This is a genomic window from Bacillus sp. B1(2022), assembly GCF_040259625.1.
GTDB lineage: Bacteria > Bacillota > Bacilli > Bacillales > Bacillaceae > Bacillus > Bacillus velezensis.
This window is the reverse complement of record NZ_JANIFO010000017.1, coordinates 1-54,902: the sequence shown is the minus strand read 5'-3', so window position 1 is coordinate 54,902 and position 54,902 is coordinate 1. Positions and strand designations below refer to the sequence as shown.

Here is a 54,902-nt window from a genome sequence, read left to right as displayed (position 1 = left end):
TTGTCTTTCGTTCAAGCGACTTTATTATTATATCTTATCAATCTCTTGAAGTCAACAACTTTTTAAATTTCTTTTTTTCGTCAGCGCCTTGTTTAGCGGCAACGAATAATAATATACCACCTCGCAAATAATAGTGCAATAGTTTTTTAAAAGAAAATCAAAAAAGTTTTACGAGCGGCTTGTTTCTAAAAAAGCGCCGTACTGCGATAAGCAGAAACGGCGCCTTCCCTTTTATTAGCGTTGTCTCATTTGAGGGAATAATAAAACGTCTCTGATAGACGGAGCATTTGTTAACAGCATGACAAGGCGGTCGATACCGATACCCAATCCCCCGGTCGGCGGCATGCCGTATTCAAGAGCTTCAACGAAGTCTTCATCCATCATATGCGCTTCATCGTTTCCTTCTTCTCTTTCTTTTAATTGCGCTTCAAAGCGTTCCCTCTGGTCAATAGGGTCATTCAGCTCCGTAAACGCATTAGCGTGCTCACGGCCGACGATAAACAGCTCAAAACGGTCTGTAAAGCGAGGGTCCTCCGGATTTTTCTTAGCAAGAGGAGAAATCTCTACAGGGTGGCCGTAAATAAATGTAGGCTGAATGAGTGTTTCTTCAATTTTTTGTTCGAAGAATTCATTGATGATATGACCCACCGTCATTGAGTTTGTGATCTCGATACCATGCTCTTTTGCATGACCGCGCGCTTCTTCAACAGTCATCTCATTCCAGAAATCTACACCTGTCGCTTCTTTGACCGCATCTACCATGTGGAGTCGTTTCCATTCAGGTTTCAGATCAATCTGCTCTTCGCCGTACTGGATTGTGGTGCTTCCAAGCACTTCCTGCGCAATATGTGCAACGAGGTTTTCCGTAAGGCTCATAATATCTTTATAATCGGCGTACGCTTCATACAGCTCGATCATCGTGAATTCAGGGTTATGGCGTGTAGAAACACCTTCATTACGGAACACACGGCCGATTTCGTAGACTTTTTCCAATCCGCCGACAATCAGGCGTTTTAGGTGCAGTTCAATCGCAATACGCATATAAAGAGGCATGTCGAGTGCGTTATGGTGCGTGATGAACGGGCGTGCAGACGCTCCTCCCGGTATGCTGTGCATCGTAGGTGTTTCAACTTCTAAGTATCCATGGTCATCTAAGTATCTTCTCATCGCTTGGATGATTTTGCTGCGTGTGATAAACGTTTGTTTGCTGTCAGGGTTTACGATGAGATCGAGATAGCGCTGGCGGTAACGCTGTTCAACGTCTTTTAACCCATGATATTTATCAGGAAGAGGACGCAGTGCTTTTGTCAGCAGTTCGAAAGATGTCGCTTTGACAGAAAGCTCGCCTACGTTTGTTTTGAAAACTTTCCCCGTGATGCCGATAACGTCTCCGAGGTCTGAAGATTTAAAGATTTCATATTGTTCTTCGCCGACACTGTCTTTTCTTACGTAAATTTGAATTTGACCTTCTAAGTCCTGCAGATGCGCAAAGCCGGCTTTCCCTTTTCCGCGCTTTGTCATCATACGGCCTGCAATGGTCACTTCGATCGCTTTTTCTTCCAGTTCTTCTTTAGAAAGCTCCTGGTAGGCGTCAATGATCTGTTGAGATTGATGCGTTCTCTCGAAACGTTCGCCGAAAGGGTCAATGCCGTTTTCTCTCAGCTGGTTCATTTTATCTCGTCTGACTTGCAGCTGGTCGTTCAATTCCTCATGATTTTGCTCTTCTTGACTCATTGGTATCACTCCGTTACATTTTGATTTCACGAAAAAGCAGAAAAACTGCCAGCGGTAAGCTGGCAGTGAGCAGCAATAGAGGGTGTATATTAACCTACTTTTGCATCTTGAAGCTCTTTTGCCTCTGCTTCGGCGGTAAATGCATCTAAAAGCTGCACAACTTCTTCACGCGTCTCACATTGGTTAATTTCGTTGCGTACATTCGCATTGCCTCTGACACCTTTCAGGTACCAGGCAGCGTGTTTTCTCATTTCTCTGACTGCCACATTTTCGCCTTTTAACTTAATCAGGCGGTCTAAGTGCAGTTTGCATACCGACATTTTTTCACGGACTTTCGGTTCGTCTTTTAACTCGCCGGTTTCAAGGTAGTGCACCGTACGGTAAATCATCCACGGGTTGCCGAGTGCGGCCCGGCCGATCATGACGCCGTCAACCCCTGTTTCCTCAAGCATGCGTTTCGCGTCCTGAGGCGTTTTGACATCACCGTTTCCGATGACGGGAATGGAGACGGATTGCTTCACTTCTTTAATGATATCCCAGTTCGCAGTGCCTTCATACATTTGCACTCTTGTGCGGCCGTGCAGGGCAACGGCTTTTCCGCCGGCACGTTCAACGGCTTGGGCGTTTTTCACCGCATAAATGTGCTCTTCATCCCAGCCCATTCTCATCTTCACTGTAACCGGCTTATCAACAGCATCTACTACTGCGGATACCATTTCATAAATCTTATCGGGATCGAGAAGCCATTTGGCGCCCGCGTCACATTTTGTAATCTTGGGTACGGGACATCCCATGTTAATATCAATAATATCAGCAGTCGTGTTTTGATCTACAAACTTCGCCGCTTCCACAAGGGTTTCCTTTTTTCCTCCAAAAATCTGAAGGCTGAGCGGTTTTTCACGTTCATCAATGTAAAGCATCCCCATTGTTCTTGCGTTGTTGTAAAGAATCGCTTTGTCACTGACCATTTCAGCGCATACCAATCCGGCTCCGAATTCCTTTACAGTCAATCTGAACGCTGAGTTGCAGACACCGGCCATAGGGGCAAGCACAACCCGGTTTTTCAATTGAATATCACCGATTTTAAACATTTTTCCCCTCCTTTCATTTGTCTATTTTTCAGGCGGGGCCAATTCGTCCGCACTTATATTTAAAACATCTGCCGCAGCTTGAATGATGGCATCTGACGGCAATCGGTTTCCGCGTTCAATTTCACCGACAATAGAAACTGATATACCTAATGCTTTTGCAAATCCTTCTTGAGTATAACCTTTCAGCTTTCTGAATGCACGAATTCGCCTACCCCAGATTTCTGCTTCCATACTCTTACACCTTCTTGGTTTGTTTCAGCGCTTATCGTGATATGATCCGCCTGCGGACATATTTCTTTTAACGGCGCAAGGACAAATAAGCGCTCATACATTCTCGGATGCGGAACAATCAGCCGCTCTGTTTCAATATTTTCACGATTATACAGCAAAATGTCAAGGTCTGCCGTCCGCGGTCCCCAGCGAATCTCTCTCGTTCTGCCTAATTCAGCTTCAATGCTCTGCGTTACATCAAGAAGTTCAAAAGGAGATAACGACGTTTTTACTTCAACCGCCATATTGAGAAACTGATCTTGATCCTCATAGCCGACGGGATCTGTTTCATATATGGAGGACACCTTTGACACCGTCACGCCATGATGCCGGCTGAGCATGGCCACTGCCTGACGCAAATAATGTTCACGGTCGCCCATATTGGAGCCGAGGCCGATATATGCCGTATTGTTCATGATTTCTTTCTCGTCATTTCTATGGCTACTGATTTATAATGGCCGGGAATCGGCGGGTCAGGCTTAACAACCTTTACCGTACATTGCTGCACCGGCTCAAATTTCTCAAGGACGGTGTCTGCGATCCGTTCCGCAAGGGTCTCGACCAAATTAACGGGCTCGCCCTCAACGATGCCGCGGCAGACACTGTACAATTCCGCATAGTTAATGGTATAAGAGAGGTCATCCGTTTTTCCCGCTTTGCTCAAGTCCAGTTCGGCAGTCAGGTCTACTTTGAAGCGCTGGCCGAGTTTGTTTTCTTCTTCGAACACGCCGTGATATCCGTAAAACTCCATACCTTCCACATATACTTTATCCATAATGTACGCCTCCTTTGTTCAACATAGCATCCATCATCTTCGTCATTCTTGCGATCTCTTTGACATCGTGCACCCTCACAATGTCGCAGCCTTTTTGGACGCCAAGGCATACTGTCGCTCCCGTCCCCTCGGCACGTTCTTCAGGGGGAAGGTCAAGCACACGGCCGATGAACCTTTTTCTCGATGTCGCCAGGAGCAGCGGATAACCTAACCCGCTGAACACCTCCAGCTTGTTCATGACAGCCAGATTGTCCTCATAGTTTTTCGCAAAGCCGATCCCCGGATCCAGAATCATATTTTCATCTGTGACGCCGGCTTCCGCGGCAATTTTTACGCTTTCCATCAAGTCTGCAAGCATATCAGGAATAAGATCGTTGTAGTTTCTTTCCATGCGGTTATGCATTAAGATAATCGGAACCCCGTGTGCGGCGGCTACTGACGCCATGTCAGGATCACCTTTCGCCCCCCAGATGTCATTAAGGATAGAGGCTCCCGCTTTGACCGCTTCGTCTGCCACGGACGCTTTGTACGTATCGATTGAAAGCGGAATGTCCAGCTCGCTTGTGATCCGCTCTATGACGGGGATGACTCGTGACATTTCCTCATCAGCCGACACGAGTGATGCGCCGGGTCTTGTCGATTCGCCGCCGATATCTATGATATGCGCCCCTTCTTCAGCCATCTTCGCCGCATGCAGAAGCGCCCTTTCCGTACTGTCGTATTTACCGCCGTCAGAGAAGGAGTCTGGCGTTACATTTAATATCCCCATAACGAGCGTCTTCTCTTTATAGGAAAGAGCGCCTTTTTTTGTATGAATCAGTTTAGGCTGTTCAATTGTTTGCTGCGCCATTTTGTTCCTCCTCCTGTACATTCATTTTGTTTATTTCCTGCTGATACTGATTACGGAGCAATTGCACCGTTTTTCCGCTCACTCCGGGCAGCGGCACTTCCTCTATTTTAGAAAACGGGATGATTTCAAGCACGGAGTTTGTCAACCATGCTTCATCCGCTTCAAGCATTGATTGAAAACGGAATCGGCCTTCGGTGACTTCTGTCCCCTGCCGTTTCAATTCATCAATGACAAACTGTCTCGTTACACCATCGAGAATTCCCGTATCCAAGGATGGCGTAAAGACCTTGTCTCCTTTTCGCCAAAACACGTTGGAGACAATGCCTTCCGCGACATCTCCTTCTCCGGTCAGGAAAATGCCTTCAAGATTGGGATCATTCCCGATCTCCCGTTTAGCATACATGTTGTTTAAATAGTGATGGGATTTTAACCGGAAATATCCTTCAGGCGTATTTCTCCTGATAGAGAGAAGCTTGCCTTCTTTTTGAACAGGCAGAGTTTCCGGATTGAGCCGGTTGACGAAACAAAGGACGGTCGGCTTTTCATAAGTCTGCGCGGCAAACCCTTTATCGCTGACTCCTGCCGAGATGTTAAGCCGGACACGCGCGCTGCCGTCCTTGATGTCATTGAGGAGCAACAGTCTCCGAAGCATATCAAGCAGCTCCTGTTTGTTCACCTCATATGCAATCTGCAGATCCCGAAGCGCCCTGTTGAGCCTGGCGACATGCGCATCCGGCAGAAACGGCCGGCCGCTGTAAAGCCTGAACGTCTCGAACGCGCCGATCCCGTACAAATAACCATGGTCAAAAGGAGAAAGCGCCGCTTCTTTCTCCTCTATATATTGACCATTCAAATATATAATCACACCGTCACTTCCTTTTTGCGGTGTGTCTCTATAAAGTTTCTGAGCATCTCTTTGCCGAAGGAGGTCATGATGGATTCCGGATGGAACTGAACACCTTCAACAGGCAGCTCATTATGGCGGATTGCCATAATTTCTCCTTCTTTGGTTTGAGCGGATACCGTAAAACAATCCGGCAGCGTGTCCGCTTTGACAATAAGTGAATGGTACCGGGTGGCGACAAGCGGATTTTGCAGGCCTTTAAAAATCGTCTGTCCGTCATGCATAACTTCTGACGTTTTGCCGTGCATGAGCCGCTCCGCTCTGACGACATCGCCGCCGAATACTTGCGCAATCGACTGATGCCCGAGACATACGCCGAAAATAGGAATACTGCCGGCAAAATGTTTGATCGCTTCGAGGCTGATCCCCGCTTCATCAGGACTGCACGGCCCGGGTGAAATCATTAAGAAATCCGGTGCCAGCTCTTCAATCTGCTCAATTGTAATCTCGTCATTCCGTCTGACGATCAGTTCCTCCCCGAGCTCACCCAAATATTGAACCAAGTTGTACGTAAATGAATCATAATTGTCAATCATTAAAATCATCTCTGCTCACCTCGTCTAATTTTTTGTCTCTTCTTCGCTCAGCTCTAACGCCTTTTTCATTGCAAAAGCTTTTTTGAACGATTCCTTGTATTCATGCTTCGGAACCGAATCAATGACCACTCCTGCTCCGGACTGCATGAAAGCATGTCCGCCGGCTGCATAGATCGTCCGGATCACAATGTTAAACTGCAAATCTCCGTTAAATCCGAACCAGCCTATAGATCCAGTATAAAGCCCCCGTCTTGTCGGCTCAAGCTCTTCTATAATTTCCATCGTTCTCACTTTGGGCGCTCCCGTGATGGTGCCCCCCGGGAAAACCGCATGAATAATGTCTGTCGCGTCATATCCGTCCTGCAGTTCCCCCTGTACGTTTGACACGATATGCATGACGTGGGAATACTTTTCGATTGCCATAAATTCGTTAACCCGCACGGAGCCGTAGCGCGATACGCGCCCGAGGTCATTGCGCTCAAGATCAACAAGCATGACGTGTTCCGCACGTTCTTTTTCGTTGTGAATTAATTCATCAGCCAAAGCCTTGTCTTCAGCATCGTCTTTTCCTCTTGAACGCGTACCCGCGATCGGTCTCGTTTCAAGCTTCTTCCCCTTCTTTGTCACCAATAGCTCCGGCGACCCGCATATCACTTGAAACCCCGGTGTCTCGAGATAGGCCATGTAAGGAGACGGATTGACGTTTCTCAAGTGTTTATACACCTCATACGGATGAACGGATAAGGACTGAGACTGCCTGATGGACAAATTAACCTGGAACACATCGCCGCTCGCGATATATTGTTTAATTTGTTCTACAGCCTGTGAAAATCCTTCCTCAGTGAACGGAGCGGCGTACGATCCGTCCCCATTCCGATTCAGCGGTGAAAAAGGCTCGTCCGCCGTTTGGAGGGAACACCACATGTCCTCTAAGCGGGACAGCTTTTCTTCCGCAAGATCCGCTTCTTCCGCTTCAGTATGGGTAATGAGCCATAACGCCTCTTCCTCATGGTCATAAACGGCCACATCATCAAAAACAAGAAAGTAAATATCAGGTGTTTCCAGATCATCTAACGACAGCATCTTAAAATTCTCAATATATCGGGCGTAGTCGTAACTGATAAAACCAATCGCACCGCCTTGAAAGTCCGGAAACTCAACGTTTGTTTCCGTTCCGAGCGTTCCAAACCATTCATGAAAGGCCCGCAGCGGGTCACCTTCTTTAAACAGTGTTTCCCCCTCATGCTTGATCGTTGTAATTCCGTCTTTCCCTCTGACGGACGCAATCGGATCTAGACCGGCTATACTGAATCTTCCCCCTCTCGCGCTTTCGAGCAGAACATGCCGTTTTCTCGATTTCGAAAGGTTTTCATATCGCTGTAAAAATACTTGTTTCGTAAAAGGTATTTTTCTTCCTGCCGGTCTGCGTTGTGCCATCATATCAATCCTCTGCTTCGTTTTACTGTAGTTTTATTTTAAAGCAATCACACTGGTGAAAAAAGTGAATTTCACTTCCAACCATAAAATTCGAAACGTTTTTTGGATTTTCGATGCTTCAGGCACAAAAAAACTCCCGGATACAGCCGGGAGCCGTGTGTATGTCTCTATTCAAACTGATAAAGCGGTGTGCTTAAGTAACGTTCTCCGTTACTAGGGATGATCGCAAGCACTTTCTTGCCTTTCCCCAGTTTTTTCGCGATTTCCAGTGCCGCGTAAATGGCCGCTCCGGAAGAAATGCCGCCGAGAATCCCTTCTTCTTTTGCCGTTTTACGGGCATATTCAAATGCATCCTCGTTTTTGACGGGAATGATCTGATCATAGATGTCCGTATTCAATGTTTCAGGGACAAATCCCGCTCCGATACCCTGAATTTTATGCGGGCCCGGTTTTCCGCCGGAAAGAACTGGAGAATCCGCCGGCTCTACCGCATAGATTTTGATGGATGGATATGCTTCTTTCAGCACTTCGCCCGCTCCCGTGATGGTTCCGCCGGTACCGATTCCGGCCACGAACGCATCAAGCTGGTCGTCACCAAACTGTTCTACGATTTCTTTCCCCGTCGTTTGGCGGTGAATTTCCGGGTTTGCCGCATTGTTGAATTGCTGAGGCACAAAGTATCCGTGTTCCTCGGCAAGTTCTTCCGCCTTTTTAATGGCGCCCTTCATTCCTTCTGCGCCGGGAGTCAGCACAAGCTCCGCTCCGTATGCGCGCAGCAGATTGCGTCGCTCCATACTCATTGTATCAGGCATAACGAGAATGGCTCTGAGACCTTTAGCCGCTGCCACCATCGCAAGACCGATTCCTGTATTTCCGCTTGTCGGTTCAATGATTGTGTCGCCGGCTTTTAATTTTCCTTCTTTTTCAGCCGCTTCAATCATCGCCACTCCGATCCGGTCTTTTACGCTGCTGCCCGGATTCATGTATTCAAGCTTCAGATATACATCTGCACTGTTTTCATCCGTCAGGCGATTCAATTTCACAATAGGAGTATTTCCGATTAGTTCAGTAATAGAATTTGCAATACGCACCATGTTGGACACCTCAATTTCCGACTAAATTTATTGGTATTATAAATATAAGTTATCAATTTCAAAATTTTTTGTCAATCATTTAGTTCTTTTTTCCCCGTAGAACCAAGAGACCCCCGCCTCTTTCCACAGCGTTTTGACTGTCGCCTTGTCACCTAATTGATCCATCGCGATCTGGCGTCTGATTTGGCTCTTCACTTCATTGTATGAGAAAGTTCTCGCTTTAAGCTTTTCTTTCAGCTGAATGACGGCGTATCCTGAAGAAACTTTAATCGGTTCAGCGGACCATTCATCTTCTTTAAGATTTTTAGCTTCTGTGATATATGCCTGCGGGATATTTTCCTGGTTTTCTGTCACAAAGCCGAGGTCTCCGCCATACTGAGACGTGTATCTGTCCGTGGAACGCTCAGCGGCGACGGCTTCAAAGCTGGAACCGCCTTTCAAATCAGCAAGCACCCTGTCCGCCTCATCTTTGTTTTTGACGACAATGTGCCGTATTCTGTATGAATCATCGAAATGGTACAATTCTTTATTTTTATTATAAAATGATTGCATTTCCTTATCCGATATATCGATGTCCTTCGTCAGCAGTTCTTCAAGAAGAATGTTGTAGCGGATCTGGTCTCTCCATTCTTTTTCGGTAATATGGCTGTCTTCATAAAATGAATTATCTACCGCTTTGATTAAAAGAAACTCCCGCTCCAATTCGCTGTTTGAAACTGTGAGTTTATTCTTTTTCGCAAGCTCTTCCACTACTTCTGCATTAATCATGTCTTCCAGAGTTGATTTTCCGTACTGGTCTTCCATCTTTTTCATCCAGTCTTGCCGTGTGATATGTTTATCACCGATTGTCGCGATGGATTCTTCAGATGACCCCGCGGCTTGGGATTTTGTTAACTTATACGCCACTGTCACACTGCATACTAACAGCGCCGCTACAATAATCGTCAAAAGTGTTCTCGATTTCAAAATCTACCCCATCCCTTTTATAAAATAGAACAACCCGCTAAAGAGCTAGCGGGTTGTTTCGTCACGAAGCTCTTCCAGTTCTTCTTTTGTAAATAAATATTTCTCATTACAAAAATGGCAAACCGCTTCGGCTTTTCCGTCTTCTTCTATCATATCTTGTATTTCTTTTTTGCCTAGTCCTAAAATGGCCGTTTCGAATCGATCTTTTGAACAAGAACAGTGAAATTTGACCGGCATTGTTTCGAGAACGTCCGGTTTTTGACCCAGAACTTCTTCCAAGATTTCTTCCGGTGTCAGGCCTTTTTGAATCAATTTTGAAATCGGTTCGATTTGAGATAATTGCTTTTCAATTGTTGAAATGGTTTCTTCATCAGTCCCCGGAAGAAGCTGAATGATGAACCCGCCCGCAGCGAGAATCGTGTTATCAGGATTTACCAGAACACCTACGCCGACAGATGAAGGGACTTGTTCAGAAGAAACAAGATAATATGTGAAGTCGTCACCGAGTTCACCCGAGACAATCTCTACTTGTCCCGTAAAATAATCACGCAAGCCCAAATCTTTTACGACACTGAGTGTTCCGTCAGTTCCGACCGCCCGTCTGACATCCAGTTTCCCTTGTTCATTGAGATCAAAATGAACGTGCGGGTTTGACACGTACGCTCTTACCTCACCCTTTGCGTTCGCATCTGCGACAATGGCTCCGATCGGGCCGCCGCCTTCTATTTTGACTGTCAGCTTATCTTCACCCTTAAGCATCGCTCCTAGCATCAGAGAAGCTGTCATCGTCCGGCCGATTGCGGCTGATGCCGTCGGCCACGTGTCATGCCTTCTTTGCGCTTCATTAACCATATCTGTCGTTCTGGCTGCATAAGCCCGCACTTTACCGTCATATGCAATTGCTTTAATTAAATAATCCATCGTTTACCTCCTATACGTGACCCACGCGATTTCGCTCATAAATGATTTCCAGCCCTTTCAGAGTGAGAAACGGGTCAACAATATCAATACAATCTGATTCGTTTGCGATTAATGACGCAAGCCCGCCTGTCGCAATGACTTTCGGTTCCTGTGATGCCTGCCATTTCATCCGCTTCACTATACCTTCAACTTGTCCGACATAGCCAAAAAGGATGCCGGACTGCATGGCGCTTACCGTGTTTTTGCCGATGATATTGTCCGGACGGGCAATTTCAATTCTCGGAAGCTTCGCCGCACGTGAGTACAGCGCTTCCGTTGAAATCGTAATGCCGGGAGCAATCGCGCCGCCCATGTATTGTTTGTTTTCATCAATGTAGCAATACGTCGTCGCCGTTCCGAAATCAACAACAATTAAGGGGGCGCCATACTGCTGGATCGCCGCAACGGCATTGACGATCCTGTCAGCTCCCACTTCTTTCGGATTGTCATACTTTATATTTAAACCTGTTTTCATTCCCGGGCCGACAACTTGCGGCTCGATGTGAAAGTATTTTGTGCACATTCTTTCTAAAGAGAACATAATCGGCGGCACCACGGATGAGATGATAATCCCTTCAATCTGTTCAAACATGAGTCCGGAATGTTCAAATAAGGAGCGGAGCAGCATGCCGAATTCGTCTTCTGTTTTGTGCCTGCTCGTTTCTATGCGCCAATGATATTCTAATTCCCCATCATGATATACACCAATCACGGTGTTGGTGTTCCCCACATCTATAACCAGTAACAACCTCTATCACCACTTTTGAATAGTTTCTAATCATAACATTTTCAACATTCTACAATACCATACACGATCTGCGGCTCTTTTGTAAACAAAACGGAACCAGTAAAAAAACCGCCGGTATACGCCGGCGGTTTTCATATCAGAAAGCGAACTATTCTTTCGGCTCGTCTTTCTTTTCGTCTTCTGTTTTAGACAGGATGTTTACTTTCACATCGTCTTTTTGAAGATGGTCATCTGAGAAATTGCGCTCAGGGAGTTTTCCGTGATCCACGAGATGCTTGATTTGTTCCGCATCTAATGTTTCCACATCAAGCAATGTCTGAGCAATCAATTCAAGCTTATCGCGATTTTCAGTCAGGATGGTTTTCGCACGCTCATAACATTCTTTAATGATGCGCTGAATTTCCTGATCGATTTCGTAAGCGATCTGATCACTGTAGTTTTGCTCGTTGTTGAAATCCCGGCCCAGGAATACTTGACCGCCTTGAGATTGACCGAACTGAAGCGGTCCGAGTTTTTCTGACATACCGAACTCTGTCACCATTCTTCTGGCAATGCTCGTTGCCCGCTGGAAGTCATTGTGAGCCCCCGTGCTGACTTCGCCGAAGATAATTTCCTCGGCAACCCGTCCGCCCAGAAGACCGACAATTTTATCGAGAAGTTCAGGTTTTGTCTGGAAGTAACGGTCTTCTCTCGGAAGCATGACCGCGTATCCGCCCGCCTGCCCCCTCGGAACGATCGTTACTTTATGAACCATATCGGCTTCATCCAGCACAAGTCCGATAACGGTGTGACCGCCCTCGTGGTACGCCACGATATTGCGTTCTTTTTTCGATATGACGCGGCTCTTCTTCGCAGGACCCGCAATCACACGGTCCGTCGCTTCATCAATGTCGCGCATATCAATTTTCTTCTTGTTTTGACGGGCAGCAACGAGTGCCGCTTCGTTAAGAAGGTTTTCTAAATCGGCGCCTGAGAAACCGGGTGTTCTTGAAGCGATTGCTTTTAAGTTCACCGTTTCATCAAGCGGTTTGTTTCTCGCATGGACCTGTAATACGGCTTCACGGCCGATGACATCCGGACGGTCTACCGTAATCTGACGGTCAAAACGTCCCGGACGAAGCAATGCAGGGTCAAGAATGTCCGCACGGTTTGTCGCAGCGATAATAATGATTCCTTCATTCGCACTGAAACCGTCCATCTCAACAAGCAGCTGGTTCAGCGTCTGTTCGCGTTCATCATGCCCGCCGCCAAGACCTGCGCCGCGCTGACGTCCCACCGCGTCGATCTCATCAATGAAGATCAGACAAGGCGCATTCTTTTTCGCATTTTCGAATAAATCACGCACACGGGAAGCACCGACACCGACAAACATTTCAACGAAGTCAGATCCGCTGATGCTGAAGAAAGGAACGCCCGCTTCACCGGCTGAGGCTCTCGCAAGCAATGTCTTACCGGTTCCCGGAGGTCCGACCAGCAGCACCCCTTTAGGGATTCTGGCGCCAAGCTCGGCGAATTTGCGAGGATCTTTCAGAAACTCAACAACCTCAACAAGCTCCTGCTTCTCCTCATCCGCGCCGGCTACATCTTTAAACTTCACGCGTTTCTTTTCTTCCGTATACAGCTTCGCTTTGCTCTTTCCGAAGTTCATGACACGGCTGCCGCCGCCCTGAGCCTGATTGAGCAGGAAGAAAAACAGAATAAAGATGATGACAAACGGAATGATCGTCGTTAAGAACGTCACCCACCCGCTTGTTTCCTGTGCGGGATCAACTTTTACGTCCGTCTTTTTAATTGCATCAAATATCTGGTCTGCTCCCTTTCCTTCAGGAACATGTGTTAAAAAGTACTGGTCTTTGTCGTATTTTTTCAGCTGTCCTTTTACCTCATAAACACCTCTGACAGGCTGAACCGATACGCTATCAACTTTCCCCTCATCGAGGTTCTTGATAAACGTACTGTACGACATATTTTCTGTCTTCGGGTTTGAAGTCTGGAAGTAACTCACAACCCCGATTACTACTAATAAAATAAGTAAATAAAAAATGGTATTACGGAAGACCCGATTCATTCCTTACCTCCTCCCACAGTAAGCACAACTATGTTCAATAGTACCATAGAAAATCATTCCAATACAACCGATAACCATCTCGGAAGCAGGCAGCCGATCAGCTTTCATAAATCGCCGGTTTTAATACTCCGATGTAAGGCAGATTGCGATAGCGTTCGGCATAATCAAGTCCGTAACCCACAACAAACGCGTCAGGAACTTCAAAGCCTACGAAGTCTGCTTTAATGTCCGCTTTTCTTCCGCTTGGTTTATCCAACAGGGTAACAATCTTAATTGATTTCGCTTTACGATATCGGAAGAGTTCTACGAGATAGCTCAAGGTTAACCCACTGTCGATAATATCTTCAATGATTAAGATGTCCCGGCCTTCTACAGATGTATCCAAATCTTTGATGATTTTGACTTCTCCGGAAGAAACCGTGGAATTTCCGTAGCTTGATACATCCATGAAGTCCATTTCCAAATATGTATCAATATGCTTTATAAGATCAGCCATAAAAGGAAGCGCTCCCTTTAACACACCGATTGCCAACGGAAACGTGTCGCTGTACTCGCTTGTTAATTGTTCTCCAAGCTGTTTTACTTTCTGCTGGATCTCATCTTCTGAGATCAGCACTTTTTCGATATCCTGTTTCATGTTAATGCTTGCCCCCTACACTTTTCATGCTGTCTATATTGTAATACAATGCGGTCACTGTTTGAAATCACAAGATCGTCAAAGATGGATTTTTTCAAGCCAGGCAGCCAGATAATTTCACCGCTCGCATCCGTTACAATCGGCCATTCGTCCCGATCCCGCAGAGGCAGTTTATGATCAATAAATATATCTTTCACCTTTTTCGAGCCATTCATCCCTTTAAGTTTGATCCGGTCGCCGATTTTTCTCGTCCGGATTGTTAAAGGAAATTGCACCTTGTTTCTGCTTGTCATAAAAACAGCATTCCCATTTTTGATATGAGGATCAGCCTGATCGGCCACCTCTATCATAAAGCCGTTGGGGAGAACAGCAGTCTCGCCTTTCGCTCCTTGCAGCTGCAGCTCAAAGGGAACTTTTTCACATTGCCATTGTTCAAATGTAAACAAACATGTCTGATATGATTTGACCACCTTCAGCTCTTTCGGAAAATCAAGCACTCCCGAGGCGCTTCCATTTTCCGCCCATTCGAGAAACTGCTGTATGTGGCGGGCGGAAAACGACGATGGAACGTTTTCATAAAGATAGTTTAATATTAGTTGAACTCCTCTTCTTTGTAAAGGTATCGGAAGGGCAAGCAATTGAGAGGAATTGACTTCAACCGATGTGTCTGACTTGCTTGTAATAACCTTATTCATTCGTTCTTTCGTTAATGACTGCAGGTATTGTTCGTCTTCTGTCAGTGCTTCACTCACCTTTTGAAACATTTTATGAACGTCAGGTGATTCATGTTTTAAAAAAGGAAGCACGGTCTTTCTGAATCTGTTTCTTGTATAATCGTCTTTTGCATTGCTCTCATCCGTTCTGTAGCTGAGCCCTTCTTGACGGCAGTATTCAAGGATTTCATCCTTTGCCGCATAGAGGAAAGGCCTGATCAGCCAGCCGGATGCAAATTCGCGGACGGGCTGCATTCCCGCAAGCCCTGCCCCGAGCGTACCTTTCGCAAGCCTCATGAGCATTGTCTCAACCTGGTCATCGCCGTGATGAGCCAGCGCCAAAAACTTCGCTTGGTGTTTTGTCATCAGATCTTCGAAAAACTGATATCTGCAATCACGCGCGGCAGCCTGCTTGTTCAGCTTATTCTTCTTTGCGTATGCAGAAACATCAATCTGTACCGTTTCGCAGAGGATGTGTTCCGCTTCGCAATATGACTGCACAAACTTCATATCTTCTTCAGATTCAGGACCCCTGAACTGATGGTCGACATGCGCCGCTATGATAACGGAGGAATGCCCGAAGTGCTTATTCAGCATACTGAGAAGCGCCATTGAATCAGGGCCTCCGGAGACCCCGGCAATAATCGTTTCTCCCTCCGCCTGAAGATGATATGTTTTGAAAAAATCTTCCACGCTTTTCACAATGTCCCCCTCACAATGAGCAGGTTTTTTAAAGATATACATATCCTATCACTTTCATTCCCTCCAAGCAAAGAAGAAGCATGAGCGCAGGCGTCCGGCCGGCACTAGATGAGAAAAAAGACGATGTAAGCGAAATAAAGGGCGAGAACGCTGATTAAAATAAGTGTTGTTTCAAATAAACCATTGTGCTTTGCGGGTTTTTGTTTAGGTTTATACCGCGTTTGAGATACAGTGCCCTGCCGCGGTTTTGATTGCGGCGGCTTAGGCTTGGCGGCGGCTTTCCTTTTGCTCCCGGCGCTCTGCCCCGCAGTCAGGATGTCATGCTTCATGGCTTCCGCAGACGGATATTGGCCGTTTAAAGCAGAAAACAGAACCTTCTTATACTTATTCAGAAACGGGTGGCCTTCAATGATAGAACGAAGCTGTTCTTTCGGCTGTCCTGACTTTTTGCACTCTTTCTTCTGGGCACAGTGGATCATGATCATTGCGACAGCAAACAGGTCATAGGATGGTTCTGCTTTTCTTGTTCCATACCCCCAATAGCCCCTGTCGTAAAACTCCGTATACTCTTTAATCGCGCGGCCCTGTTTTGTCGTTCCCCCTACATCAATGCAGCGAATGGCAGCCGGTGGTCCGGTTACAATGAGATTGTCCGGTTTGAGGTCGCCAAAAACCCACCCTTGCTGATGAAGGACTGACAGGCTGGAAAGAAGCTGCACCATCAGCACCGGAATCCACTCCGCTCCCTTACTGCTGATATATTGCGGAAGAAGCGGCCCTTCTATGTACTCCATCACGTAAAAAGAGACATTTTTATTCAGCTGCGGAATAAACGCGTCGTCCGCATCAAAAAAAGAAGGCCCCATCGTTTGCGACCGGGCCTTTGAAAAGGATTTTAAGACATTCACTTCAGAGGTAACAGACATGCTGTCGCTGCTTATTTTCAAAGCGACCTGTCCGCCTGATGCTTCTGCCAGATATACAATACCGTTAGCCCCTTTTCCAAGCTGTTTGAGCAATCTGTAGGATTTGCCGTTCCATTTGCCCTGAATTGCCGTCCCCGGTGCCAGACTACATGCCAAACTCGTTAAAGCGTCGTTCATCATCTGCCAACATGCTCCTTCTTGAGCGGATTCTCTCAAACTGCTGCGTCGCTTCCCGGATAGCGGGGCCCGTAGGGGTGATACCGCCGGTCGACAGCTTCGCAAAGAGTGCAGAAAGGGATTCAAGCTTCGGCGTCCAATTCAGCACAAGCTCAACTTCCTGGCTTTTCCCGGGAAATATACACATTGCAAATTCATTTTGCCCGGCCCGGGAATTTAAACTGATGGAAAGATCGATCAGCGCTTCTTTCACCGTCGGCAGTTTCGGCGCCATACTCGCACTCGTATCAACCAGCACAAGCACTTGCAGATGAACCGTTTCGCCGAGTTCATCAACCACTTCCATCACTTCGCCGCGTTTTTCAGGAGAAAGCTCTTCCATTTCAACGTTTTTCCCTAAGATTTGTTTAAGCTCTTGATTGACGACACCTTGCAGCGTCTGGGTCATTGCTTTTTTCGTCACCATTTGAACCGTCTGAGACAATTGTGACGCATACACAACTTGATGGACGCCGCCTCCGGCCATGGCGATGCCTTCAACTTCCTTCATTGCTTCTTGGTCAATCGCGTTTTCTTCCATAATTCCTATAACATTCACCGTAATCCCCTGCTCCTTGGCGAAAGCCGCCATTGCGATCGGGTCTTCACCATGATTGGAGCAGCCATCTGTAATCAGCAGAACTTGATTTAAATGTCCCTTATTCACATACATTCCTCCCGGTGATACGATTAGTCCCATCTTCGCCAGAAGGAAAGTGATTTATACGAATGGATTAAGAAATCTCCTTTTTATTTTGGAAAACCGCCGGTACCGGTATGGAAGCCCATTTCGGCGTGTTGTGATCAATCCGGACAACAACCACTGTCATATCGTCTTCGATTTGGCCGGAACGCGTTCTGATGACCTCTTCCATTAATATATCAGCGATTTCCTGCGGGTCTTCGGTTTTCAGCCCTTTCATTTTCCGTTTCATCCACAGGTCGTGGTTTTCAACGTGCTTCGGCCCTTCAAAAATACCGTCACTCATCATGACGAGCAGATCTCCCGCTTTTAACTGTTCACTTACAACCTCCACATCAAATTCATTGATGATGCCGATCGGCAGATTGCTGGCCTGCACTTTCATGACTTGATCTCCCCGCTTGATAAAACTCGGCGTTGAACCGACCTTCAAGAATTTGCAGCTTGCATCCTGAAGATCAATGATAGAAAGATCGAGAGTTGAGTAGATTTCGTCTGTCGTCCGTAAAGACAGAATACTGTTGATCGTTTTTATCGCTATTTTTTCATCAATACCTGATTCGAGAATTTTTTCGAGCAGCTTAATCGTTTCATTGCTCTCATAATGGGCCCTCGCCCCATTGCCCATGCCGTCACTGATCGCGGCCGCATACTTTCTCGCCCCCAGTTCCATCATGCTGTAGCTGTCGCCGGAGACAAGGCCGCCGCCTTTTGCCGCATGAGCCGCGCCTGTCGATACCCGGTACGACTTGGTCGAACCGAACGCGACATGGCTGTAGCCATTCGGATGAGTCGAGTGCTGTTCGCTTTTGACAAGTATCTGCTCCTCAAGAATGTCAGACAGCATCGGGGCGATAATTTTCTCACTCTCGCCGTGTCCTCCGCTGAACGGGATTGTCATTTCGATATCAATATTGCCCTGCTCCAAGCTGTATATCTCGACATGCTGAATCTCGATTCCAAAATGCTGAAGCGCCTCTATCATTTGTTCTTCCTGAATAAAATGCTGCTCCCTCTCCCGTTTTATTTCCCGAGAAAAGTCCGCCATGACCTCAGAAACCCCCAACAGCTGCTCGGCAACAAGCCTTCTGCTGTCCTGAACTTTTCTCTTCAGTGTCAGATGGGCGTGATGGTGGGCAAGTTCGTCCTCAATCAGCTCTTCCACCTGTCTGGATTTGGAACAGTGCTGTTGAAACTCCTTTTTTAATCTGCGGTTTGAGGCATACTGTTTTTCTTCTGTTTCATGCATAACTTGTTTCATTAAGTCATATGTTTTATCAAAGTTTTGAACCCAGCATTTGCTTTTCTTATAGCAGGATTGGCACGAATGCTCGGTGATTTTGCTTAAAAAGAGATCCACTTCCCCTTCTTCCGCCTGCTCATCGGAAGACGTCTGATGAAAGGTGGCGAAGCTCTCCGACAAGGCATGAAACACATTGGAGAACTGGTCTACTTTCTGGGCGGTGACATCTCTGATTTTCCTCGCGTACTGCTGCTGTTCCTGACTGTGCTCAGCAGTGCCCGGTATGTATCGCGCCACCTTTTTCGTAATCGATTGGGGCGTAATCAAAAACAAAACAACGGCAATCAAAGATTCATAAAGAGTGGTCATTAATCCGGCAGACCCTTCTCCATATAATGAAATCAGCAGTGAGCCGATCACTAACCCGACTGCGGCTCCGGCTTTCTTTCCTTCTTTCAGCAGCCCGCCAAGAAGCCCGGAAAACGCAAGCAGACTCATTTGATAGAGGTTCCCGATATTCGCAAGCCCGAGGATCAGTCCGGTCACCACACCGACCGTACAGCCGATGCTTGCCCCGCCGACAAAGGAAAAACTCAGCACGACATAGCGGGCCAGGATATGTTCAGCCTGCATTCCCTGAAATGAAACACCGGCAAGCCCGGTTAAAACGGATGCGATCAAGATCATAAAACAGATGATTTCTTCTATTTTTAACGATTGCTTCACTTTTTTGATCGTGAAAATCGGCAGGCTTTGCAAAAAGATCAGCGTCAAAATAAAGGCCAGGCCCGCCTCGACCACAGCCATCACATAATCATAGGTGGTAAAAGCGCCGCTTTCAAAATAAACAAATCCGATTCTCGCGGCAGCCATAGAGAAAAACACCACGATCGGCAGCATCTTCACCCGGTCCTGCACGATATATGTACCGATTTTTGAAAATAGAGTGAAGACGGCCAAAGCTGTGAGAATCAATAAAGAGTGTTTCGGCGAAATGGTTAAAGCGCCCGCAAGTAAAGACAGACAAGCATAGAAGGCTTTATCTCTTCTAATCAAAAGCATCGCTCCGAAAAACGGCAGCGCAAACGGAAGAACCTCAGATAATATGAAAGCCCGTCCAAGTAAAAAACCGATCACGACATAAATGAAACCCTTATAGAAAAAAAGTGAATGCGCTTGATGGACTGTAAGCTTTGCCGCCTTTTCAAAAAACGATTGCAGTTTTTCCAGAGCTTGTCCCGCCATCGGCCCGTTCACTCTTCTTTCCGCTTTTTCCATTGCTCTCATCCCCCACCTGTTTTATTCGTTGCTTGTCATTATAAATGAAAGCCCAGATAGGATTTTGTCAAAAGAAGGTAACAATACCAAAGAACTCTTCGACGCTTTCTCCCTTGTTCCCCTTTCCTTTCGTATTTCCTCCGACATTTCTCAAAAAGTTGTCTAAATATGAAAAAATCGGCTTCTGCAACAGAAGCCGATTCGCTTGATGACCCGTACGGGATTCGAACCCGTGTTACCGCCGTGAAAGGGCGGTGTCTTAACCGCTTGACCAACGGGCCAGATATATATGGTAGCGGCGGAGGGGATCGAACCCCCGACCTCACGGGTATGAACCGTACGCTCTAGCCAGCTGAGCTACACCGCCATATAAGGTGCTTATAAGCACAAGTTATATAATACAAAGGTTTCTTCATTCCGTCAACAGAAACTTTGAAGTTTTAATTTTCTGACTATAATGGTGCATACAAAAAAAGCACCCGCTGGGATAGACGGATGCTCCATGTATTTATAGAAAGCAGCAAGTTATCCTCTTCTTGCTCCGCGCCCTCCACGTTTTGATTCCGTGTTTCGTTTTAAAGATGATAAGCGGTCTTCGCTATCTTTAAGAAACTTGTTCATTTTCTGTTCAAAAGATTCTTTCGGACGGAAATCATTTCTAGGTCTGGCTTGCGGACGGTCTTTAGCTTTTTTAATTGATAAACCAATTTTCCCGTCTTTTTCAACGTTGATGACTTTCACTTCAACTTGATCGCCGACTTTTAAATGCTCGTTAATGTCTTTAACATAATTATCGGCTACCTCACTGATATGAACGAGACCGGTTGAGCCTCCAGGCAATTCAACAAATGCTCCGAAATTTGTAATACCTGTTATTTTCCCTTGCAACTTGCTGCCAACTTCAATCGACATAAAAAAAGTGCTCCTCCTTAGGCTTATAAAAAGATCGTTTGTTTAATTATACCTAAATAAAAATTTAAGTGTCAACAAGGCTACTTGCTCTTCTTTTCTACATTGAAGAGAATCTCACCATTTCCTGACATAAACAAGTCTCTTCTGGCAAGCTCTGTGACGTAATCCTCATCCTTTAATTTGGAAATTTCATCTTTTAAATCAGCCTGTTTCGCGTTCAATTCTTTCACTTGTTTTTCCAGCTGAGCTTTCTTTTCTTCGTTTGCGCTAAGGGAAGAGGTCTGTGACCACAGAGAACCCGCTAAGACAATAGCCGTCAACAACACAAGGGCGCCGAATACGATCAACCGTCTGAAAAGCCCTTTCCGCCTTCTTTTCATAAGCTGGGATTGCCGTTCAACCTGCTCTTTATAGTCGTTTTGGATTTCAGTTATTGTACGTTCTCTAGATAGATTCAAACCAGACGGTCCTCCTTTCACCTTTTCAAAATACGTATCATGGTCGATCTGATTGTTATGATTAGTTTCTTGCTCTTTTGTAAAAATCCTGCACTTTTTTGAAAATATCGTTTGAAAGTAAGACGCCACTTTTCAGGAAGAAGTTTCAATAATTGTTTCAACAGGAAAAACAGCGGATACAGCAAAAACGTTACGATCTTAAAAAGACACTTCGCAAAAAAGGCACTCACCCGATAGGAGTATAAAGAAATAACCGTGATCAGCCCGATGAGCAGCTTAAAGAGCAGAAGCACCGGACGGAACAGCACGTGCTGAATGAGCTTTTTTGCGAATTGGTAAAGAGACACCGCAAGATGAATGGCAAATTTCAGTATTTTTATATACATTCGTTTAAACAGGCTTTGGTACGTCGCAATACCCAGTAAGACAGCCAAGAAAATGTATACCCTGAGTTCTCCTTCATTCACGTTGAGCAGCACATAGAAAAACAGCAGACCTTGTACAATCCAAAAGAGAATGTCATGAATGAATAACAGCCATCTGGCCGTTTTGGCGCGGCTGACAAACAGCCTGTATGTATCAAGCGACGCTCCGAGCCAGGCGCCCATACCGGTCATTGCCAGCATCGTATAAAATTGGGTGGTCAGCGTCATTTAAACAACTTGCTAAAAAACCCTTTAGCTTTATCCCCTTGCTGCTCGTCTAAATATACAAGGTCAAACACCCTGCCTTTTATAGATACAATCCCTTTTTCCACATCAAGATTTTTCATCTGCAGGTTCTCGCCTCTGACGGAAAGCATTCCCATAACCGTTTCCAGCAAAAACTCTTCGTTGTCAAAACTTTCTACATGCTTGACGCCCGAAATATCTAAATGCTTTCTCCCTTTCATCGTTACATCATGCTGTTCCGGAACAGAAGAAGAACCTTTTTGCTCATAATATGAATTCATCTATTCAGCCCCCATATCCTCGATACTTTTAGCATTATTACTGCATTGTATGAGGCGGGAGCCTTGTTTAGAACAAGCCTATTCGCCGAGTTTTTCTTCCTTGACGATTGTATACATGCCCGCGGCTTCTTCTTTTTTCGTTGTTTCTTTCAATTCGTTTACCTTCACGGTGACAAGCTTCTGGCCGAAACGGACCGTCAGTTCATCACCGGCTTTTACGTCTGAGCTGGCTTTCGCCTGATTCCCGTTAACTGTGATTCTCCCTTGATCGGCGACCTCTTTCGCCAATGTGCGGCGTTTAATTAATCTGGATACTTTTAAAAACTTATCAAGTCTCATATCAGAATCTCCTCTCCATTTCTTTTGCTTCATCCCACAATTTGTCCATTTCCTCAAGTGACATTGCGGTCAATTCAAGGCCCTTTGCTGCCGCTTCTTTCTCAATATAAGCAAAGCGTCTGCGAAATTTGTCATTTGTCATGGCGAGCGCTTCCTCAGGCTCAATTTTATAGTATCGGCCGATATTGACCAATGCAAATAAAACATCGCCGAATTCAGCTTTTAAGCTGATTTCATCTGCTGATTCGGCGGAAGCCTCTGCAGAAAATTCCTTCAGCTCTTCATTTACTTTATCCCATATATCCTGAACGTCATCCCAGTCAAAGCCGATTTTTGCGGCTTTTTTCTGAAGCTTGGCCGCTTTTGCAAGAGAAGGCAGTGTTTTCGGCACGGCATCCAGCAATGAAGTGGATGTTGTTTGCTTTTCCGCCTTTTTGATTTCTTCCCAGTTGGCGACGACATCATGTTCATCCTGAACCTTAACATCCTTAAACACATGCGGGTGCCGTCTGACCATCTTCGCACTGATGTCTCTGATGACATCATCAATTGAGAAATACCCCTCGTCTTCTCCGATCTGGGCGTGCAGCATAACCTGAAGCATGACGTCCCCGAGTTCTTCTATCATGTGATCCGTGTCCTCTTCGTCAATGGCCTCAAGCAGTTCGTAGCATTCCTCAATCATATATTTCTTTAATGACTGGTGTGTCTGCTTTTGATCCCACGGACAGCCGTTCGGCCCGCGAAGCTCGCGAATAATACTTCGGAATGCAGAAAATTCCTGGTAAAGGAGTTCTTCTTTTTTAATCGGCGGAACATACACGCTTGTTAAGTTATTTATTTCTACATTGCGGTCAAGCTCAAACAAAGGCACCTTGGTCATCTTTTCTCCCTTGCTTCCGGCTGCCGTGACGATGACCACTTCATAGTCGTCAGGCAATTTCTCCATGAGTGTCAGTTTTACCTCAGAGGCCGTCATCTGGTCATAAACCTGGCAAATGATCAAGTGATGGCGGAGTTCGAGCTCATCCGGCGTCATTGTTTGCGCATCCGTAAATTGAAACCCTTCAATCGGATCAATTCGCAATGCATTAAAAGTGGCATCCAAAAAGCTTTGCCCTCCGGCAGTATGAACAGCTACCTGTTGTTCTTCCCGGCGTTCAAATAACAGCTGAACGGTTTTCTCAGCGACAAACGGATGCCCGGGCACAGCGTAGACGACATCCTCTTGCTTCGCTTTTTCAAACAGAATGTCCGCGATCTCTTCATAGACCGCTTCAAACTGATCATGTTTTTCATAAATATCATCAAAATACCGGATGTCCGCTTCCGTCTCTTGCTCTAATTCCGGAATCAAAGGGTGGTCTTTCGTTCTTATATATAAATGCTTCGCCTGAGTCAGCAGCTTATGTACGCCCACTGTCAACTGATCCATGTCTCCGGCGCCGAGGCCGACGACCGTAATGTTACCTGCCATGTTTTTCTCTCCTCTTTTTCAATTTGCTTAAAGCACTGCCGAAAGGAAGGCCGCTCAGCTCTTCGTCCGTGAAAATCTTCATTCTTATCATACAATAAATAAACAATAGCCCTCCGATGACTGACGCAGACAGACTCTCACATACAGCTCCGGCCCTGCTGACAGGAACAAATAACTGCCAAAGCTTCATATATACGAGCAGAAAGAAGACCATCAGCAGACTGCACCAGCACAGACGGGCAATCACGCCTCCGATATTCGTCAGCCAGCCCTTCGACCAAATTCTCCGGAGATTCAGGCACGCAACTGCGGCAAATGCCAAGACGGTCGCCAGTGCCGCTCCTGTAATACCCCAGCCGGGGACCAGCCAAACATTCAGCACCCATTTCAGCGCCCCTCCCGCCAAAACGGATACGGCGGGGAAAACGGTATGTCCCGCTCCTTGCAGAATCGCGGCTGCTGTAAGCGCAATCGAGGCAAAAAAGATAGATAAGCTGAATATTTGTAAGGTCTGCGTCCCCTCACTGTTTTGGAAAAGCATGATATTCACCGGCTCTAAAATGCAAAAAAGCCCGGCTGATGCACCGATCCCTACCGCAAGGCAGAGCTTGACGGCTGATGTCGCTTTCTCTTTTATGATAAACGGGTTATTCTCATGCACCGCTTTTGAAATTGAAGGAACCAATGACGCGGCGATACTGACGGCAAACACGGTTCCCAGCTGAAGGAGCGGCTGTCCGCGGTCATATATGCCTTTCAGCTGTTTCGCGGCATGGCTCTCCGTCCCGTCTGAAAGCAGTGAATATAAGTTTAAGGCGTCTACAAGCTGAATCAAAAGCATGAGTACACTGCTGATACAGATGGTGACTGAATAAAGCAGCAGCTTTTTTACAATGACGGCCGTTTCGATATGTCCGCCGTCTTTCTTTGTTTCTTCCCGCTTATACCAGAAAACAGCCAATACACAAAGGGCCGCCAAGCTTCCGGCAATTGATCCCGAAGCCGCCCCCGCACCAGCCGCGTATAATGAACGGCCGCTTTTCAAAAGCCAGAAGGATAAACCGAGAAGCACCGCCACGCGAAGAAGCTGTTCCGTAATCTGGGATAAGGCTGACGGCATCATATCATGCACGCCTTGGAAATACCCCCGGAAAACCGCCGTAAACGGAAACAGTATGAAAGCGAACGCCGCGACCCTTATCAGCATCACAAGGCGGGCGTCACCCATAAAACCGGCCAACGGCGCCGCGCCGGCATACATGAGCGCAAACAGAACAAGTCCGGCCGCCGTGACATAAAGGGCGGAAATTTTCATTATTTTTTGTTTATGATCGCTATAATCGTTCATTAATTTTGAGATGATTACCGGAAAACCGGATGTTGACAGCATGACCGCGATCCCTAAAAACGGATACACCTGCTGATAAATGTAAAATCCGACGTCACCGACAATATTCTGAAAAGGAACCCTGTACACGGCGCTTAATATCTTCGTCACGATACCCGCAACGACGAGCACAAAAGCACCTTTCCATGCCGATTGCCGCTTGGCGCCAACTGAATCGTTCATCCAAAAGCTCCTTCCAGCCGCTAGAAAATTACGTCTATAAAACGAGCTTATTATATCACAATCCTAACGGCCGAACCGATAGAGAGCACATATGAATATGAAAAAGAACAGCACTTGTATAAGAGCTGCTCTTTCTCCGTTTCTTATTTCAATAATGGTAATAAGACCTACTGCTCCATTTGTCTCGCCAAAAAACTGGCTGCCGTTTCTACCGCTTTATGTTCTACTTCTCCAAGTGCCTGTTCCTTGGAAAAGATGACCACGGCACCGATAGGATCGCCATTTGCCACGATCGGAGCTATTGTATAGGAGCTCATATCTTCATCAATGTCATTAACAAGCTGCGCGGACTTCACGTCGTTTTCTACCACTGAGCTGCGCTGATCCATCGTTTTTTCGAGCAAATCGCTGATGGCTTTGTTCAGAAATTCTTTTTTCGAACTGCCTGAAACGGCAATATACGCGTCACGGTCGCAAATCAAGACGGAATGGCCGAGACTGTCATACAAAGCATCTGCATATTCCTTCGCAAAATCGCCAAGCTCACTGATAGGAGAATACTTTTTCAATATAACTTCTCCGTCGCGGTCAACGAATATTTCAAGCGGGTCTCCTTCCCTGATTCGCAGTGTTCTCCGAATTTCTTTAGGAATGACGACCCGTCCTAGATCATCAATACGACGTACGATACCTGTAGCTTTCATCTCTCTGGTGCCTCTCTTTCATGTGATGATATTTAAGGGAAAGTACTAAAGCTCTTTACTTTATGTAGCTTCCGCCACTCGCTTGAAATTAGTATCCGTCACATCAAATGTAATATACACCAGAGAGTAACAATTTTTATGAAGACGCGATTGTTTCTTTCTTCACATCCTGAAGGCCTTTCAGCATGCCGAGCACGGTTTCCAGCCACTCTTCCGTTTTGCGGCCTTTCGTCTGTACTGAGATTTTCAGCTTTTTCCCTTCCATTCCCAGTCCGATCTGCCGGCCGTATTTATTGCCGAGTTCGAACAATTTCTGGCCGTCAATCTGTGCGCTGGCCTCTTCAGAAATGGTAAATCTGATCGCGTCTTTATCCTGCTTGATGAGTTCGACGCGTTCATATTTTCCGTATACCTTCATCTCAGCAACCGTAAACAGCCATTCAACTTCTTTAGGGTAGCTGCCGAACCTGTCAATGATTTCATCTTGAAGCTCATTTTTCTCCTCAATTGTGGCGATCGACCTGAAGCGTTTGTACATGTCGATTTTTTGCTTGCCGTCTTGTATATAGTTCTCAGGAATATACGCGTCCAGCTCGATATCGATTTCTGTCTCAAACTGTTCGCTTTTCGGAATATCGCCTTTCCGCTCTTCAATCGCTTCCTTGAGCATTTGCGAGTACAGGTCAAAACCGACTGAGTCGATAAAGCCGTGCTGCTGGGCGCCGAGAAGGTTCCCCGCTCCCCTGATCGTCAAGTCACGCATGGCGATTTTAAAGCCTGATCCCAGCTCGGTAAATTCTTTAATCGCCTGCAGCCGTTTTTCCGCTACCTCAGTGAGCACTTTGTCTCTGCGGTACGTAAAATACGCGTAAGCGACGCGGTTGGAACGCCCGACCCGTCCTCTCAGCTGATACAGCTGAGACAGCCCCATTTTGTCTCCGTCGAACACAATCAAGGTATTCACATTTGGTATATCTACGCCTGTCTCAATAATAGTCGTGCTGACAAGGACGTCTGATTCCCCTTCCAGAAAATTGAGCATGACGCTTTCCAATTCATTTTCAGTCATTTTTCCGTGGGCATATGCCACTTTCGCATCGGGAACAAGCATGGAAATTTCATCAGCCTTCCGCTCGATGTCATCCACGCGGTTGTACAAGAAATATACCTGTCCTCCGCGCGCCAGTTCTCTTTCGATGGCTTCCCGCACAAGCGCGCCGTTGTATTCCACGACATATGTCTGAACAGGGAAACGGTTTTCCGGCGGCGTTTCAATAACAGATAAGTCCCGCACACCGAGCATGGACATATGAAGCGTACGCGGTATCGGCGTCGCTGTAAGAGTCAGCACATCGACATTGGCTTTGATCTGTTTGATTTTTTCCTTATGCGTTACGCCGAAGCGCTGCTCTTCATCAATGATGAGCAAGCCGAGATCTTTATAGACGACATCTTTAGATAAAAGCCTGTGGGTTCCGATTACGATGTCTACCGTTCCGTTCTTCAGGCCTTTAATCGTTTCATTGGATTCTTTTCTCGTTCTGAATCGGCTGAGAAGACCGATGTTAATCGGATAGTCCTGGAAACGCTCCATAATGGTTTCATAATGCTGCTGCGCGAGTATTGTCGTCGGCACAAGAAGCGCGACCTGCTTTCCGTCTGCGATCGCTTTAAAGGCCGCTCGGATGGCTACCTCCGTCTTCCCGTAACCCACATCACCGCAAAGCAAACGGTCCATCGGGCGCTCTCTTTCCATATCCTTTTTAATCTCCTGAATGGAACGGAGCTGGTCCTCTGTTTCCTGATAAGGGAAAGCAGATTCGAACTGCCGCTGCATTTCATGATCCGGCGAGAACGCATAGCCCTTGCTTGCTTCCCGTTCCGCATAAAGCTTAATCAGATCATCGGCAATATCCTGAACGGAGTTTTCAACTTTTTTCTTCACCCGTTTCCATTCACTGCCGCCCAGTTTATAAAGCTTCGGTTCTTTTCCTTCAGAGCCGACGTACTTCTGCACCTGGTCGATTTGTTCTACAGGGACGTACAGCTTATCGCTGCCCTGATAATGAATGTTGAGGTAATCTTTATGAATGCCTTTGATTTCTAGTGTTTCGATCCCCAAATACTTACCGATCCCGTGGTTGACGTGGACGACATAGTCGCCGACCTGAAGCTCGGAATAGCTTTTGATCCGTTCGGCATTTGTCAGCTTCTGCTTTCTCGGCTTTTTCTTAATTCGGTTTTTGAACAGCTCTTCCTCCGTAATGACGGCCAGCTTCATCAGCGGCAGTTCAAAACCGGATTGCAGCTCGCCTTCCATGACATAGACCTGTCCTTGCACAAGCGCTTTGGAGCTGTCCGTTTTTGCGGCTTCAATTTCGTAATCAGCCAGCACGGATGCCAATCTGTCGGTTCTGTCCTTATTTGCGCCTAAAAAGACAACGGTGAAGTTTGATTTCTTAAAGCGCTCCATTTCACCTGCGAGCACATTCATCTGCCCGTGAAAACTCTGCATCTGCCGGCTTGTCACATTCACGATATTCTGAGGGCTTGTATGCTGGACATGACGCAAAAATAATGAATAATAAATAGCCGGGCGCCGCTTTTCGCTCATAAGCTCCTGAAAGCTGAAGGATAAATGAATGTCATGCAGAATTTTCCCTTCCTCGAGCAGACTTGTCATAAATTCGGCCTCTTCTTTTTGCAGCTGATCCTCCATTTCATGAATGCGGCTGACCTCGTCTAACAGTAACAACGTGTCTGCCGGTGTATAATCTAGCAAACTAGCAGGTTTTTCGTAAAAGTACGAGAGATACTTCACAAGTTCCTGATCAGTCTGTCCCGTTGATAACCGTTCTTTATCATGTGAGATATTGATATGAAGCATTTCCTTTTGTTTGTCCTGCTTCAGCTTTTTCAGACTGTCGGCAAGCCCTTTATCGAGCCTTTCCATCGCCCGGGCTTTTTCTTCCGCCCTGATGATCAATTCCTTCGCCGGTCCGATCGCCACACGTTTGAGCGTCTCAATTGATCTCTGGTCATCAGAATTGAAGCTTCTGATGGAATCGACCTCCGTATCAAACAGTTCAATTCGCACCGGATGCTCCGACGTCAGCGGATAAATGTCGATAATTCCGCCGCGAATACTGAATTCACCGGGTGCAGAAACCATATCGGAACGCTCATACCCCACCTCTACAAGGCGCGCGGACAGCTGATCCGGTTCTATTTCGTCTCCGAGTGAAATGACGAGCTGGCTGCTTTTCCACAGCTCCTTCGGCGGAAGCATTCTTCTCAATGCCGCAACGGGCGCCACAACGACCGGCGCTTCTCCGTTTGTTAATCTATTAATGACATCAAGCCGCTGAGCGCGCAGTTCAGGGCTCGCTACCGCAATTTCTGAAGAAATCAATTCATTCACGGGGTATAAAAAAACAGATTGATCCCCGAGAAGCGCCGTCAGATCTTCCGTCACTTTTTGGGCCTGATATAAATTATGGGTGATAAAGAAAATCGGCCTTTTCGTTTCCTGTGCAAGGGCGGAGGTAAAAACAGAACGCGCGGAACCTGACAGACCCGCAAGCAGCTGTTCCTTCAGCCCCTCATGTAAACCGTTGACAATGGATTTAAAATCATCGCTTTCTTTAATAAAGGTTTGAATGTTGTCCATATGGGCCCTCCTCTCTATTTTCTGCAAGAACAGAAAAACGCTTTGGTCTAGAATCTACACCAAAGCTTCTTATTGAATAAATGTGTTGTGTTCATGGTAGTGCGGATTGCGTTCCAGCGCCTCTTGGCAGTCTTCACAAATTGTAAGAACATGGACATCTCCATTGTCTTTATATGAAATCATATCGTTTCTTTCCTCATTTGTTAAGTGCTGAAATCCAAGTGACTGTGTCGGCACCGTCGAATATTCCAGGCTCCCTACCTTAAAGCCGCAGTGGCGGCAGAAATAATGCAAAGCCATACGTTGGACCTCCTGATGTGAAAAAATCATTTTTCCCTAGTATGGTCTCCCATTATTTATCTTATACATTTGCATTAAATTCGTTCATGACTTCTAAAAATGGTTTCGTTAAGGAAGCTTCGCAGGCTTTTACGGTTTTTGAGACGGCATCATTGATATGCGGCGCTTCTTCCTTCGTAAAAGCTCCCAGTACATAGTCAACGACTTTCATTCCGTTGACGGGGCGGCCGATTCCGATTCTGACCCGGTCAAATTCAGGGGTTCCGAGGTGCTGTATAAGCGATTTAATTCCGTTATGTCCGCCTGCGCTCCCCTTCGTCCGGAGCCTGATTTTCCCCGTCGGAAGATCAAGGTCATCGTATATGACTTTCAGATCTTCATGATCGGCATCATAATAATCCAGTAGCGGCCGCAAACATTCCCCTGATAAATTCATATATGTAAGCGGTTTAACAAGTAGAACTTTTTTTCCGGAAACAAACCCCATTCCGTAAAGTCCGTTGAATTTCGTTTTATTCAATTCAATATTCCATTCTTTAGAAAGCTCGTCAATGGCCATAAAGCCGACATTATGTCTCGTGTTCTCGTAGGTTTTTCCCGGGTTACCCAGACCGGCAATCACAAGCATCGTAAACCCTCCCTCAACATCGCTGTAATTCTTCTCATTCTAGCACAAAAGACGTAACCTCGGGCGGGTTACGTCTTAAAGCGCTTATTGATTTTCTCCTTCGGGCTCTTCCCCAGGAGACGGTTCTGCATCTTCTTCGAATGCTTCCTGCTTAGGAGGAAGGATGGAAGCCACGACTTCTTCCGGGTCGTTTGTAAATGTATAATTGCCGTCAGCAGTCAGATCTGCGATGGTCAGCACATCATTCATTTCAAGCCCGGAAATATCAACATTGATTGTCTGAGGGATGTCCTTCGGCTTAGCCTTAATCGAAAGCTCATGCAGCGGCTGCTGGATGACGCCTCCGTCTTTGACTCCCTTCGCCTCTCCCGTCAGCTGAATCGGCACCTCGGCCTCCAGCTCCTCACTCATATTCACGACTTGAAAATCGGCGTGCGTCAATTCGTTTTTGAGCGGGTCTGTCTGAAGATCAGTCACCATAACCGATTGCTGATTTCCGTTGACATCAATTGTGATAATCGTGTTTTTTCCTTCGTCCCGCAATGTTTTAAGCAATTCGACACTGTCTAAAGAGACAGGCGTATTCGTTATTTCTTTACCGTATATAATCCCTGGAACATGTCCTGAATGACGGATTTTCCGAAGCGTCGAACGTTTAAAATCTGTTCTTTCATTTGCTTTTAAAGTTGCCATATTCAGCACCATCCTAATTATCGTTTTATCGTCCTATTAGAACAATACCCACAATAACTGGGATTTAAACCTTAAAATTTCGGTTTAGCTGAATAAATAGCTGACAGATTGTTTCTCGTGAACGCGGATAATCGCTTCAGCCAGAAGCGGTCCGACAGAAAGCTGCTTAAAGCGTTCGATTTTTTTCTCATCAGGAAGCTTAATGCTGTTCGTTACGACAAGCTCCTTGATTTTAGAGTTATTGATCCGCTCAACGGCAGGACCTGACAGTACAGGGTGCGTACAGCATGCATACACTTCTGCAGCTCCGTTTTCAACCAGCGCGTTAGCGGCAAGTGTGATTGTGCCTGCCGTATCAATAATATCATCGATCAGAATCGCTGTTTTACCTTCCACGTTACCGACGATGTTCATCACTTCTACCTCATTCGGTCTAGGACGGCGTTTGTCGATAATCGCGATCGGCGCTTTCAGACGGTCCGCAAGTTTGCGGGCGCGCGTCACACCGCCGTGGTCAGGAGAAACAATAACGATATCTTTCAAGTCTTTACCTTCAAAGTAATGGCCTAAAATCGGAACACCCATTAAGTGGTCAATCGGAATATCAAAGAAACCTTGAATTTGCGGCGCGTGTAAATCAAGCGCGATCACGCGTGTCGCACCCGCTGTTTCAAGCAGGTTTGCAAAAAGTTTTGCCGTAATCGGTTCACGTGATCTTGCTTTTCTGTCCTGGCGCGCATAACCGTAGTACGGAATGACAATGTTGATTGTTTTCGCGGAAGCGCGCTTTAAAGCGTCAACCATAATCAGCAATTCCATGATGTGCTCGTTGACCGGCGCACTTGTAGACTGAATGATATAGCAATCACAGCCGCGAATACTTTCTTCTATGTTGATCTGGACCTCTCCGTCACTGAATCTTGTAACAGAGCACTTTCCTAATTGAACCCCTACATTATCCGCGATTTCTTTTGCAAGTTCTGGATTTGAATTCAAAGAAAAAATCTTTAAATTCTTATCTCCGTATTCGTTAGACATGGTAAACCTCCGATTTTAGGATTATTTTTTATGAATGTTTTTCACATAATCTTCTTTATTTACTTGTCTTGCTCTGGCAATGGCAAGCGCTTCGCCCGGCACATCTTCAGTTACGGTTGAACCCGCAGCGACGTACGCGCCTTCTCCCACTGTAACAGGAGCGACCAGATTGGAGTTGCAGCCAATAAAGGCGCCGTCTTCAATTTTGGTTAAATACTTTTTCTTCCCATCATAATTGACCGTGATGGAGCCGCAGCCCAGATTCACATCCGTGCCCACTTCGGCATCACCGATATAGCTTAAATGAGATGCTTTGCTCCGGTCGCCGAATTGTGTTTTCTTGATTTCAACAAAGTTTCCGATCTTCACTTCATTGCCGATTGCGGAATCGGGTCTGATGTGAGCAAAAGGACCGATATTTACATCATTCCCAACTTTGCTGCGATTGACAACGGATTGTTTAATCACAGTGCGGCTGCCGATTGAGCTGTCCTCTATCTCAGTGTGAGGGCCGATGACACATTCATCGCCGATTTCAGCTTGTCCCTTTAACACAGTTCCGGGATAAATAACTGTATCTTGTCCGATACGTGCGTCAGGTGAGATGTACGTATTCATCGGATCGATTAAAGTGACTCCGTTCTGCATATGCCGTTTGTTAATACGCTCTTTCATATACATTTCAGCCTGAGAAAGAGCGACTCTATCATTCACTCCGAGCGTCTCTTGGAAGTTACCAGTCTGGTAAGCGGCAACAGTTTCGCCTTCGTCTTTGAGGATTTCGATCACATCCGGCAGATAATACTCGCCTTGGGCATTTTCATTCGAAACCTGTTCGATGACACGAAAAAGAGCCTCGTTATCAAAACAGTACGTTCCCGTGTTGATTTCTTTCACAAGACGTTCTTGCTCCGAAGCATCCTTGTGCTCCACGATTTTTTGAACGGCGCCGTCTTCACTGCGGATGATTCTTCCGTATCCGGCGGGATCGTCGGCAACGGCCGTTAACACCGTGGCTTTTGCACCTTTGTCTGTATGTTCATTCAGCATGGCTTCCATCGTCTCCGCCGTCAGAAGCGGTGTATCGCCGCAAATAACGATCGTGACACCCTTTTCTCCGTGAAGAAATGGTTTTGCCTGTTTGACCGCATGAGCCGTACCGAGCTGTTCTGCTTGGAGAGCGTAATCGCTTTTCTGTCCGAGCTGCTTCTTCACATCTTCGGCGCCGTGTCCTACGATGGTGACAAGCTTCGCTAAAGATAATTTCAGAGCTTCGTCTGCGACGTGCTCTACCATAGGCTTTCCGCATACCGGATGAAGGACCTTGTAAAGCTTCGATTTCATTCTCGTTCCTTTTCCGGCAGCTAAAATCACTGCAAACCGCTTATCCATTTAATGGCCTCCAATATCCCTTTTATCCATAGAAAAATATATCCTAAATAGCTGTTGATTTCAAGAAGACATCAAAAAGTGCAAGAATTTTCTATGTAATCGCTTTATTACTGAAAAATCAGATTTAAAAAAGGACTGCCGGAAAAGGCCTTGTGTCAGCCTTTATCAGCAGTCCTTACATTTTGTTATGTTTAAGAAGCCCCGGCTTCTTCATATTCTAATGCTTCAGAATCACCCAAACGATGATACTCATTTAAAACAGCATCCTGGATCTTGCCCCGCGTGCTGGAATTAATAGGATGAGCAATATCGCGGAATTCTCCATCAGGGGTGCGTTTACTCGGCATCGCAACGAAAAGACCATTGTTTCCATCAATCACACGAATATCATGTACGACAAATTCGTGATCCAGCGTGATGGATGCAATCGCTCTCATGCGACCATCGGTATTCACGCGGCGTAATCTTACGTCAGTAACTTCCACAGTAGTTCACCACCTTTTCCCTATATAAAAGCATTAGTCTAACAATTCCACGATTCTTTTTAAATTCCTGCACGTTTCAAAAAGTTTTTTTGAAAATATAGGATATACATACACAATTAGGTGATAAACCATATTTGGGGATCATATACTGCATAAAAAAAGTGATCCCGAATACCGGAACCACTTTCCTGAGATTTAAGATTTCACCAGCGCAATGACTTCAATTTCCACGAGAGCGTCTTTCGGCAGTCTCGCCACTTCCACACAAGACCTTGCCGGCTTATGTACATCAAAGTATTGTCCGTACACTTCATTCACTTCCGCAAACTGCTCCATATCAGCAATAAACACCGTTGCTTTGACAACCGTCTCGAGAGAAGCGCCCGCTTCTTTCAGCACAGCTTTTAAATTGCTGAACACCTGATGCGTTTGTTCAGTGATATCACCGTTTACCATTTCTCCTTCAGCAGTAAGAGGAATCTGGCCTGAGCTGTAAAACATGTTGTTTACGATGATTCCCTGTGAATATGGCCCGATCGCTGCCGGCGCGTGTTTTGTATGGATTGCTTTTGTCATTTTTCTGTCTCCCCATTCTTTAAATGCTGTTCTTTAAAAAATCGCAGAAAATTGCCGTTTTGAATCTCAATCGTTTTGTCTTTCATATTGATGGTTGAAAGCGTGAGCAGTGACATGTATTCATCGACAAGCCGTTCATTCACTCCCTCGGCTTCAACCAAGACGCCTATTCCCGCAACGTTTGCGTTAAACTCATCAAGCAGGCTGATCATGCCGTTAATGGTGCCGCCGGCTTTCATAAAATCGTCAATAATCAAAACGTTCGAACCCGTAGCCAAACTTCTTTTCGCAAGCGACATCGTTTGAATGCGGTTAGACGACCCTGATACATAATTGATGCTCACCGTGGAGCCTTCCGTCACCTTATTGTCTTTTCGCACGATGACAACCGGAACGTTCAGATAACTGGCCGCTGCGTAAGCAAGAGGGATTCCTTTTGTCGCAACGGTCATCACCACATCAATCTCCCGCTCCGCAAAAACGGAAGCAAAAAGCCTGCCTACATGAGAGAGGACAGATGGTTTTCCTAAGATATCCGTTAAATATACATAACCGCCCGGAAGGATACGCTCAGGATTTACTAAAGACTGTCCCAGCTCCTGTATAAACGCTTCTGCTTCAGCCTGTTTCACTTTCGGAATGTATTTGACGCCTCCGGCAGCTCCCGGCACTGTAAGCAGCGTCCCAATGCCTTGCTGTTCAAAGGTCTGTTTAATAATCGTTAAATCTTCACTGATTGATGACTTTGCTGATTGATACCGTTCTGAGAAAAACGTTAACGGTATTAATTCATGCGGATGGGTTAACAAATAATTTGTTAAGTCCACCAATCTGCCGCTGCGACGAAACTTCATGAACTTACCCCCAAAATCCGAATAATTTAAAAATAATATAACTTAACATACGGATTTAATCAAGAGCATTCTGTTCGCCGATCATCCGCACCGCGTACACTTGATCACAGAAACCTCTTAACCCGTTATAAATCCGCTGCACCTTCGATTCGTATTGAACCAAACCGAATACAGTCGGTCCGCTTCCGCTCATTAACACCGCATCAGCGCCGAAGCGTTTCATTTGATTTTTAATCATCGCCACCTCAGGATGGAGGCTGAGCGTAACCGACTCCAATACGTTTCCTAATTGTCCGCATACCTTTTGGAAGCTTTTTTCTTCAATCGCGTCAATCATCGCCTGCACATCAGGATGCCGAACCTGCTGTAAGTTCAGCCGGCGGTACACTTCGGCAGTCGATACCCCGATCGTCGGTTTGGCAAGCACGACCCAGCAATGAGGCGGAGCACTGATGTGCCTGATCTTCTCACCGCGTCCGGTTGCCAGGGCAGTGCCCCCGTATACACAGAAGGACACGTCTGAACCGATTTCAGCTCCAAGCTCCGCGAGCTCTTCGGCAGAAAGCTTTAAATCCCAAAGCCTGTTCAGCCCTCTGAGCGTGGCTGCCGCATCGCTGCTTCCGCCGGCAAGCCCTGCCGCTACAGGGATCACTTTTGTAATCATAATGGAAACGCCTTTTTTGACTTGAAATCGTTCTTTAAGCAGTTTGGCTGCCTGATAAGCCAGATTCCTTTGATCATCCGGAACAAAGCGATTATGCGACGCCACTCTGATAACGTTTTCGGGCAGTTCTGTCAGTTCAATCCGATCTGCCAAATCAATTGTCGTCATGATCATCTCCACTTCGTGATAACCATCCGGGCGTTTACTCGTCACATCGAGGGACAGATTGATTTTGGCCGGCGCTTTTTCTAAAATACGCATAGCTTTCACCTACTTCTCCATCTAAACATAAGTATGAACATTGTATCACATTTGGAGACCCGGAGGTACTTATCCGAAATTGACGCCGGTTTTGACAGCCGATAGAAAAAACCGGGGAACGGATTGTCCCCCGGGCCACTGCATTATCGGTTATTTTGGTTCTGAGCCGCCATCTGCTGTTCGGCAATCTCAATCGCGCGCTTTACCATATTCCCGGCGTCACGCGCCCGAATGCCTCCCCAGCCCTCGTTTTTCACCGTATCGTAAAAACCAAGGTCCTTCGCCAACTCATATTTGAACTCATCTGACATAACTCCACGACGTCTGCCCAAACGAAACAACCCCTTTTATAGAATTGATCACCATTCGTGCACGCCACGATAAAACATGTGACACTTATAGCTTCCGTTTAATCGGCTGAAACTTTCGAGGGAATAATTAGAAGAGCTTTAGAAGGCAAAACAAAAAGCAGTAAACAAAAGGTTCACTGCCCATTAAAATGCTACTGAGCTTGCCGCATCGTCATTGAATGTCAATTCAACAGTCTCAGTCAGAATATCAGCATAACTGTATGAAACTCTTTCAAACGAATTCTCGTCTTGATCTAGTTGTATCACAAAAACAGAAGGGTACGTCTCAGCTAAAATGCCCGAACGCTCAATCGTTTTTCGGCGGCCGCCGTTTGCTTTTAACGTAAGCCGTTTACCTAAATTCCCATCAAGCGATCTTTTTATATCGGACAACGTCTTCGCCATTGCATCCACCTCACTACATTTATTGTACAACAAGAGCCCAATTTTGTCAAATAAAATTTAAATTATATCAACGTTAATAAGTCATTGTCAACAAAATTATTTTGACAAAATTCTATTGATTTCTGCGTTATTTTTCACAAGTTCCGGAAATTTATGTATCAATATGTAAAATAATTAACCCGCATAGCGAAATATATGCGGGTTTGATCACTCATCCATTTGATTTATACGGCATACCGACACGCAGCACACCCTTCGTTTCAATTCCTCCCAGCCCTTTCTCTCTCGTCAGCGTATTTCTCAGGACATCCCATACATTGATCCGCTCCATAAACGGGGTGAAGCTGATTTTCGCGACAATATATACCGGGTCAAGCGCGTGGATATTGACGCGTGACGGAGAACTTGCGAAATTCGCGCCTGCTCTGATTAAAGACTCGAAATGAGATTGGCAGGCCCCCGCGAATATAACCAGCTGATCCAAATGAGGGACTTTACGCCTCGCTTTTTGAACGGTTTCGACAAAGTGCTTGGAATGCCTGTAGGCGCTTAAATCGTTCACGCCTCCCTTATGCTTGGAATATGCATCATGGCCGGTGATGACTAAAATATCCGGCCTGTATTTATCAAGCAGCTCGTCAATTGATGCCGGCATTTTTTTCTCATGGCAATGAATTCCGTATACCGGCACACCGATTTTTTCATAAAAGTTCAGGCACTTTTTCAAATAGGCCTCATCGCCGTCCAGATGCAATACCTTTCCGGGCATATGAAAGTAGTGCTCCTGATGCTGATATTGATTTGTCGCATAATATTCCTGTTTTTCCCGAAGCAGCTTATAATCCTGGCGGAGCAGCTCGAGAGATTCATTCATCCTGCTTTCATCTCTTTTCTTTCTCATGGCCTGTTCGTCTTTTCTGACAGGCTCCAAATCAGAAAAATCAGCATCCGCAATCAATCTGACTTCGTCACCATGCAGGATGGCAATTGAATTTCCGTTGCTTGTTTGCTCTATACCGATAATGCGAAATAAAACATCCATTTGATAGGATTTCCTGGCTACCATATCTCCTATTTGAAATTGCACGTTACCCACTCCACAAATAGACTAAGCCTCATCATGAAAGAAGTCTTGGCAAATACACCTCTTTCCGCTGCGGCGCTTGATGTTTCAAGCTTTTCTTGCAGTTGAATGAATAAGGTTCTCCTCTAGCCTATGTAGCGGCAGTCCAAGTGGTGACGCAAAACAAAAAGCCCTCTTAGAAAAGGGCTTTATGCAATCCGTTGGACAGGAGCGCGAATTCTTCTATGGACAGGGATTCACCGCGCCGCTTTCCGTCAATATTCGTTTCTTGAAGAACTTCTTCAATTTGAGCTTTTTTCTCTTTTCCGCCCGGAAGATTGTTCACAAGGTTGTTCAGCAAGGTTTTCCGGCGCTGTGCGAAGCTTGCTTTAATCAGCTGGAAGAAAAACGGTTCATTATCGACGTCAACCGCCGGGCCGTCACGCAGTAAAAGCCGGATAACCGCGGAATCGACATTAGGCTGAGGCACAAACACCGTTTTCGGGACTGTCATGACGGTTTTGGCCTCCGTATAGAACTGAACCGCAATGGAAAGCGATCCGTACTCCTTAGAGGAAGGATCAGCGGCCATCCGCTCAGCGACCTCTTTTTGCAGCATCACGACAATCCCTTTTAACGGAAGATGTTCTTCCAAGAGCTTCATGATGATCGGCGTCGTCACATAATATGGGAGATTCGCCGTCACCATAATTTCATCACAATCCTGAAACTGCTCTTCAATGACAGATTTGACGTCTGCTTTCAGCACATCTTGATGAATGATCGTTACATTGTCATATGGAGACAGCGTATCATTGAGAATGGGCAGCAGGCGCTGATCAATTTCAAACGCGACGACCTTTTTCGCCCGTTTGGCAAGCTGCTCTGTCAGCGCGCCGATTCCGGGCCCGATTTCAATGACTCCGGTCCGATCCGTAATTTCCGCATGGTCCACAATTCTGTCCAATATATTTGTATCAATTAAGAAATTCTGTCCCAGACTCTTTTTAAAAGAGAAACCGTACTTTTTCAGAATTTCCTTCGTTCTGATAGGTGTCGCGATATCTTTATTGTTCATCCTGTTCCTCCTGCCTCATAGCATCGAGCGCATCAATAAAATCACTTCTTTTGATTTGAAACATTTGCAGCCGTTTTTGAAGCTGCTTGCCGTTTGTATAGCCGATCTTCAGCAGGTCGCCCAATCGTTCGCGGCGTCTTTTGGCAGCCGGTCCGCCGATCAGACCGGCCTGTATGACATCTTCAGCTGAAATCTCACTCGGCTTTGCCTCCATCTCTTCATGCACATTTTCCAGACATGCTCTGATGCTTTCAATGGATGCGTGCTCAACGCCAATGCCGCGCTTGTTTTTCGGTTTGGCAAGGTGTTTGGGCAGAAATGCGTGTTTACAGCCGGGTACTGCTTCAGAAATGGTTTTCCGGATCTTTTCCCCCGGAAAATCCGGGTCCGTCAGCACGATGACCCCTCTCGTTTCCTGCGCCAGCCGAATCTGTCTGATGACTTCGTCTCCGATTGCGGAACCGTTTGTCTCGATCGTATCCGCATCAACGGCAAGTTTTATGCGCGCAGTGTCATCGCGTCCCTCGACTACAATAATTTCTTTAATTTTCATTACTTCCTCCAAAAAAACTTTTTATATCCAAAACGAAACCTTTGCTTACATGTCACGTCTAATATACTGAAAATACACTTTACCTATTATAACGAAAAAAACAGAGGGCGCAAAACCCTCTGAGTGAATCGGAATTAATTTAAGATTTTTATTTTGACCTGTTTCTTTCCCCAGCGGTAAGCTGAAGATTTTTCAGGGAAAAAGACATCAATCCGTCTTCCTTTAATGGCTGAGCCTGTATCAGCGGCCACGGCATCCCCGTATCCGTCTACGTGGACTCTTGTGCCGAGCGGAATGACGCTTGGGTCTACCGCAATGACTTTGGCATTCGGATTGCTTGTCAGGTTAACGCCTGTAGCCGTATGGCCGGAACAGCCGCTGCAGCTTGCGGTATAAGCCGTGGAAGACACGGTAATCACTTTACCGGAAGATCCGGTTTCGCCAGAAGATGCCTTCACAGGTGCACTGAGCTGCTCAATCTTGGGACTGTGCCGCTTTGTGCCGACCGCAATGATTTGATCTTTGCTTTTTTCAGATGTTTCTTCTTTAACAAGCTTTCTTGAAACTTCTTTTCCATTTTCTTTGACAACATGAAAATGCTTTTTAAGTTTGCCTTCTTTTCCTTTTTGAACGATCTTTTCTTTCCCGCTGTCGAGAGACGCATCTTCTTTTTCTTTCACTTGATACGCTATTTTTTCCTCAACTACATCGGTGACTTTTTCGATACGAGTGATTTGTATGCCGGCCTGATTTTTTGTGAGCTTTTCGTGTAATGCCGGTTTTACTTTATCTTCGTCTTTCATGTCCATCTTATGCTGCGTTAAAAAGTCAGCGACCGTAGTCGAAGTCGTCCATATTTTCTTTTTCTTTCCCGCATCATTTACAGTGACCTGAAAAGCCGGGTCGACCGTGACTTTCATGCCGTTTGTCACTTTCGTATCTGCTGCTGGATCTATTTTATCGTGCTGATTCACAGGTGTATGCTGTTCATTCAGAAATGCGCCGACTGTTTTTGCCGTTGACCATAAAGTCTTTTCTTCTCCGCCTCTTGTCACACGGATCTGCTTTGCAGCTTCATACACGACATTCATGTTGTCTGCCAATGCTGTCTGCTTAGACGGGGTAATCCGGTCTTCATTTCTCGTCTCTATATGTAAATCTTCCAGAAGTTCCCCAACCGTTTTTGCATGAGTGCGTATTTGCTTTTTCTTGCCGTTGATAGAAACAGAAACTGATTGTTTTGAGAGCTCATGTGCCCCGTATGCAGTCCCGGTTCCGCCCAGCAGAATAATAGCTGCAATAAGAATAACCTTGCTTTTACCAAGCTTTACGGAAAACAGTTTTTTCATTTTTTGTGTGATGAAAAACGCCTCCTTCTCCTCGGAGAGATTATATAGAGTATCTAAAATGCTGTCAACCCTCCCATCTCGAAGATGAAAAACCTTCAGCGTATCCCTCATTATGCAAAAACAAAGCAAAAAAAGGAAGAGAGACATATCGACAACCTATCTTATGAAGAGAAGGAAGCTTGTAGAACCGTTTTACATATCCACTGAATCGGACAAGCCTTTACACGTTACGACAGCGCATTCTGTCAGTTTATGCGGAAAAGTCTTTTTGCGTTTTCGGTTGTAATTGAGGCAATTTCTTCATATGTCAGCCCTTTTAATTCAGCGAGCTGTTCAGCAACATATTTTACGTAGCTTGGCTCATTTCGTTTACCGCGGAAAGGATGCGGTGTCAGGAAAGGACAGTCAGTTTCAATCAGCAAACGGTCATTCGGAATTTCCTTTGCTACTTCTTTTGGTTTCTTCGCATTTTTGAAGGTAACCGGTCCGCCGAATGAAATATAAAAATTCATATCCATACACTGCCGCGCAACCTCCGCGCTCCCCGTAAAGCAGTGCATAATACCGCCGACTTCTTCCGCCCCCTCTTCTTTCAAAATCGTGACAACATCTTCCGTTGCATCACGATTATGAATGATAATTGGAAGGTTCACTTCTTTGGCGAGAGCGATTTGTTTCCGGAATACTTCTTTCTGAACGTCTTTTGGTGATTTATCCCAATGATAATCAAGGCCCATCTCTCCGATTGCCACGACTTTTTCGTGAGAGGACAGTCCCTTAATCCATGATAAATCTTCCTCTGTCATGTCAATTGCGTCTACCGGATGCCAGCCGATCGCAGCGTATATAAAGTCATATTCCTCAATCAGCTCCATCGCACGCGTGATAGTGGGTTTGTCGAATCCGACAACGACGATCCGTTCAACTTTTTCAGCCTTTGCACGCGCAATGACTTCCTCTAAGTCTGTGTCAAATTGCTCGGCATTTAAGTGCGCATGTGTATCAAAAAGCATCATAAAAACTCCTTTCTTGTTGAAAAACAAAAGGTGTTCGACGGAATGTTACACGTGAAACACCTTTTGCATCTATTATTTAATTCGAGTGCCTTTCGGTAATGACTGGTCGACAGCTACAACTTTAAGTACGCCGTCCGATTCTCCTGCCAGTATCATTCCTTGAGAAAGCTCGCCTCTCAGTTTTACCGGTTTTAGATTCGTTACACAAATGATCTTCATTCCCACAAGCTGATCCGGTGTGTAATGCTTCGCGATACCTGATACAACTTGGCGCTGTTCAAAGCCCAGATCAATTTGCAATTTCAGCAGCCGATCTGCTTTTTTCACCGGCTCTGCGGACAAGACTTCTGCGACGCGAAGTTCTGTATCCATAAATTGATCAAACGTAATTTCAGGAAGACGCTCTGCTTCTTGCGGCTCTTCCGCCTTTTCTTCTTTAGCAGGAGCAGTTCCTTGCATTTTTTGCTTGATGTAAGCTACTTCCTCTTCAGCTTCAAGACGAGGGAAAAGCGGTTCCCCTTTTTTCACTTTCGCGTTCTTCAATTGGCCGAATGTCTGAATGCTGTCCCATGCTTTAAGAGACTGATCCTCAACTCCGAGCTGGGCAAACATTTTTTCAGGCGTTTGTGTCAAGAAAGGCTGGAGCAATACGGCTGAGATACGTAAAGATTCAGCTAAATGATACATGACAGAACGTAATTCTTTTTCTTTTTCCTGATCTTTAGCAAGCACCCACGGAGCAGTTTCATCAATATACTTGTTCGTACGGCTGATTAATTGCCATAGCGTTGATAAAGCGACTGAAAACTCCATGTTTTCCATTGCCTTTTCATAAGCTTTAACCGTTTCACCGGCTACAGAAGAAAGCTCTGAATCAAAATCGGTCACATTTCCTTCATATGAACCAATCTCGCCGTCAAAATATTTTTGGATCATCGCGACTGTACGATTCAGAAGGTTTCCTAAGTCGTTCGCCAAGTCATAATTAATCCGTTCTACGAAACCTTCCGGCGTAAAGACACCGTCTGAACCGAACGGTACTTCGCGAAGCAGGTAATAGCGAAGTTCATCCAAGCCGTAGCGTTCAATTAACGTTACCGGATCAACGACATTTCCTTTTGATTTCGACATTTTTCCGTTTTTCATCAATAACCAGCCATGCGCGAAGACTTGCTTAGGCAGCGGGAGATCAAGCGCCATCAGCATAATCGGCCAGTAAATGGTATGAAAACGGACAATTTCTTTACCGACAAGGTGGACGTCAGCCGGCCAGTACTTTTTGTAAAGCTCATCATTTTCCGTATCGTAACCGAGCGCTGTAATATAGTTGAACAGTGCGTCAATCCATACATACACGACATGCTTCGGATTTCCCGGCACTTTTACGCCCCAGTCGAACGTCGTTCTGGAAACGGCCAAATCTTCAAGCCCCGGTTTAATGAAGTTGTTAATCATTTCATTTTTGCGTGATTCAGGCTGGATGAAAGAAGGATTTTCCTCATAAAACTTCAGCAGGCGGTCTGCGTATTTGCTCATGCGGAAGAAGTATGACTCCTCTTTGATTAATTCGACCGGATGGCCGCTGTCCGGGCTTTTTCCGCCGACAACCTCACCCTTCTCATTTCTTTCCACATCCACCAGCTGTGTTTCCGTATAGAATGTTTCATCAGGGATGCTGTACCAGCCCTCATACTCATCCAGGTAAATGTCATCATTATCAAGAAGTTTTTGAAACACTTTCTCGATAATTTCTTTGTGCCGGCTTTCCGTCGTCCGGATGAAATCATCGTGAGAAATGTCGAGCTGCTTCCATAGTTTTTGGATTTCAGCAACTGCACGATCCACATAAGCTTGAGGCGTGATATTCTCTTCCTCCGCTTTCTGCTGGATTTTCTGTCCGTGCTCATCCGTTCCGGTTAAGTAGCGTACGTCAAATCCTTTTAATCTTTTGTAACGCGCCATCGCATCGCCGGCCACGGTAGTATAAGCATGGCCGATATGTAATTTTCCGCTCGGATAATATATCGGGGTTGTAATATAAAAAGTATTATTGTCTTGCGGCATGTTGCAACCTCCCATTCAGAATGTCGAAAAGCTCACGCCCAAAGGACGAGAGCGGTTTTATTTGATATACAATATTGATATTTGTCCTCTATCTATGATACCATCTTAGCCTTTAAGATCAAGGATATATACGTACTGCGCGTAAAAGAGTAAATAAAATTAAAAATTTTTATTGAAATTAAAAAAAGTCTTAACATGTCGAAATTTGTCGTATATAATCTACTAATATAAAACATCTTGGTTCGAAAGTCTTGATTTAAAAGGATTTTCAGTAGGATAATAGGTTCGAAAAAGCAGTCAAAAAGCCTGTTATTTCAGGATTTCCAAGGCTTTACTTACTATAAGAACTAATTCTTACAATCAATAGTAAACAAAAAGATTGACGATTATTGGAAACCTTGTTATGCTAGGAATGTAAGGAATTTTGTCGAATAATGACGAAGAAAAATATAAACTACAAAATAATTATCTCTCGGGAGGAGACTGTTAATGAAATCTACTGGTATCGTACGTAAAGTTGATGAACTTGGACGCGTCGTTATCCCTATCGAACTTCGCCGTACACTGGGCATCGCAGAAAAAGACGCTCTTGAAATTTATGTTGATGATGAAAAAATCATCCTTAAAAAATATAAACCAAACATGACTTGCCAAGTAACTGGTGAAGTTTCTGATGATAACCTTAAACTTGCCGGCGGCAAATTGGTACTCAGCAAAGAAGGCGCTGAGCAAATCATCTCTGAAATTCAAAACCAGCTTCAAAACCAAAAATAAGCTATTTCATACAAAAACCGTTCTTGTTACGATACAAGAACGGTTTTTTTTATGATTGAATGTGATAAGCGTCATAAACCGCGCGTTTCGGAACGCCCCGATCTACCGCTGTTTGTTTTATGGCCTGTTTGGAAGATGCTCCTTCGTTTATGTAATACTCCACATGCTCTTTCTCAGAAAGCTCCGTCCACCAAGGCTTTTCGTCTTCATCCGGTTCAGCGCCTTGATTGCCTTCGACAACGAGACAGAACTCACCGCGGATTTGATCTTCATTTGCCCATTCCATCACCTCGGCGATGGTTCCTCTGATGAATTCCTCGTACTTTTTCGTTAATTCTCTCGTGACGGCGATGGTTCGATTACCCAAAACGTCATGCATTGCTGTTAATGTTTCTTTTAATCTGTGCGGCGCTTCGTAAAATATCATCGTTTCCCGCCGTTTTTTCAGGAGTTCGAGTTCTTTCTTCTTTTCTTTTTTCTGTCTGTTTAAAAATCCGTAGAAGAAAAACGGCTGCGGGGTGATGCCTGATGCGGTCAGCGCGGTTAATGCCGCATTAGCACCCGGGAGCGGAACGACATATCCGCCGATTTGGGTGAAATCTCTCACAATCTCAGCCCCCGGGTCGGAAATTGTCGGCATGCCGGCATCACTGACCAATGCCACATTCTTTCCGCTTTTCAGCCATTCAATGATTTTATGGCCGCTGCTTTCTTTATTATGTTCATGATAGCTGATGAGAGATGTTTCTATATCATAAACATGGCACAGCTTTTTCGTCTGTCTCGTATCTTCGGCAGCTATGACATCGGCCGATTTCAGCGTCTCTACTGCACGAAAGGTCATGTCCTCCAAATTGCCGATCGGTGTAGGAACAAGGTACAGAGTTCCCATTTCAGATTTTCCGTTAAAACTCATCTGGCGTCTTAACATATACAGCCTCCTTGCTGCGTCGTTTTTCTTCTATATATTGCTCTTTTTTCTTTCGGGTCAGCTGTTTAAAACGGTATTCCGCCTGCATCGCTTCCCGTTTTGTTTCAAATGATTCCGCATGGCATAACGAAACCGGCCTTCTCGCCCTTGTATATTTCGCGCCCTTTCCCTCATTGTGGGTTTTCAGCCGTTTTTGCAGATCATTTGTATAACCGGCATACAGACTGTTGTCATTGCACAGCAGCACATAAAAGAAATGACTATTTGTCTCCATATAAAATCGTGCGGATCTCTTTCGTATATTCATTTTGTTCATTGTATACGAACAGCGGGGGAAGAATTTTGAGATCAGGGCGGCCGCCTTTAATTCCTTCAACCAAAATGGTATTCGCTTCTTTACCTTGTTTCGGATAAATAAACTGAACCCGTTTCGGTTCTATTCGGTACGCTTTCATTAATTCAAAGATTTCCAAAAGCCTCCCCGGCCGATGAACGAGAGCCGCTTTTCCGCCTTGCTTCAGCAGTTTGCTGCTGACGGAAATCACATCTTCAAGCGTGCAAAGGATTTCGTGCCTTGCGATTCTGAGATGCTCGTTCAGGTTCTGCTCCGCCTCTTTCGGTGTTTTAAAATAAGGCGGATTGCAGGTGACAACATCATATTTATTATGTCCGAGTCTTTCCGGCATATTTTTCAGATCATCATGAATGAGACTGATCTGACCGCCCAGCCCGTTGTATTCCACGCTTCGGAGCGCCATATCATACAAGCGTTCCTGAATTTCAACCCCGGTGATATCGGCTTTTGACCTTGTGCTGAGCAAAAGCGGCACAATGCCGTTCCCCGTGCATAAATCAACGATGTTCCCCTTTTGAATCGGAACGTATGCAAACTTAGACAGCAGCACGGCATCTAATGAAAAAGCGAAAACCGTCGGACTCTGTACTATTTTCATATCCTCTGCTAATAAGTAATCCAATCTTTCATCATCACGTAATGAAACCATAATCTTATTCCTTTCGGCACTCTTTGAAAAAGGCTTCCGACATCAGCGGAAGCCTTTTCCTTATTTTTTATTTAAGAAGGACAGACAAAAAAGGCAATCTCCCTTGCGGACGCTCCCATAATGGACGTTGCAAATATGAAAGCCTTCTTGATACAGCCGGGCCAGATTGTCGTACCCTTCTCCTATATCACTCTGCTCTGCCTTCTGTGTTTTTGTTTCTTTCTGATCGGCTTTGAATTTTTCAATTTGCTCTGTCGTGTCATCAAGCCGCTTACGCAAATGCTTATTTTCAAGCTGAAGATGGTGATTCTCTTCAATCATTTCGCCGATATGCTGCTTTAAGTCACCCAGCTGACGGTACAGCGAACCGATTTGTTCCTCCAGGTTTATGACAGTATCAAATAACTCTTTTTTATCCAAGGTTCCACACCTCGTTAATCTGTGGTTTGTGCGGATACGACGCCCTCTTCCAAGAGCTCTTCCCAAGTATATTCTATCACTTTTTCACGATTCTTCAGTTCCACCTGAAGCACCCGTTCCAGAATATTAAGACCGACAACCTTTGCGGGGCCGTTTGCCGTCGTAATCATTTCGCCTAAATCCGGCAGCTGTTCTTTTGCCGTCTCATACTCATCATTTTCGTACTTCAAACAGCACATCAAACGGCCGCACAGACCGGAAATCTTCGTTGGGTTCAACGATAAATTTTGATCCTTCGCCATTTTGATGGACACCGGTTCAAAATCACCGAGGAACGTGGAGCAGCAAAGCATTCTCCCGCATGGTCCGATACCGCCGAGCATTTTCGCCTCGTCCCTCACCCCGATTTGGCGCAATTCGATTCTCGTTTTAAAGATAGAAGCCAAGTCTTTGACCAATTCCCTGAAATCAACCCGTCCGTCTGCTGTAAAGTAAAAAATGACTTTATTGCGGTCAAATGTAAACTCAACATCAACCAGCTTCATATCTAAGCCGTGGTCAGCCACTTTTTTCTGACAGACTTCAAAAGCGGACAGGGCCTCCTGTTTGTTTTCTTCTACAATGAGAAGATCGCGTTCATCAGCAACGCGTATGACCTTTCGAAGCGGAAGCACAACATCATGCTCGTCCACTTGTTTATTTGCGATGACAACCTGCCCGTATTCGACACCTCTTACGGTTTCAACAATGACGCAGCTGTCTTGTTCTATATCAAATCCGTTCGGATCAAAATAATAAATTTTCCCCGCTTTTTTAAAGCGGACGCCTATTACGTTGTACAAGCTTATCCCTCCTGCAACGTTAACACCAAGTGCTCCATTAATCCCTGCACATTCACATTGGAATGAAGCCGTTTTTTTGCTTCTAAAACAGCGAGAATTTGGTTCGTAACGCTTTGTTGTGTAAATTGCAGCGCATGCTGTTTTATTGATTGGAATAAGTCTTGATAAATCAGTTTATCTTCATTTCCAATTTGGATGGATAATACATCACGGTATATCAATAAGAGCATATCAAGACCCATTTCTTGATGGGTTTTTTCTTTGAAAAAGGGCACCCACTGATCCTGAATGAAGAAAAAGGCATGTCCTTTCCGCTGATGTAAGACTTCATACAATTTTATCACTTTCGCTCTGGACTCTGCAAACTCATCATTTCGACTTAATTCGACTGCTTCCGCAATATTATTTGTCATATTTGCTAAGAGCCGGGCCATGTGAGGGCTCACTTCCTGTTCAATCAGTCTTTCTTCTATGGCTTTCGGCTGAAGCGGCTGGAACGGAAGAACCTGACATCTCGAAACGATGGTATCCAGTATTCGGTGGAGCTGCTCAGTAATAAGAATTGCGATGGTATCTTGACTCGGCTCCTCTAAAAATTTCAGCAGACTGTTTGCTGCATTTGTCGTCATTTGATCCGCATGGGATATAATGTACAGCTTTTTATGCGATTCCAGTCCTGTTTTGGAAAACTCTTCCTGAAGCGATTGGATCTGAGCCTTTTTAATGGATAATCCGTCGGGCTGAACCACATGCAGGTCGGGATGGTTTCCGGATTCAATACGCTTACAGTTCCGGCACTCCCCGCAAGGCTCAGTCCCGTCTTCAAGGCAAAAAAAGCTTTTTGCGAGAAGCAGTGCGGCATCCAATTTGCCCGTTCCTTTTTTGCCTTCAAACAGATATGCGTGAGAAAGCCTTTTCTTTTCAATGCTGTTATGCAAAAGCCGCATCACTCTGGGCTGCTGCCCGGTCATTTCCTTCCATGATATTGCCATTGTATCACTCTCTATGTGTAAAGGTTAATCAATAAACCTTTTATTTCTCCGATTCGATCCAGCAAATCAATTGCCGGTTTTTCCTGATCTAACATTTCTTCCGTCAGCTGAAGCAGTTTTTCATCTATTTCTTTCACAAGCCCCAGAGTCCGGCTGCTGCCGTACAGGTCAAAGCTTTTCTCCGTCTCATGCGATAATCCGCTGTCTACGGCCTCTTTTACAAAACGTTTTACCAATCCTTTGAATTTCGCTAAGTCTTTGAAGTTTCTCGACTTCGTCAGCCTTTTCCCGAACGTTTCTATATCCGTTAAGAACCTGCTCAGCTGATCAAATTTCAGCTTGCTGCTTTGGCTGTCCATTGAACTTTTAAATGTTCCGGAAAGCTCTGCCGCTTTATAAGCAGGCTGCTGCTTTTTCTCAATAAATGTACGTAAGTCAGAATTTATTTTCACGTCGTCAAATCCTTAAAATTGATGAAATTCATCGACCGGGAGGACAAAGACCGTCGCTCCGCCGACTTCCACTTCGACGGGATATGGAACGTAGGAATCCGCATTCCCGCCCATCGGGGATACCGGGGCAATCATCTGATCACGTTTACAGCCATTCTCTTTAATGAGGCTGAGCGCTTTATCGACACGGATATCTTCCACCCCGATCATAAACGTCGTATTGCCTGATTTAAGGAATCCGCCTGTTGTCGCAAGCTTCGTCACCCTGAAGTTGTGGTCGGTTAATACTTTCAAAAGCCTGTTGCTGTCCTGATCCTGCACCACTGCCACTATTAGTTTCATTCTCTAGGCCCCCTTTAGGTTGGAAAGAACATTATCGTTACATTCATTATAGCAACTTATGAGAAACAGGTCACAACTGAATTTTTTTCAATGCTTCATTTATCACTTGAAGTGCGTCCTGAATGACGAGTTCCTTCTTTTTCGATGCGTCGATTGTATGGAATCTTTCCGGAAAACGCTGCATTACCTTTTGGTATCCTTCCCGTACTTTCGTGTGAAAGTGCAGGGCCTCAAGATCGAGACGATTCTTCTCTCTTGAATCATTCGACGTAATCCGTTTCAACCCTTCTTCCGGCTCAATAGAAAAATAGATGGTGACATCAGGCATCGTATCGCCGATTGCAAACTGGTTAATAGAAAGGACTTCATCAATGCCGAGCCCTCTCGCATAGCCTTGGTAAGCCAGCGAACTGTCGATGAAACGATCGCACAGCACAATGCGGCCTTCTTTCAATGCAGGCTGCACCTTTTCGACTAAATGCTGTCTTCTCGCCGCAGCGTAAAGCAGCGCCTCCGTTTTTGCATCCATCAGTGTATTGTTTTTATTTAAGATCACTTCTCTGATCTGTTCCGCAATGTCGATGCCGCCCGGTTCTCTTGTCGCTGTCACCGGGAGCCCCTCTGCCGACAGAATCTCTTTCATTTCCTGAAGCACAGTCGTTTTCCCTGCACCTTCAGGACCTTCAAATGTTATAAATAAACCGCTCATGATTTCTCCTCTTCTATATAGACAAGTAATTGTTCCCCGTTTAACAAGCCTTGAATATGCGCGTCCATGCCGATTAAACGGGAAAGCTTTTGTACGATCTCTTCTGTTATCCGTTCTCCGTCCATGATCAGCGGAATTCCCGGCGGATAAGGAATAATGTTGCCCGCATGCAAGCGCCCGGCCGCCTTATTTATATCTGCAGGCTCTTTTGTAAACTTCCGCATCTCATTTTGCGGATATTCAAGTGTCGAAATGGACGGAAATGTCCAATTCACGGCATCCGGCAATTTATCGGGCGGTGTATCCTCCAGTTTCTGCTGTATGTTTCTTACGGTTGCCTGTTCTATCATCCGCCGGCCGCCTATCGGCAGTACGAGCAATACTTGGTACTCGTCAGCCAGCTCGGCAACAATGCCTTCACTCTCCAAAATCCGTTGTAATGAATAGCCGGAATGTCCGAGCTTTGACCGAAGAATTAATTTTAACGGGTCCGCCCGCAGCCCATATCCGGAAGGCTCGATTATTTCAATAGAAGAAATTGATGCGAACTTTCGTTTGATTTTCTCAATGCGCTCCATATGAACGGGAAGTGTCCCTTTTTCAGCAATATCCTGCACATAAGCGCGCGCCGTATCTAAAGATGCCATAATCGGGTATGACGGGCTGCTGCTTTGCAAACTGCTTACATAATAAGTTAATCGATCTCTGTCAATTCTGGTGCTGTTCAAATGAAAGTAAGACCCCATCGTCATAGCTGGAAGTGTTTTGTGAGCCGATTGAACAACGGCGTCTGCCCCCATAGCCAATGATGAAGGCGGGAAAGGCTGGCCTAACACAAAGTGAGCCCCATGAGCCTCATCCACCAGTACAGGAACGCCGTATGAATGGGCTTTGTTAACTGCCGCGGTCAAATCGGCGGCGTGTCCGTAGTAAGTCGGATTGGTCAGAACAAGTCCTTTCGCCTTCGGATATGACGCCAGCGCTTTTTCGATGACTGAAAGGGATACATGTGCCGGCACATGCATGTTTTCATCGATTTCCGGCGCCAAATAAACCGGCTTGGCTCCGGCCAATGCCGCCGCATGGAAAACAGACTTGTGACAATTACGCTGGATCAGAATGGGTTCACCCGGTTCACAAACAGCTAAAATCATCGCCAGATTGCCGGCGGTCGTTCCATTGACGAGAAAGAAACTTTCCTGAGAGCCGTAAAATCTGCTCACCAAATCCTGCGCTTCCTTAATGACCCCCGTCGGGTGATGCAAGTCATCAAGACCCGTGATCTCAGTCATATCAATAGATAAAAGAGATTGATATACAGATTTGGCTTCATCAAAAAAGACATCTCCATTGTGATGTCCCGGAACATGAAAAGAATACGTATTTCGGTGCGCATGCTTCATCAGCGCTGTATATAAAGGTGTGTCCATTTTTAAACAAATCCTTTGCCTGTCTTTCTTATTATATCGTGCCTGCGAGCCAACTTAAAGCTAAGACTTTTTGCCATCTAGCCGTTATCCCGGCCGGACCTCATATCAAGCAGCTTCTTTTTTAAATCGCCTTCCATGATAACAAGCTCCTTCTCGGCAAGCCTGCGTTTCATCCTGCCTTCTTCTTGAATAGACATGATTTCTTCAAGTGTGCTGACTAAGCTTTCCTGCACTTTTTTGAGGGTTTCTGCCTCAACAAGTCCGCGCTCATTGGCTTTCGCGGTCTCGACTGTACTTGTTTTCAGAAGTTCAGCGTTTTTCAGCAGCAATTGATTTGTCGTATCCGCCGCCTTCTGCTGCACATCTGCCGCACTCCGCTGCCTCATAAGCGTCAGCGCGATGGCGACTTGATTCTTCCATAAAGGAATAGCCGTAACAATGGAGGACTGAATTTTCTCTGCCAGTGCCTGATTCGTGTTTTGAATCAGGCGGATTTGCGGCGCACTCTGAAGCGTAATCTGCCTGCTCAGCAGCAGATCATGCACCCTCTTATCCAGACGGTTGGCAAACTGGCGAAGATCATTCACTTCCTGCGCGGCCATTTGATTGTGTTCTTGTAATTCGGCTTTTCTTGCCGCTTCGGGTATCATCTTTGTTTTCAGCTCATCTAATTTTAATTCCCCCGCTGCTATATACATAGTTAAATCAGAAAAGTATTGTTTATTTTGGGCGTACAGCTGATCTAACAATTTATTGTCACTCAACAGCACATTTTTAGAATGTTCCAGCCTTCTGCTGATACGGTCAATCTGCACACTTGTCTTTTGATATTTCGAAAGCACTTCCTGCACAGAACCGGATACCCTTTTAAACAGCCGGGCGAAAAACCCTTTGTTCTTCATCTGCAGATCATCAGGGTTTACCTGGTCAAGCTTCATCATCAGATCAGCCAATATTTGTCCCATCTCTCCTGCATCTTTTCTTTGCACGTGCTCTATCATCGTATGGGAAAATTCCAGAAGATTCGCCTGCGCCTGTGAACCAAACAGAACAATGCTTTGCATGTTCTCAGGGTCCAGTTTTTCAGCGAGCTGAAGTGCCGCCTCTCTTTTTTCTTCCGGCAGCGTATCTGCATGCTTTAGAGGGGTCTGGTCATTTTGGGCGCCCATGCTGTCGTCGGAACGGTCTTTGGCCATTTCCTTCTTCCTTTCTTATTTTCTCAGTGAATGCTTTGCCATATCTAATTCAAAGTGCAGGTCGTCGATGTCCTCCTTCATCAGTTCATGAAGATCCTCTTCCAGCCTTCTGGAGAGCTCTGCCAGAGTCATCCTCGTCTCACTCAAGGACATTGATAAATCTTTATTTTTTCGCGGCTGTGAGGAGAGCAGAGCATACTTTTCCGTCAGTTCCGCAACAGAATCAAGCGTTTGATAATAGAAACGCTCTGCCTGATAAAAACGCTTCGGCTCCTGCTTTGTGAGCAGATATATTCGTCGGGTTATCCGCAGTATCTCTGCATTCTGCTTCAGCATTTGTATACTTTTAGAGCGAAAAAGCGCCCTGCGTAATCGGATGATTTTACCCTTTGCTTCCTCAAGATTTTCCTTGATATAAGCATATTCTTTTCTTGTCAGCCGGTGTTTTTTTAAAAAGAGACGCTTCGCATTCCATAGTCCGGCCGCACTGGCTGCGGCTCCGCTGGCTGCCCCGTATAAAAACGAATACAAAAAAGGCTGATGCCCTATCGTAAAGAAGGTTATCCCCGCTAATACAAAAACTGTGCTGCCGCAAAGCGTCCATTTCATATATTGAATAAACGGTTTCATACTTGATCGACTCCTAGTCTAAACAAGTTCCTCTTCTTATCGTATCAGTTCTTTTATAAAAAGTGTAAAAACTCCTCTGATTTCAGGCAAAAAAAAGACCCTTTTCAGGGTTAAGAATATAACGTCGGTGTATGAAGGCTTTTCAGTTTACGAACGAAAAATTCATAATTTGGATCAGAGGTCGGAGTGGAAACTACTTTCTTCTCACACTCTAAACATATAAATTTCGTATAAATATGGATTCCCCTGCTTTTTTTGGTTTCACACACAATACATGTTTCTTCATGGCTGGACGTTTCATTCATTTTGCCCACCTCCGTATGAATAGCCTTCCCTTAAGTTGTTGATTGTATACACAATTTGGACCTTTTTGAAGTTTGCAATTAGTATATGGGCGTTTCCGTATTTCGGTGTTTGTTTTGTTTTTATTCAAAAACAAAAAAGGCAACTCATGATGAGCTGCCTTTACCATAATATA

At 45.6% G+C, this 54,902-nt stretch carries 59 protein-coding genes and 2 tRNA genes; 1 reads left to right on the top strand and 60 read right to left on the bottom strand.

The window, feature by feature from the left end; all coding sequences use genetic code 11:
• Positions 1-234 precede the first annotated feature (234 nt).
• From lysS to metG, 47 genes are all read right to left on the bottom strand, one after another.
• Positions 235-1,734: a lysine--tRNA ligase gene (lysS, locus tag NQS30_RS20780; RefSeq protein ID WP_014416740.1), complete on the bottom strand. Its 1,500-nt coding sequence runs from the start codon at positions 1,732-1,734 to the stop codon at positions 235-237.
• 89 nt (positions 1,735-1,823) lie between these two features.
• Positions 1,824-2,825 carry a tRNA dihydrouridine synthase DusB gene (gene dusB, locus NQS30_RS20775; protein WP_007409948.1) on the bottom strand — a complete coding sequence of 334 codons (1,002 nt, stop codon included), beginning with the start codon at positions 2,823-2,825 and terminating at the stop codon, positions 1,824-1,826.
• A gap of 21 nt (positions 2,826-2,846) precedes the next feature.
• Entirely contained in the window at positions 2,847-3,056 is a 210-nt protein-coding gene (locus NQS30_RS20770; RefSeq protein WP_043020639.1) for a helix-turn-helix domain-containing protein, read from the bottom strand.
• Entirely contained in the window at positions 3,008-3,511 is a 504-nt protein-coding gene (folK, locus tag NQS30_RS20765; protein WP_007409947.1) for a 2-amino-4-hydroxy-6-hydroxymethyldihydropteridine diphosphokinase, read from the bottom strand. The genes NQS30_RS20770 and folK overlap by 49 nt, the downstream gene beginning before the upstream one ends.
• Positions 3,508-3,870, bottom strand: a complete 363-nt coding sequence (folB, locus tag NQS30_RS20760) for a dihydroneopterin aldolase (protein WP_003150671.1) — start codon at positions 3,868-3,870, stop codon at positions 3,508-3,510. Before folB ends, folK begins: the two co-directional genes overlap by 4 nt.
• On the bottom strand, positions 3,863-4,720 hold the full coding sequence (folP, locus tag NQS30_RS20755; protein WP_007409946.1) for a dihydropteroate synthase: 858 nt from the start codon (positions 4,718-4,720) through the stop codon (positions 3,863-3,865). The genes folB and folP overlap by 8 nt, the downstream gene beginning before the upstream one ends.
• Positions 4,701-5,585 (bottom strand): aminodeoxychorismate lyase, encoded by an 885-nt coding sequence (gene pabC, locus NQS30_RS20750; protein WP_080491658.1) that lies wholly within the window; start codon positions 5,583-5,585, stop codon positions 4,701-4,703. Before pabC ends, folP begins: the two co-directional genes overlap by 20 nt.
• Positions 5,582-6,169 (bottom strand): aminodeoxychorismate/anthranilate synthase component II, encoded by a 588-nt coding sequence (gene pabA / locus NQS30_RS20745; RefSeq protein WP_011996185.1) that lies wholly within the window; start codon positions 6,167-6,169, stop codon positions 5,582-5,584. Before pabA ends, pabC begins: the two co-directional genes overlap by 4 nt.
• A 15-nt stretch (positions 6,170-6,184) precedes the next feature.
• Positions 6,185-7,597, bottom strand: coding sequence for an aminodeoxychorismate synthase, component I (gene pabB, locus NQS30_RS20740; RefSeq protein WP_218791754.1), 1,413 nt, complete (start codon positions 7,595-7,597; stop codon positions 6,185-6,187).
• A gap of 167 nt (positions 7,598-7,764) precedes the next feature.
• A complete protein-coding gene (cysK, locus tag NQS30_RS20735) occupies positions 7,765-8,691 on the bottom strand; it encodes a cysteine synthase A (RefSeq protein ID WP_007615206.1) in 927 nt (308 codons plus the stop codon).
• A gap of 75 nt (positions 8,692-8,766) precedes the next feature.
• Positions 8,767-9,657 carry a peptidyl-prolyl cis-trans isomerase gene (locus NQS30_RS20730; RefSeq protein ID WP_039062448.1) on the bottom strand — a complete coding sequence of 297 codons (891 nt, stop codon included), beginning with the start codon at positions 9,655-9,657 and terminating at the stop codon, positions 8,767-8,769.
• Between the two features lie 45 nt (positions 9,658-9,702).
• Positions 9,703-10,578 carry an Hsp33 family molecular chaperone HslO gene (gene hslO, locus NQS30_RS20725; protein ID WP_004264606.1) on the bottom strand — a complete coding sequence of 292 codons (876 nt, stop codon included), beginning with the start codon at positions 10,576-10,578 and terminating at the stop codon, positions 9,703-9,705.
• A gap of 10 nt (positions 10,579-10,588) precedes the next feature.
• Positions 10,589-11,365, bottom strand: a complete 777-nt coding sequence (locus NQS30_RS20720) for a type III pantothenate kinase (RefSeq protein ID WP_059366877.1) — start codon at positions 11,363-11,365, stop codon at positions 10,589-10,591.
• Between the two features lie 148 nt (positions 11,366-11,513).
• On the bottom strand, positions 11,514-13,433 hold the full coding sequence (ftsH, locus tag NQS30_RS20715) for an ATP-dependent zinc metalloprotease FtsH (protein ID WP_007615201.1): 1,920 nt from the start codon (positions 13,431-13,433) through the stop codon (positions 11,514-11,516).
• A 97-nt stretch (positions 13,434-13,530) separates the two neighbouring features.
• Positions 13,531-14,070 carry a hypoxanthine phosphoribosyltransferase gene (gene hpt, locus NQS30_RS20710; protein WP_004264611.1) on the bottom strand — a complete coding sequence of 180 codons (540 nt, stop codon included), beginning with the start codon at positions 14,068-14,070 and terminating at the stop codon, positions 13,531-13,533.
• Positions 14,067-15,485 (bottom strand): tRNA lysidine(34) synthetase TilS, encoded by a 1,419-nt coding sequence (tilS, locus tag NQS30_RS20705; RefSeq protein ID WP_124692619.1) that lies wholly within the window; start codon positions 15,483-15,485, stop codon positions 14,067-14,069. The genes hpt and tilS overlap by 4 nt, the downstream gene beginning before the upstream one ends.
• A 104-nt stretch (positions 15,486-15,589) precedes the next feature.
• The gene (locus tag NQS30_RS20700; protein ID WP_059366874.1) at positions 15,590-16,591 is read right to left on the bottom strand and encodes a protein kinase domain-containing protein; all 1,002 of its coding nucleotides are present in this window, start codon (positions 16,589-16,591) and stop codon (positions 15,590-15,592) included.
• Complete coding sequence (locus tag NQS30_RS20695) at positions 16,557-17,294, bottom strand: vWA domain-containing protein (protein ID WP_004264624.1); 738 nt, start codon at positions 17,292-17,294, stop codon at positions 16,557-16,559. Before NQS30_RS20695 ends, NQS30_RS20700 begins: the two co-directional genes overlap by 35 nt.
• A 67-nt stretch (positions 17,295-17,361) precedes the next feature.
• Entirely contained in the window at positions 17,362-19,851 is a 2,490-nt protein-coding gene (gene spoIIE / locus NQS30_RS20690; RefSeq protein ID WP_007409936.1) for a stage II sporulation protein E, read from the bottom strand.
• 209 nt (positions 19,852-20,060) lie between these two features.
• Positions 20,061-20,132, bottom strand: a tRNA-Glu gene (locus NQS30_RS20685).
• 9 nt (positions 20,133-20,141) lie between these two features.
• Positions 20,142-20,218: transfer RNA gene (locus NQS30_RS20680), tRNA-Met, on the bottom strand.
• A gap of 158 nt (positions 20,219-20,376) precedes the next feature.
• Positions 20,377-20,763, bottom strand: coding sequence for a S1 domain-containing RNA-binding protein (locus tag NQS30_RS20675; protein WP_004264630.1), 387 nt, complete (start codon positions 20,761-20,763; stop codon positions 20,377-20,379).
• A gap of 80 nt (positions 20,764-20,843) precedes the next feature.
• Complete coding sequence (divIC, locus tag NQS30_RS20670; protein WP_004264632.1) at positions 20,844-21,221, bottom strand: cell division protein DivIC; 378 nt, start codon at positions 21,219-21,221, stop codon at positions 20,844-20,846.
• 17 nt (positions 21,222-21,238) lie between these two features.
• Positions 21,239-21,874, bottom strand: coding sequence for a spore cortex biosynthesis protein YabQ (yabQ, locus tag NQS30_RS20665; protein ID WP_007409935.1), 636 nt, complete (start codon positions 21,872-21,874; stop codon positions 21,239-21,241).
• Entirely contained in the window at positions 21,871-22,173 is a 303-nt protein-coding gene (gene yabP / locus NQS30_RS20660; protein ID WP_004264638.1) for a sporulation protein YabP, read from the bottom strand. The genes yabQ and yabP overlap by 4 nt, the downstream gene beginning before the upstream one ends.
• Before the next feature lie 78 nt (positions 22,174-22,251).
• Positions 22,252-22,512 (bottom strand): RNA-binding S4 domain-containing protein, encoded by a 261-nt coding sequence (locus NQS30_RS20655; protein ID WP_007409934.1) that lies wholly within the window; start codon positions 22,510-22,512, stop codon positions 22,252-22,254.
• Between the two features lies 1 nt (position 22,513).
• Positions 22,514-23,989, bottom strand: a complete 1,476-nt coding sequence (yabN, locus tag NQS30_RS20650) for a bifunctional methyltransferase/pyrophosphohydrolase YabN (protein ID WP_043020643.1) — start codon at positions 23,987-23,989, stop codon at positions 22,514-22,516.
• Complete coding sequence (locus tag NQS30_RS20645) at positions 23,979-25,559, bottom strand: putative polysaccharide biosynthesis protein (RefSeq protein ID WP_069007111.1); 1,581 nt, start codon at positions 25,557-25,559, stop codon at positions 23,979-23,981. Before NQS30_RS20645 ends, yabN begins: the two co-directional genes overlap by 11 nt.
• Positions 25,560-25,726: 167 nt before the next feature.
• The gene (spoVT, locus tag NQS30_RS20640) at positions 25,727-26,263 is read right to left on the bottom strand and encodes a stage V sporulation protein T (protein WP_004264646.1); all 537 of its coding nucleotides are present in this window, start codon (positions 26,261-26,263) and stop codon (positions 25,727-25,729) included.
• A 136-nt stretch (positions 26,264-26,399) separates the two neighbouring features.
• Complete coding sequence (mfd, locus tag NQS30_RS20635; RefSeq protein ID WP_218791442.1) at positions 26,400-29,933, bottom strand: transcription-repair coupling factor; 3,534 nt, start codon at positions 29,931-29,933, stop codon at positions 26,400-26,402.
• A gap of 69 nt (positions 29,934-30,002) precedes the next feature.
• Positions 30,003-30,233 (bottom strand): anti-sigma-F factor Fin, encoded by a 231-nt coding sequence (gene fin, locus NQS30_RS20630; RefSeq protein ID WP_004264650.1) that lies wholly within the window; start codon positions 30,231-30,233, stop codon positions 30,003-30,005.
• 61 nt (positions 30,234-30,294) lie between these two features.
• Positions 30,295-30,861, bottom strand: coding sequence for an aminoacyl-tRNA hydrolase (pth, locus tag NQS30_RS20625; RefSeq protein ID WP_004264652.1), 567 nt, complete (start codon positions 30,859-30,861; stop codon positions 30,295-30,297).
• Positions 30,862-30,945: 84 nt separating this feature from the next.
• Positions 30,946-31,554: a 50S ribosomal protein L25/general stress protein Ctc gene (locus NQS30_RS20620; RefSeq protein ID WP_011996173.1), complete on the bottom strand. Its 609-nt coding sequence runs from the start codon at positions 31,552-31,554 to the stop codon at positions 30,946-30,948.
• An 84-nt stretch (positions 31,555-31,638) separates the two neighbouring features.
• Positions 31,639-32,592 (bottom strand): ribose-phosphate diphosphokinase, encoded by a 954-nt coding sequence (locus NQS30_RS20615; protein WP_007409928.1) that lies wholly within the window; start codon positions 32,590-32,592, stop codon positions 31,639-31,641.
• A 21-nt stretch (positions 32,593-32,613) separates the two neighbouring features.
• Positions 32,614-33,984, bottom strand: coding sequence for a bifunctional UDP-N-acetylglucosamine diphosphorylase/glucosamine-1-phosphate N-acetyltransferase GlmU (gene glmU / locus NQS30_RS20610; RefSeq protein ID WP_004264658.1), 1,371 nt, complete (start codon positions 33,982-33,984; stop codon positions 32,614-32,616).
• Between the two features lie 191 nt (positions 33,985-34,175).
• Positions 34,176-34,469, bottom strand: a complete 294-nt coding sequence (gene spoVG, locus NQS30_RS20605) for a septation regulator SpoVG (protein ID WP_004264660.1) — start codon at positions 34,467-34,469, stop codon at positions 34,176-34,178.
• Between the two features lie 195 nt (positions 34,470-34,664).
• A complete protein-coding gene (ridA, locus tag NQS30_RS20600) occupies positions 34,665-35,045 on the bottom strand; it encodes a 2-iminobutanoate/2-iminopropanoate deaminase (protein ID WP_004264663.1) in 381 nt (126 codons plus the stop codon).
• Positions 35,042-35,899: a pur operon repressor gene (purR, locus tag NQS30_RS20595; protein ID WP_004264666.1), complete on the bottom strand. Its 858-nt coding sequence runs from the start codon at positions 35,897-35,899 to the stop codon at positions 35,042-35,044. The genes ridA and purR overlap by 4 nt, the downstream gene beginning before the upstream one ends.
• A 55-nt stretch (positions 35,900-35,954) precedes the next feature.
• Positions 35,955-36,824 carry a 4-(cytidine 5'-diphospho)-2-C-methyl-D-erythritol kinase gene (ispE, locus tag NQS30_RS20590; RefSeq protein WP_015239024.1) on the bottom strand — a complete coding sequence of 290 codons (870 nt, stop codon included), beginning with the start codon at positions 36,822-36,824 and terminating at the stop codon, positions 35,955-35,957.
• Positions 36,825-36,967: 143 nt separating this feature from the next.
• Positions 36,968-37,156 (bottom strand): small, acid-soluble spore protein, alpha/beta type, encoded by a 189-nt coding sequence (locus NQS30_RS20585; RefSeq protein ID WP_011996172.1) that lies wholly within the window; start codon positions 37,154-37,156, stop codon positions 36,968-36,970.
• A gap of 162 nt (positions 37,157-37,318) precedes the next feature.
• Positions 37,319-37,579, bottom strand: a complete 261-nt coding sequence (gene veg, locus NQS30_RS20580; RefSeq protein ID WP_003218330.1) for a biofilm formation stimulator Veg — start codon at positions 37,577-37,579, stop codon at positions 37,319-37,321.
• Positions 37,580-37,790: 211 nt separating this feature from the next.
• Positions 37,791-38,666: a sporulation peptidase YabG gene (gene yabG / locus NQS30_RS20575; protein WP_025284083.1), complete on the bottom strand. Its 876-nt coding sequence runs from the start codon at positions 38,664-38,666 to the stop codon at positions 37,791-37,793.
• A 172-nt stretch (positions 38,667-38,838) separates the two neighbouring features.
• Entirely contained in the window at positions 38,839-39,720 is an 882-nt protein-coding gene (rsmA, locus tag NQS30_RS20570; RefSeq protein WP_004264694.1) for a 16S rRNA (adenine(1518)-N(6)/adenine(1519)-N(6))-dimethyltransferase RsmA, read from the bottom strand.
• Positions 39,710-40,273, bottom strand: a complete 564-nt coding sequence (gene rnmV / locus NQS30_RS20565) for a ribonuclease M5 (RefSeq protein ID WP_004264696.1) — start codon at positions 40,271-40,273, stop codon at positions 39,710-39,712. Before rnmV ends, rsmA begins: the two co-directional genes overlap by 11 nt.
• A gap of 134 nt (positions 40,274-40,407) precedes the next feature.
• The gene (locus NQS30_RS20560) at positions 40,408-41,733 is read right to left on the bottom strand and encodes a resuscitation-promoting factor (protein ID WP_023356663.1); all 1,326 of its coding nucleotides are present in this window, start codon (positions 41,731-41,733) and stop codon (positions 40,408-40,410) included.
• A gap of 134 nt (positions 41,734-41,867) precedes the next feature.
• Positions 41,868-42,635: a TatD family hydrolase gene (locus NQS30_RS20555; RefSeq protein ID WP_015239022.1), complete on the bottom strand. Its 768-nt coding sequence runs from the start codon at positions 42,633-42,635 to the stop codon at positions 41,868-41,870.
• A gap of 75 nt (positions 42,636-42,710) precedes the next feature.
• Positions 42,711-44,702, bottom strand: a complete 1,992-nt coding sequence (gene metG, locus NQS30_RS20550) for a methionine--tRNA ligase (RefSeq protein ID WP_218791441.1) — start codon at positions 44,700-44,702, stop codon at positions 42,711-42,713.
• Between the two features lie 483 nt (positions 44,703-45,185).
• Between metG and abrB the strand changes: the two genes are divergently transcribed.
• Positions 45,186-45,476 (top strand): transition state genes transcriptional regulator AbrB, encoded by a 291-nt coding sequence (abrB, locus tag NQS30_RS20545; RefSeq protein WP_169510469.1) that lies wholly within the window; start codon positions 45,186-45,188, stop codon positions 45,474-45,476.
• A gap of 49 nt (positions 45,477-45,525) precedes the next feature.
• Here abrB and rsmI read toward each other — a convergent pair whose 3' ends face one another.
• From rsmI to NQS30_RS20480, 13 genes are all read right to left on the bottom strand, one after another.
• Positions 45,526-46,407, bottom strand: a complete 882-nt coding sequence (gene rsmI / locus NQS30_RS20540; RefSeq protein ID WP_122503654.1) for a 16S rRNA (cytidine(1402)-2'-O)-methyltransferase — start codon at positions 46,405-46,407, stop codon at positions 45,526-45,528.
• A complete protein-coding gene (locus NQS30_RS20535) occupies positions 46,382-46,681 on the bottom strand; it encodes a GIY-YIG nuclease family protein (RefSeq protein ID WP_007409921.1) in 300 nt (99 codons plus the stop codon). Before NQS30_RS20535 ends, rsmI begins: the two co-directional genes overlap by 26 nt.
• Entirely contained in the window at positions 46,668-47,411 is a 744-nt protein-coding gene (locus NQS30_RS20530) for a tRNA1(Val) (adenine(37)-N6)-methyltransferase (RefSeq protein ID WP_004264717.1), read from the bottom strand. The genes NQS30_RS20535 and NQS30_RS20530 overlap by 14 nt, the downstream gene beginning before the upstream one ends.
• A gap of 60 nt (positions 47,412-47,471) precedes the next feature.
• Complete coding sequence (gene yabA / locus NQS30_RS20525; protein WP_004264720.1) at positions 47,472-47,831, bottom strand: replication initiation-control protein YabA; 360 nt, start codon at positions 47,829-47,831, stop codon at positions 47,472-47,474.
• A 14-nt stretch (positions 47,832-47,845) separates the two neighbouring features.
• A complete protein-coding gene (ricT, locus tag NQS30_RS20520) occupies positions 47,846-48,673 on the bottom strand; it encodes a competence/sporulation regulator complex protein RicT (protein WP_004264723.1) in 828 nt (275 codons plus the stop codon).
• Positions 48,674-48,675: 2 nt separating this feature from the next.
• On the bottom strand, positions 48,676-49,665 hold the full coding sequence (gene holB, locus NQS30_RS20515; protein WP_007409919.1) for a DNA polymerase III subunit delta': 990 nt from the start codon (positions 49,663-49,665) through the stop codon (positions 48,676-48,678).
• Positions 49,666-49,676: 11 nt separating this feature from the next.
• On the bottom strand, positions 49,677-50,117 hold the full coding sequence (locus tag NQS30_RS20510; RefSeq protein ID WP_004264730.1) for a YaaR family protein: 441 nt from the start codon (positions 50,115-50,117) through the stop codon (positions 49,677-49,679).
• Positions 50,118-50,129: 12 nt separating this feature from the next.
• The gene (gene darA, locus NQS30_RS20505; RefSeq protein ID WP_004264734.1) at positions 50,130-50,459 is read right to left on the bottom strand and encodes a cyclic di-AMP receptor DarA; all 330 of its coding nucleotides are present in this window, start codon (positions 50,457-50,459) and stop codon (positions 50,130-50,132) included.
• 70 nt (positions 50,460-50,529) lie between these two features.
• Positions 50,530-51,168 (bottom strand): dTMP kinase, encoded by a 639-nt coding sequence (gene tmk, locus NQS30_RS20500; RefSeq protein ID WP_007409918.1) that lies wholly within the window; start codon positions 51,166-51,168, stop codon positions 50,530-50,532.
• Positions 51,165-52,598 carry an aminotransferase class I/II-fold pyridoxal phosphate-dependent enzyme gene (locus tag NQS30_RS20495; RefSeq protein ID WP_099566352.1) on the bottom strand — a complete coding sequence of 478 codons (1,434 nt, stop codon included), beginning with the start codon at positions 52,596-52,598 and terminating at the stop codon, positions 51,165-51,167. The genes tmk and NQS30_RS20495 overlap by 4 nt, the downstream gene beginning before the upstream one ends.
• 77 nt (positions 52,599-52,675) lie before the next feature.
• Positions 52,676-53,767 (bottom strand): toxic anion resistance protein, encoded by a 1,092-nt coding sequence (locus NQS30_RS20490; protein WP_371136940.1) that lies wholly within the window; start codon positions 53,765-53,767, stop codon positions 52,676-52,678.
• 42 nt (positions 53,768-53,809) lie between these two features.
• Positions 53,810-54,424 (bottom strand): 5-bromo-4-chloroindolyl phosphate hydrolysis family protein, encoded by a 615-nt coding sequence (locus NQS30_RS20485; protein WP_043020650.1) that lies wholly within the window; start codon positions 54,422-54,424, stop codon positions 53,810-53,812.
• Positions 54,425-54,534: 110 nt separating this feature from the next.
• Positions 54,535-54,729, bottom strand: a complete 195-nt coding sequence (locus NQS30_RS20480) for a sigma factor G inhibitor Gin (RefSeq protein ID WP_007409914.1) — start codon at positions 54,727-54,729, stop codon at positions 54,535-54,537.
• Positions 54,730-54,902: the final 173 nt, after the last annotated feature.

What these genes read in the sequence shown, in the direction of transcription:
- lysS (WP_014416740.1), bottom strand. Translation starts at nt 1,734, where the DNA reads ATGAGTCAAGAAGAGCAAAATCATGAGGAATTGAACGACCAGCTGCAA.
- dusB (WP_007409948.1), bottom strand. Translation starts at nt 2,825, where the DNA reads ATGTTTAAAATCGGTGATATTCAATTGAAAAACCGGGTTGTGCTTGCC.
- NQS30_RS20770 (WP_043020639.1), bottom strand. Translation starts at nt 3,056, where the DNA reads ATGGAAGCAGAAATCTGGGGTAGGCGAATTCGTGCATTCAGAAAGCTG.
- folK (WP_007409947.1), bottom strand. Translation starts at nt 3,511, where the DNA reads ATGAACAATACGGCATATATCGGCCTCGGCTCCAATATGGGCGACCGT.
- folB (WP_003150671.1), bottom strand. Translation starts at nt 3,870, where the DNA reads ATGGATAAAGTATATGTGGAAGGTATGGAGTTTTACGGATATCACGGC.
- folP (WP_007409946.1), bottom strand. Translation starts at nt 4,720, where the DNA reads ATGGCGCAGCAAACAATTGAACAGCCTAAACTGATTCATACAAAAAAA.
- pabA (WP_011996185.1), bottom strand. Translation starts at nt 6,169, where the DNA reads ATGATTTTAATGATTGACAATTATGATTCATTTACGTACAACTTGGTT.
- pabB (WP_218791754.1), bottom strand. Translation starts at nt 7,597, where the DNA reads ATGGCACAACGCAGACCGGCAGGAAGAAAAATACCTTTTACGAAACAA.
- cysK (WP_007615206.1), bottom strand. Translation starts at nt 8,691, where the DNA reads ATGGTGCGTATTGCAAATTCTATTACTGAACTAATCGGAAATACTCCT.
- hslO (WP_004264606.1), bottom strand. Translation starts at nt 10,578, where the DNA reads ATGGATTATTTAATTAAAGCAATTGCATATGACGGTAAAGTGCGGGCT.
- ftsH (WP_007615201.1), bottom strand. Translation starts at nt 13,433, where the DNA reads ATGAATCGGGTCTTCCGTAATACCATTTTTTATTTACTTATTTTATTA.
- hpt (WP_004264611.1), bottom strand. Translation starts at nt 14,070, where the DNA reads ATGAAACAGGATATCGAAAAAGTGCTGATCTCAGAAGATGAGATCCAG.
- NQS30_RS20700 (WP_059366874.1), bottom strand. Translation starts at nt 16,591, where the DNA reads ATGATGAACGACGCTTTAACGAGTTTGGCATGTAGTCTGGCACCGGGG.
- spoIIE (WP_007409936.1), bottom strand. Translation starts at nt 19,851, where the DNA reads ATGGAAAAAGCGGAAAGAAGAGTGAACGGGCCGATGGCGGGACAAGCT.
- NQS30_RS20675 (WP_004264630.1), bottom strand. Translation starts at nt 20,763, where the DNA reads ATGTCGATTGAAGTTGGCAGCAAGTTGCAAGGGAAAATAACAGGTATT.
- yabQ (WP_007409935.1), bottom strand. Translation starts at nt 21,874, where the DNA reads ATGACGCTGACCACCCAATTTTATACGATGCTGGCAATGACCGGTATG.
- yabP (WP_004264638.1), bottom strand. Translation starts at nt 22,173, where the DNA reads ATGAATTCATATTATGAGCAAAAAGGTTCTTCTTCTGTTCCGGAACAG.
- NQS30_RS20655 (WP_007409934.1), bottom strand. Translation starts at nt 22,512, where the DNA reads ATGAGACTTGATAAGTTTTTAAAAGTATCCAGATTAATTAAACGCCGC.
- yabN (WP_043020643.1), bottom strand. Translation starts at nt 23,989, where the DNA reads ATGGCAGGTAACATTACGGTCGTCGGCCTCGGCGCCGGAGACATGGAT.
- NQS30_RS20645 (WP_069007111.1), bottom strand. Translation starts at nt 25,559, where the DNA reads ATGAACGATTCAGTTGGCGCCAAGCGGCAATCGGCATGGAAAGGTGCT.
- spoVT (WP_004264646.1), bottom strand. Translation starts at nt 26,263, where the DNA reads ATGAAAGCTACAGGTATCGTACGTCGTATTGATGATCTAGGACGGGTC.
- mfd (WP_218791442.1), bottom strand. Translation starts at nt 29,933, where the DNA reads ATGGACAACATTCAAACCTTTATTAAAGAAAGCGATGATTTTAAATCC.
- fin (WP_004264650.1), bottom strand. Translation starts at nt 30,233, where the DNA reads ATGGCTTTGCATTATTTCTGCCGCCACTGCGGCTTTAAGGTAGGGAGC.
- pth (WP_004264652.1), bottom strand. Translation starts at nt 30,861, where the DNA reads ATGCTTGTGATTGCCGGTCTGGGTAACCCGGGAAAAACCTACGAGAAC.
- NQS30_RS20620 (WP_011996173.1), bottom strand. Translation starts at nt 31,554, where the DNA reads ATGGCAACTTTAAAAGCAAATGAAAGAACAGATTTTAAACGTTCGACG.
- NQS30_RS20615 (WP_007409928.1), bottom strand. Translation starts at nt 32,592, where the DNA reads ATGTCTAACGAATACGGAGATAAGAATTTAAAGATTTTTTCTTTGAAT.
- glmU (WP_004264658.1), bottom strand. Translation starts at nt 33,984, where the DNA reads ATGGATAAGCGGTTTGCAGTGATTTTAGCTGCCGGAAAAGGAACGAGA.
- ridA (WP_004264663.1), bottom strand. Translation starts at nt 35,045, where the DNA reads ATGACAAAAGCAATCCATACAAAACACGCGCCGGCAGCGATCGGGCCA.
- purR (WP_004264666.1), bottom strand. Translation starts at nt 35,899, where the DNA reads ATGAAGTTTCGTCGCAGCGGCAGATTGGTGGACTTAACAAATTATTTG.
- ispE (WP_015239024.1), bottom strand. Translation starts at nt 36,824, where the DNA reads ATGCGTATTTTAGAAAAAGCGCCGGCCAAAATCAATCTGTCCCTCGAT.
- veg (WP_003218330.1), bottom strand. Translation starts at nt 37,579, where the DNA reads ATGGCGAAGACGTTGTCCGATATAAAAAGATCGCTTGATGGGAATTTA.
- rsmA (WP_004264694.1), bottom strand. Translation starts at nt 39,720, where the DNA reads ATGAACAATAAAGATATCGCGACACCTATCAGAACGAAGGAAATTCTG.
- rnmV (WP_004264696.1), bottom strand. Translation starts at nt 40,273, where the DNA reads ATGAAAATTAAAGAAATTATTGTAGTCGAGGGACGCGATGACACTGCG.
- NQS30_RS20560 (WP_023356663.1), bottom strand. Translation starts at nt 41,733, where the DNA reads ATGAGGGATACGCTGAAGGTTTTTCATCTTCGAGATGGGAGGGTTGAC.
- NQS30_RS20555 (WP_015239022.1), bottom strand. Translation starts at nt 42,635, where the DNA reads ATGCTTTTTGATACACATGCGCACTTAAATGCCGAGCAATTTGACACA.
- metG (WP_218791441.1), bottom strand. Translation starts at nt 44,702, where the DNA reads ATGCCGCAAGACAATAATACTTTTTATATTACAACCCCGATATATTAT.
- rsmI (WP_122503654.1), bottom strand. Translation starts at nt 46,407, where the DNA reads ATGTTAAGACGCCAGATGAGTTTTAACGGAAAATCTGAAATGGGAACT.
- NQS30_RS20535 (WP_007409921.1), bottom strand. Translation starts at nt 46,681, where the DNA reads ATGGAGACAAATAGTCATTTCTTTTATGTGCTGCTGTGCAATGACAAC.
- NQS30_RS20530 (WP_004264717.1), bottom strand. Translation starts at nt 47,411, where the DNA reads ATGGTTTCATTACGTGATGATGAAAGATTGGATTACTTATTAGCAGAG.
- holB (WP_007409919.1), bottom strand. Translation starts at nt 49,665, where the DNA reads ATGGCAATATCATGGAAGGAAATGACCGGGCAGCAGCCCAGAGTGATG.
- darA (WP_004264734.1), bottom strand. Translation starts at nt 50,459, where the DNA reads ATGAAACTAATAGTGGCAGTGGTGCAGGATCAGGACAGCAACAGGCTT.
- tmk (WP_007409918.1), bottom strand. Translation starts at nt 51,168, where the DNA reads ATGAGCGGTTTATTTATAACATTTGAAGGTCCTGAAGGTGCAGGGAAA.
- NQS30_RS20495 (WP_099566352.1), bottom strand. Translation starts at nt 52,598, where the DNA reads ATGGACACACCTTTATATACAGCGCTGATGAAGCATGCGCACCGAAAT.
- NQS30_RS20490 (WP_371136940.1), bottom strand. Translation starts at nt 53,767, where the DNA reads ATGGGCGCCCAAAATGACCAGACCCCTCTAAAGCATGCAGATACGCTG.
- NQS30_RS20485 (WP_043020650.1), bottom strand. Translation starts at nt 54,424, where the DNA reads ATGAAACCGTTTATTCAATATATGAAATGGACGCTTTGCGGCAGCACA.
- NQS30_RS20480 (WP_007409914.1), bottom strand. Translation starts at nt 54,729, where the DNA reads ATGAATGAAACGTCCAGCCATGAAGAAACATGTATTGTGTGTGAAACC.